The organism is Pantoea sp. Aalb (genome assembly GCF_009829985.1).
In the GTDB taxonomy this organism is placed as follows: Bacteria; Pseudomonadota; Gammaproteobacteria; order Enterobacterales; family Enterobacteriaceae; genus SZZU01.
In genome coordinates this window covers 1-57,671 of record NZ_SZZU01000003.1, presented here as the reverse complement: position 1 = coordinate 57,671, position 57,671 = coordinate 1, and the positions used below count along the sequence as shown (strand labels likewise).

The following is a 57,671-nucleotide window of genomic DNA, read 5'->3' as shown; positions in this document are numbered from 1 at the left end:
ATGAGCACCTGCTAATGCAGATTCACTAATAACTTCAGGTTTTGATGTATTAACAGAAATCCATATTTTAAAACGCTTTGCAATAGCTTCAACTATTGGAATTATACGTTCCAACTCTTGTTCTATGCTCACTTCATTTGCACCTGGACGTGTTGATTCACCACCAATATCAATAATAGTAGCACCATGGTTAATCATTTTATTTGTATAAGTAAGTGCATCTACTGTTTTATTGTATTTACCACCATCATAAAAAGAGTCTGGTGTAATATTCAAAATACCCATTACATGTAAGCATGATAAATCAAGATAAGAATTACCTGAATATAAATACATAGCACTAAGCTCCTTGCTTAAAACCAGTACAAAGTAAAAAACCCTGATTAATCCAGGGTTTTTATGAATAATTAAATCTTATTTATCAAATTGTTCAGTTATGTTATTGTCTGTATTTGTTGTACATTTATTATCAACTGAATGTATTGTTTTAGATATTTCATTTTCATCATCCGCTCGAGGACGTACTGCACGACGTGCCATCAAATCATCAATTTGAGGAGTATCTATAGTTTCATATTTCATTAGGGCATCTTTCATTGCATGTAAAATATCTATATTTTCATGTAAAATACGACGAGCACGTTGATAATTACTATCAATTAAATGTTTAACTTCCTGATCAATAATTCGTGCTGTTTCATCAGACATATGCTTTACTTTTGCAACAGATCGTCCAAGAAATACCTCACCATCCTCTTCTGCATATAAAAGCGGACCTAACTTTTCTGAAAACCCCCATTGTGTAACCATATTACGTGCTAAATTAGTGGCTATTTTAATATCATTAGAAGAGCCAGTAGATACTTTTGCCACACCATAAATAATCTCTTCAGCTAGGCGGCCTCCATATAAAGTTGAAATTTGACTTTCTAATTTTTGTCTGCTAGAAGTAATAGCATCTCCTTCAGGTAAAAAAAATGTAACCCCCAATGCTCTACCGCGCGGAATAATAGTAACTTTATGCACCGGATCGTGTTCTGGTACTAGACGTCCAATAATAGCATGTCCCGCTTCGTGATAAGCGGTAGACTCTTTTTGTAATTCAGTCATAACCATAGAACGACGCTCTGTTCCCATCATAATTTTATCTTTAGCTTTTTCAAATTCTCCCATGGATACTACACGCTTATTACTTCTTGCAGCAAATAAAGCTGCTTCATTAACTAAATTAGCTAAATCAGCACCAGAAAACCCAGGTGTTCCACGTGCAATAATCACTGCATCAACATCATTAGCTAATGGCACACGACGCATATGTACTTTTAAAATTTGCTCACGACCACGCACATCGGGTAAACCAACAACTACTTGACGATCAAAACGACCTGGCCTTAATAAGGCTGGATCAAGTACATCTGGACGATTTGTTGCTGCAATTACTATAATTCCCTCGTTGCCTTCAAAACCATCCATTTCTACTAACATTTGGTTTAAAGTTTGCTCACGTTCATCATGTCCACCTCCTAGACCTGCACCACGTTGACGACCTACAGCATCAATTTCATCTATAAAAATAATACATGGTGCAGTTTTTTTTGCTTGCTCAAACATATCACGAACACGAGATGCCCCTACTCCTACAAACATTTCCACAAAATCAGAACCAGAAATAGTAAAAAATGGTACTTTTGCTTCACCTGCAATTGCCTTTGCTAATAGTGTTTTACCAGTACCAGGTGGACCAATCATTAGAATTCCTTTTGGTATTTTACCACCTAATTTTTGAAATCGACTTGGTTCACGTAAGTATTCAACAAGCTCACTAACTTCTTCTTTAGCTTCATCACACCCAGCTACATCTGCAAAAGTGATTTTAATTTGATCTTCATTTAGCATACGAGCTTTACTCTTACCAAAAGAAAGAGCTCCTCTTCCACCACTACCCTGCATCTGCCGCATGAAAAAAAACCATACACCAATAAGAAGAAGCATTGGAAACCATGAAATAAAAATAGAAGCTAATAGGCTTGGTTCTTCTGGAGCTTCACCTATTACTTTTACATTTTTAGTCAACATATTATCAAGTAATTTAGGATCATTGACTGGAATGTAAGTTTTATATTTATTATTATCATTTTTAATGAACTTAATCTCACGCCCATTAATATGTGCTTCTCGGACTTGATCTCTATTCACTTCCGACAGGAAAGTTGAATAATCAACAATATGATTATTCGACTCACTAGGCCCAAAGCTCTGGAATACTGACATTAAAACGATAGCGATAACTAACCAGAGAATTAGGTTTTTTGCCATATCACTCAACGGACTAACCTCATATTACAACAATATTATCAAATAGCGTAAGGTACTATTATATTCTTTATTTATAGTATCGGAATACTTGTATTTATTTCATCTAATTCTTTGAATCTAAGATTCATATCTTAAATTAAAATTACAGATAATATTTAAAATAAATACATTAATTATTTTTTATTACGAAACTAATGTTTTCAGATTATAATTTCAGTCCTATCGCCACAATGTATACTTCACGTGAACTTAACCGTGAAGCATTTGGTTTGCGAATTTTTACTTTATTAAAAAGGTAGCGAATTTTTTGTAAATATTCATAGAATCCTTCTCCCTGAAAACCCTTTATAATAAGATTTCCACCTGGAACTAATACTCTACGACACATTTTTAATATTAACTCTAATAAATACATAAAACGTGGAATATCAATAGCAGATTTACCACTTATGTTAGGTGCCATATCCGACATTACTACTTGTATTTTATATCTATCTATACGTTCTAATAATGTTTTTAATATCTTATCATCACAAAAATCACCTTGTATAAAATCAACACCATTAATATGATCCATTGGTAACAAGTCGCAGGCAATAATATGGCCACTACTTCCAATTTGTTTGATCACATATTGAGACCAACCACCTGGTGCAGCTCCTAAATCTATTACTGTCATTCCCGGTTTGAATATTTTATCAAGTTGCTGTATTTCTTTAATTTTAAACCAAGAACGAGAACGCAACTTTTTTTTATGTGCTTCTTGTACATATTTATCGCTAAAATGTTTCTGCAGCCAGTGATTAGAGCTGGCCGAACGCTGTTTAATAGTCATCATTTTTATTGTAACAGATTATGATATTGATAACTTAATGTGCTATCAATTACTTAAACCTAATAGCATAACATAAATGAAATCAGGTATAATTATTGAATTTAACTTTTTTAGATTACTACATGTTTAAATTTTCACATAGAAATAAAATGAAATACTTTATCTAAAAAGTACGAACAATTTTATAAAATTATAATAAAATTAATAAAAATAAAAAAATATATTTTTTCTATACATATTATTGTTTAAGCTATTATATATTAAATAAATACGAGATATATATATAAATGGAATAAAAAGGCTGCAAAGCGGCCTTTTTATTCCAAAATAAAACTGTAATTATTAAAATAATTTTAATCAATATTTAAATGTATTCTACTTTAAGGATTTCATATTCAACATCTCCGCCAGGAGTTTGTACAATAGTAATATCTTCAGCTTCTTTTCCAATTAGACCACGTGCCATAGGAGAATTAATTGAAATAAGATTTTGTTTGAAATCAGCTTCATCATCTCCAACAATTCGATATGTAAACCTTTCTTCTGTATTTATGTTCAGTACAGTAACTGTAGAACCAAAGATAACTCGGCCAGTTTTCGGTATTGTGGTAATATCAATAACCTGTGCATTTGAAAGTTTTGCTTCAATTTCATGAATACGCCCTTCGCAAAATCCTTGTTCTTCACGAGCTGCATGATATTCTGCATTTTCTTTTAAATCACCGTATTTACGAGCTTCAGCAATAGATGCTATTATACGCGGACGTCTTACACTTTTAAGTTCATTTAATTCTTCACGCAATTTTTCAGTACCCTGTAACGTCATCGGAATCTGATTCATTTTAGGTCCTCGTCATCTATACTATTTTGATTAATAGCGCTATATCTGATCGATAATAACAAAAAATTTATCTATATAAAAATACTTTGATTAATAAATATATATATAAATAATTGTTTATATTAGTAATTTTCTATAGGATATTACTAATATAATATTTATTTTTTGAAATTGTTTTCATATTATGTATTATCTATAATCTATTTATTATTAGATATTTATCTCTATGAATTTTAGTATATTAATTTAAGTAAATATCAACAAATATTAATGATACTACTAATGACATAGGCTTATCAAAAATAAGATGAAAAATAAATATAGATTAGAATCAATAATATCATTATCAATAATAAATAGTATTGTATTTAAAAAACTTAATCAGTTTATTTAAGTTAACATGATTTATTTATTAACATATAAAATCTAGTATTTGATTACACTTCATATAAATACTGAGTATACAAATAAATTGAATTCTAATTTATTAGTTACTAACTATAATCTTTATTTTTTTTAGAAAATTTTTTCTTTAACTAAAAATTAATAATTAAAAATTAAATTAAATGAATAATATAATTATTTAAGTTTTATTAATGATATTTAATACATATATGATTAATGAATATATCTTTACATGATATATTATTCTTTATTGATATTAAGGTAATATATATAAAATAATAGTATTTATTATATTATTAATAATAATTAAAAATATTAATTATTAAATAATACAAAAAATTATAAGAATAATAATATATAATTAAATGATAATTTCAGTAAATGTAATTCATTTATATCTTTAAAATTTCTTAACTAATAATTTTTAAAAAAATACACTGTATATTTAAATAATCAAACCATTATTTTATATAATAAAAAATCTTAAATCACATAGTAATTCATGATTATAGCATTTAGCAATATATATTACTAAAAAAGTTAACAACCATTACAGTAAAAGTATTTATTATTGGATTACTATTAATAAGTTAAATTATTAATCTAAATGGTTTGCTATATATAGCATATATGACAAAAAATATTAATAACTTAATCTATTTAACTATAAGATATTTTTTGAAATAGTATATTGATGGACTTATAAAAAAAAATAATTAACCAAATTAGATTTGAATATATTAGTGGTTATAACTTTTTAAAAAATAGTACAAATCTTTTATTGAAAGCATAGTATATTATTATGTAAGATAAATAATCTTTTAAGAAATTTAAACTTTATTATTTTTTTAAGTTAAGAGTTAATAGATTTAAATAATCCAATAATATTAAATTATTAAATACATTAATAATATATTATTAATTATATAATATATATATTACTATATTACAAATATTATATAAACAAATTTTACGTTATTAACTATAACGATTTTTTATGTTTTTTATCAATAGATGATTATTATAAATCGTCAAAAAAATTAAAATTTCTTAATTGCTTATCTTCTATTTTTAATTCTAACATTTTAGTGTTTTGAGAAATAAAATAGATTATATCTGCACATAATTGTTTAATGCCATCACAATTAATAGAAGATATCAAATAGTATTTTTCATTCCATTCAAGTAATTTTATAATTTTCATTGCACGATTTTTTACCTCTTCATGACTTATAATCAAATCAATTTTATTAAATACTATCCAACGAGGCTTATGAAAAAGTTTACTGCTATATTTTTCTAGTTCATGCATAATAATACGTGCATTGTTAACTATAGTAGATGTATTAGTAGATGAAATATCAATTAAATGTAATAATACTCGACATCGTTCTAAATGCTTAAGAAAACGAATGCCAAGACCAGTTCCTTCTGATGCTCCTTCAATTAAACCTGGAATATCAGCAACGACAAATTGATTACTATTACTACTATCCATTCGTACAACACCAAGACTTGGAACTAAAGTAGTAAATGGATAACTAGCTACTTTTGGAGTTGCTGCAGATACTGCACGAATAAAAGTAGATTTACCTGAATTTGGCAAGCCTAACATACCTACATCTGCTAATAGCATAAGCTGTAAGTATAAATCACGTTTCTCACCAGGTGTACCAAGTGTATTTTGACGTGGAGTACGATTTATAGATGATTTAAAACGAATATTTCCTAATCCATGCCAACCACCTTTAGCTACTATTAATTTTTGTTTATGATATATCATATCACCCAACACTTCATCGACTATTTTGTTAATAACTCGCGTACCTATCGGTACTTTAATAATAATATCTTTACCTTTTTTACCAGTACATCCACGACTCTGACCATTTTGTCCACATTCAGCTGAGAAACATTTTTTGAATTGATATGCTAGTAAAGTATTGATATTTTGATCGGCTTCTATATATACATCACCACCATCACCACCATCACCACCATCTGGACCACCTTTAGGAATATATTTTTCACGGCGAAAACTAATACAACCATTACCACCATCACCTGCAATTACTAAGATTGTTGCTTCATCAACAAATCTCATTATATTTATCCTTGCTTACTTAATTATTTATTAGTTTAATTAATTAATATTTATTAATAATTTAGAATTAAAATTCTAATTATTAATATCATTATGAAAAGTTAATTAATTAATATTATTTATATACAATTAGTATAAAATTTGGTAAAAATGTAGATTTGTTTAATTTTTATTAAGATATAAAGGATTCAATTTTCTATGGATTAATATATTAACTATATGAGTATTTTTTATTAAAATAGTAATTTTTATATTAATGTATTTATGTTAATAACTTAACCTAAAGTTATTAAGCTAAAATACAATACTTAATTAAGAAGTAATAATACTAATATATTTACGGTTATTAGGACCTTTTACTTCAAATTTAACTTTGCCAGTTTTAATAGCAAATAAAGTATGATCACGTCCACACTTTACATTCTTACCTGGATGGAACTTAGTACCTCTTTGTCGCACAATGATATTACCGGCAAGAACAGATTCACCACCAAAACATTTTACGCCTAAACGTTTTGATTTAGAATCTCTACCATTACGAGTAGAACCACCTGCTTTTTTATGTGCCATAATTATATACCTTTTCTTTATTCTTCACTAAATAGTGATATCAGTAATTTTTACATCAGTGAACCATTGACGATGGCCGGCTTGTTTACGATAATGTTTACGCCGACGAAATTTAACTATTTTTACTTTATTACTACGATTATGGGTAATAATTTCAGCTTTAATTAGACTACCTGAAACTAATGGTGTACCAAATTTTATATCATCACCATTTACAATCATCAAAACATTACGAAAATGTACAGTTTTACCTATTTCATCATCAAGCTTTTCTAACCGAATAGTTTGACCTTTAATAACTCGATATTGTTTTCCACCACTTTGAAAAATCGCGTACATTACAAACTCCAATTTTATGTATTTTTTTATATATAAAAAATATTTAAAATTTATTTTTCTTTTTTAAAAAATTATACGAAAAAATACAATGTATTTAAAACAATTTAAACAAGATTATATTTTTTAAATTTACTTTTAATTTGAAATTACATTTAGTAAACGTAAATTCTATATTAGAAATAATAATTAAGTATTACTAATAAAATACATGTAAAAAATAAAAGTATCAGATATTATCTGAGTATTAAGTTTTAAATGTTTTTCAATCAGAAAAAAGAAAAAATATTTACAACTAACCAATTTATGATTAAATCATTTAAACATATAGAAATATAAAATATATGATTTATACTCTAACATATTAATTAAAATTTTATTTATAAATTAATTTGTATATTAAGTTAAGTCTTATATTCAATTTCATCTTTTTTTATTCTTTCAATTCGTCCTTCAATTGCTTTTAGTTTTTCTTCAATACGTTCATATCCACGATCAATATGATAAATACGATCTACAAGAGTAGTACCTTCTGCTATACAACCAGCTAATACAAGACTCGCAGAAGCACGTAAATCAGTAGCCATAACTTGTGCTCCAGATAACATTTCTACACCATGACAAATTACAGTATTACTTTCGATTTCTACCTGTGCTCCCATACGAATTAGTTCAGGAATATGCATAAAACGATTTTCAAAGATTGTTTCTGTTATTAATCCAGTACCATTAGCCACTAAATTCAATAATGTAAATTGGGCTTGCATATCAGTTGGAAAACCTGGATATGGTGCTGTTTGAATACTTACTGATTTTGGACGTTTTTCATGCATATTTAAGCTAATCCAATCTTTACCAATTTCAATATCAGCACCTGCATCTCGCAATTTTTCAAGCACTATATCTAAAGTATCTGGTTTGGTATTACAACAAAGTACGTTACCTCGAGAAACAGCAGCTGCTACTAAGAAAGTACCAGTTTCAATTCGATCTGGTAGTACACTATAAATACCTCCTTCTAAATACTTAACTCCTTCTATGATAATATTATTTGTTCCTGCACCACTAATTTTAGCTCCTAATGTATTAAGAAAATTTGCAGTATCAACAACTTCTGGCTCACGTGCTACGTTTTCAATAAAAGTGATACCATGAGCAAGTGTAGCTGCACTCATAATAGTAATAGTAGCACCTACACTTATTTTATCCATAATAATATGAGCCCCTCTTAAACGACCATTCACATAAGCTCTAACATAACCATCTGATAATGTTATATTAGCACCTAATTTCTCAAGACCACTAAGATGAAGATCGACTGGTCGAGCACCAATAGCACAACCTCCAGGAAGTGAAACTTGACCTTGGCCAAATCGTGCAAGAAGAGGACCTAAAGTCCAGATTGAAGCGCGCATTGTTTTTACTAATTCATATGGTGCACAAAAAATATTAACTTTGCTTGCATTAACATAAACTGAACCATTACGTTCAACATGGGCGCCTAAATAAGTTAATAATTTTATAGTTGTATCTACGTCACGTAGATTTGGTACATTTTGAATTTCTATCGGTTCTTTCGATAATAAAGAAGCAAAAAGAATAGGTAATGCCGCATTTTTAGCACCAGAAATAAATACTTTACCTCTTAAACGAATAGGACCTTGTATACGAAATTTTTCCATCAATGCTACTCTCAATTACTTAGCTATTGACGTACATAACAGTTTATTTAAAAATGTTTGATTTTTGATTCAATCTCCATTCATCAGGAGTATATGTTTTGATTGATAGAGCATGAATTTTATTATCCTGAATGTATTTCATTAAAGGTTCATAAATTACTTGTTGTTTTTTAATACGACTAAGTTCTTTAAACATTTCTCCTATAGCAATAACTTGAAAGTGTTTACCATCTTTACTCATTACATGTACTTCTTCTAAAGCTAGAGCATTTACTAACACAGCTTGAACTTCACTAGTTTCCATTATCAATTACTTTTTAGTTATTAAACTTAGATTAATTATTAAATTTAAATAGATAATTTTAGAAAAAAAATTATTAATAACATTACATGTTTAAATTAATAAATTATTGCCTTAATTAATATTCAGGGACTTTTTTAGCAGAAAAAATAATTTGTTGCAAATTATAGATCACAATTAATGATCTCAATTTATCTGTAATACCAATAAATATTAATTTCCTACCATGTGCACGTGCTATTTCCCGTAAGTGTACTAACAAAGCCAAACCGACAGAATCGACTCTCTCAAGTTCTGCAATATTAATAATATTAATATTGTTCATTACATTTTTACGTCGACGCCACAATACTAATAATGTGTCACGTTCTAATCTTCCTTTTAATATCAATGTATTGTTAGTGCATTTCCAATATAAAGAATTGCTCATTATTATCTATCACCAGAAATTATAGGTTGATTTGCATAATTTTTTAGCTGTTTTATTAAGCCACTAATACCTTTAATACGCAATAAATCATTCCATTCATTTTGCTTAGTAATGATCATACTAATACCTTCAGCTACCATATCATATACTTGCCAATTACCAGTTTGAGAATTTTTACGCCACTGAAAATCTAAGCGAATCGGTAATTGACTATCATCATTATCAATAATATTAATTCTAATTGTAATAATTTTAGCTGTACCAATAGCTTGTTCAGGCTGAATATGATAAATTTGACCATGATAGAGCATCAATATTTGACTATAAACTTTCACTAAGTAATCAGTAAATGCTTTAGTATAATTAGTACGTTGTTCTGGTGTAGCTTCATGATAATAATGACCAAGTACTAATGCACTAGCATATTTAATTTGAATATAAGGTAATAATTCTTGACGCATAATATCGCGCATATAATCTGGATTTTTCTTGATTTTCAAACTTTCATTTTTTAAACGAGTAAATGTTTTCGTTGCAACTTTTTCCATTAATTGATAAGGATTATTTTGAGCTAAAGTAGTAACTGCTGCTGACGGGACGATTGGTAACATAAAAATCAGTAATCGCAGTAAGCATTTAAGCATATATTTAAACCCCTCTTTTTATTTTTATTTTTATTTTTATTTTTATTTTATAAATAATATAAATACCTTAAATTAATTTGTAATTTTAAATCTATAATTTTTGTTCATTTTCTTTGTTCTTATAGAAGAATTTACCTATAATATCTTCTAATATTAATACTGATTTAGTATCTCGTAGTGTACTACCATCTTTTAGCATTGTTGAACCTAATTCAGGATCATCAAAACCTAAATTAAGCGCTAAAAACTGTTCGCCAAGTAATCCTTGAGTACGGATTACAAGTGAACTAGTATCAGAAATTTTATTAGCATATTTATTACTAATTCTCATAGTAACTCTTGGTAATAAAGATTTTTCATCTAATGTAATATTTATTACTCTACCAATTACCACACCTCCAATTTTTACTGGAGAGCTTATTTTTAATCCTCCAACATCACTGAAAATAGCATATAATTTCCAAGTTGGTTCATTACGAAATAATTTAAAATTAGTTCCATGTAGACTAAAAAATAACAAGCTTATTAAAGCAAATAGCATAAATAAACCTACTAAAATTTCGTTTTTCTTACTTTGCATTACATTAATTTCCAAACATTATTGTTGTCAGGATAAAATCTAAACTGAATATTGCTAATGAAGCATGTACCACGGTACGTGTTGTTGCCAAACTAATACCTTCTGAGCTAGGAATAGCATTATAGCCATTTAATAAACCTATCCATGTTACAATAATTCCAAAAACTGTACTTTTAATTATACAATTTAAAATATCAGTATATAGGTCTATTCTGCTTTGCATCGTAGACCAATAAATACCAAAATCAATATTTTTCCATACTACTCCTACAATAGTGCTACCAATAATTCCCATAGAAATAAAAATTAGCGTTAATAACGGCATACTAATACATCCTGCCCAGAAACGTGGAGATACTAAACGTCGTAATGGATCTACTGCCATCATTTCCATAAGAGCAAGTTGTTCAGTAACTTTCATTAAACCAATTTCTGCAGTCAAAGCTGATCCTGCACGACCTGCAAATAGTAATGCAGTAACAACTGGTCCAAGTTCACGTAGTAGTGAGATCGATACTAATGTTCCAAGACTATCTTCAGTATTGTATGTCCTAAGTACTAAGTATCCTTGTAAACCAATAACCATACCAATAAATAGTCCAGAAACTACAGTAATGACAAGAGATAAAACTCCAACATTATACAGTTGTTTGACTAATAGAGGTAAATTTTTACGAAAAGTAGGTTTCCCTACGAGAGTACGGCACAACATCACTCCAGCTCGACCAAAAGCCGTACAAACATTTATACCCTGGCATCCAAGTGCAGCCAGTGCTTGTAGCAACATTTGCTTTAGTTTCTCCTTATGCAGGTTAAATCGTTCAGATAATCTCCTGCAGTAAAATGAAAAGAAACAGGGCCATCTGCATTACCTTCAATAAATTGACGTACAGATGGATTTGGATTTCTACGTAATTCTAGCGCACTGCCTTGAGCAATAATTTTTTGTTCGGCAACAATATATGCACGATCAGCAATACTTAAAACTTCATGTACATCATGTGAAACTACAATACAAGTCACTCCTAAAGCATGATTAAGTTCATTAATCAATTTTACTAGTACTCCCATTGTAATTGGATCTTGTCCTACAAATGGTTCATCAAACATAATTAAATCAGGTTCTAATGCGATAGCCCTTGCTAGTGCAGCACGACGTGCCATACCTCCAGAAAGTTCTGCCGGTTTAAGCTGTGCTGCTCCGCGTAGACCTACTGCTTCTAACTTCATCATTACGGTACTATGTAATAAAGGTTCTGGTAACTTAGTATGCTCTCTTAGTGGCCAAGCAGTATTTTCATAAACATTAAGATCACTAAAAAGTGCATTAGATTGAAACAATATGCTCATTTTTTTACGTACTTCGTATAATTTATTACGAGAAAGTTTAGGTATATTACTACCGTTAAACCAGATATCACCTTGATCTGGTTGTAATTGACCGCCAATTAGGCGCAATAAAGTTGTTTTACCAATGCCAGAAGGTCCCATAATAGCAGTAACTTTTCCGGTAGGTACTGTTAGAGAAATCTTATCAAAGATAGTCCGATTTCCGTGTGAGAAGCTTACGCTACAAACCTTCACTAAATTGGTTTGTTGCTGGATCATCTTTACCTCTATTATTGTATTCAAATAGGGCTTTATTGATTTCGTAAATATTGAATACTAACAATTATCTACAATAAGTTTACGAAAATTTATTTATTAGATGTGATCAAAGGTTTTAAATTTACTTATTTTTAATATTAAAATATATTATTTTTGAAAATTAACAAAATTAAATATCGCAAGAAAATAAATTTCCAAAACATTAACCATATATTGCAGAATGTAATCTTTATTTTATCTATATGAATTTATTTAAAGTAATTTACATATCTTTATACAATAAGTAATTAATTTCATTCTATGACTATAGTAAAAGTACTACTATTGACTATTAATATGATTAGTTAAATATTAGCACTTTCTTCAGTAAACTCATTTTTTATTTTATTTCTTGTTAATTAAACAATAAATATAAAAATATACAACACAATGATTAAGTTATAATTAGTATGATAATAATTAAATAATTTGTATATATATATTTAGATAAATATAAACTTAAATTTAGTACAAGAAAACCTCTATATGTATATGTTCTTACTATTTATTAATATTTGAATTTATTTTTTAAATATCAATTAAATTATACAAATCTCAATAACTATAAATTTATATTTAAATACATATAGCAATTTTTCTTCTTTTATTAATTTACAATATTATTATATGTAATATTGAGAATACTTACAGTAAGTATTACTTTAACTATATACTATGTTGGATATGTTATAAATTAAAGATTAATAATAAATCTATTTAAAAATTTTATAGATAATAAATCTATTTATTTGTACTAAAAAAATTTATTAACAATTATTGAGATTCTATTTTCTTTTATACATACTTATTTCAATTAAAAAACAATGCAGAGATAGTATAGGTAAAGTATTAATATCAGTATACCTATACTCTTTATGTACTGTATGTACATTTTTCCTAAAATTTTTCTGAAAGACTTTCAACAAAGTAAAATCTATTAACTTTAGGTTAATAGACTTTATAAGTTTTATAGCTATTATTCAGCTTAATGCTTATTATAATGTATTTAAGGATAGAATAAGAATGTTACATGAGCAACAGGATTTTAATTATCAAAAAATTGGCAAAAAAGTACTACGTATTGAACGCGAAGGATTAGATCAACTTGAACAATATATTAATGCTGACTTTAGCTATACATGTCAAATTATCTTTAATTGTCGCGGTAAAGTAATAGTTATGGGTATGGGTAAATCTGGACACATAGGTAAAAAAATAGCAGCAACATTTGCTAGTACTGGTACCCCATCATTTTTTGTACATCCAAGTGAGGCTAGCCATGGAGATTTAGGAATGGTTAGCTCTAACGATATAGTAATTGCAATATCTAATAGTGGGGAATCACATGAAATTCTTTCATTAATTCCTATGTTAAAGCGGCAGAAAATAAAATTAATATGTATTAGTAGTTGTTCAGAAAGTAGTATGGGTCGAGTATCTGATGTTCATTTATGTGTTAAAGTTCCTAAAGAAGCATGCCCGTTAGATCTTGCTCCTACCAGTAGTACTACTGCAATGTTAGTAATGGGAGATGCATTAGCTGTAGCTCTATTAGAGGCTCGTGGATTTACATATGAAGATTTTGCACTTTTACATCCTGGAGGATTATTAGGTCGTAAGCTATTACTACATGTTTGTGATATTATGCATAGCGGAGAAGATATGCCATATGTTACATTTGATGCATCATTACGAGATGCGCTACTTAATATTACTAGTAAAAAACTTGGTTTAACAGTTGTCGTTGATAACTCAATGAAAATTAAAGGAATATTTACTGATGGTGACTTACGTCGTGTGTTTGATAGAGGAATGAATTTATATTCAGTTCGCATACAAGATGTGATGACCCATGGTGGTATTCGTATTCATTCAGACATGTTAGCAATTGATGCACTTAATCTTATGCAAAAAAAAAATATTACTTCACTAATAGTAACTGATAATTACAATAATCAGTTGCTTGGAATTATACATATGCATGATATTTTACGTGCAGGTATAGTTTAATTTTATTAAAATCGATTAATAAAACATTAATCATTTAATAAAATAATAATTTATTAATTATTTGTATGCCTTTAACGATGAAAGATATTTATTTTTTTTAGTTTTTTGTTAGTAATGAATTATTTTAATCAAAATATAAATTAGAAAGTATGAATATACTAAGCCAGGGATAATTTAGCATGATTATAAGCATGCGTCGTCTAATACTAATTATAGGCATGTTAGCTTTGATAACAATTATTTGGAATTCAATTCATCACAATAATAACAACAATAATGTTGTAGTAGATATAGATAAAATTTCAACTAATACAATGGGATATTCAAATACTATACTCTATAATTATGCAGGTATATTAGCTTATAAGATTATTTCTACTCGAACAAGTTATTTTCCAACCAGTAAAATTGTTTGGTTTAATAATCTAACCATGATAAGTTATGATGAAAATAAAGTTCCTACTTGGTCGATTCGTGCAGATAAAGCAAAATTAACTAATAATGTGATTTTTTATCTTTTAGGACATGTTGAAATTAAAGCATTAAAAAAAGATTTTCAAATCAATAGTATCCAAATAAAAACGATGAAAATCAATTTATTGACCCAAGATATAGAATCTAATGACGAAATTATTATTCGTGGTCGTAATTTTTATTCTCAGGGCAGAAAAATGCGTGGAAATTTACGAAAAAAACATGCTGAACTACTAGAAAAGGTAACTACTATTTATGAAATTGACAATAAGAAACAATAATATTAAAGCGCTTTTAGCACAAATATTATTAGTAATTCACTTACCAGTATTAGCTTTAACAGAAAATTCAAATAAAAAAATTAATATTCATTCAGTTAATCAGATATTAGATTTACAAAAAAATAATGCAGCTTTTACAGGCTACGTAAGCATTGATAAAGAAAAAATCAAAATCAATGCAGATAGAATCTTCATTAAACGTTTTGATGAGAATAATAAACTTATTATTAATGCTTATGGAAAACCTGTAACATTTTCTCAAATACAAGACAAAGGAAAAAAGAAAGAGATTATACAAGGTCATGCTAATAAACTACGATACGAACAATCAAAAGATTGTGTAGAACTATCAGGGAACGCTTTTATCCAACAGCAAAATAGTAGTATTCAAGCAGATCGAATTACTTATTTAGTAAAAGAACAGAAAATGCACGCATATAGTAAAAATAAAAATTCACGTGTAACTACTACTATATTATTGATGTCATCAAAAAAACAAAATAAAAGTAATTCAATCAATCAGAAAAAATAAATTATAACTAAAACTTATGTCAATACTAATTGCTAAAAACTTGGCAAAATCTTATAAAGGATGCCGTGTAGTAAAAAATGTTAATCTCCACATTAACTCTGGTGAAATTATTGGATTACTCGGTCCTAATGGAGCTGGTAAAACTACAACATTTTATATGTTAGTAGGAATTGTGCCATGTGATTCAGGACAAATTATTATTGATACTGAAGATATTAGTATCTTACCTTTACATGCACGTGCACTTAGAGGTATTGGTTATCTACCACAAGAAGCTTCTATCTTTCGTCGATTAACTGTATACAATAATTTAATGGCAGTATTACAAATAAGAAAGGAACTTAATAAAAAACAATGTCACGAGCGTGCTAATGAATTAATGAAAGAGTTTAATATTAACCATATCCATGGTAGTTTAGGACAAGTTTTATCTGGAGGTGAACGTCGTCGTGTAGAAATAGCACGTGCATTGGCAGCTAATCCTAAGTTTATACTATTAGATGAACCTTTTGCTGGTGTAGATCCCATATCAGTTATTGATATCAAAAAAATTATTGAACATTTGCGCAATAGTGGTTTGGGATTATTAATTACTGATCATAATGTACGAGAAACTTTAACTGTCTGTGAGCGTGCATATATAGTAAGTGCAGGTTATATTATTGCGCACGGTACACCTAATGAAATCTTATCTAATAAAAAGGTTAAAGAGGTTTATTTAGGTGAAGGATTTAGATTATAAATCAAAAATATTAAAATATATAATTTTTATAAATATTTATATTGCTTAGGCTATTCTAGGCAGATTATGAAACAAAGTTTCAAACTTAAATTTAATCAACAGCTGGTAATAACACCTCAACTACAGCAAGCAATTCGCTTACTACAACTATCCATGCCTGAACTTCATCACGAACTTCAGTTAGCACTAGAAAAAAATCCATTACTTGAGCAAAATGAGCAATCTAATGAATTAGAAGAATATAGATTAAAAAAAAAATATTTATTAGAAGAAAATAAAATATTTGAACAAAAAATATCCTTAGATACATTATTTATTGATAGTGATTGGAAAGAAATATATACAGCCAATATTTCTTCAAATATTTATACCAGTTATAATAACTATGACGATGAACTAATCGTTCCTCAGGGAAAAACTAGTCAATCACTACAGGATTACTTGATGTGGCAAGTTGAATTAACGCCATTTAACGATATAGAGCGTGCTATTGCTACATTGATTATTGATGCTATTGATAATTCTGGTTATTTAACTGTTACACTACAAGAAATTCATGACATTATAGGTAATAATAAAGAATTAACTATTGAAGAAATTGAAATAGTCTTAAAACGTATTCAACTTTTTGATCCAGTTGGTGTTGGAGCTCGTGATTTACGCGATTGCTTGTTAGTACAACTATCTCAATATAATTCTAATGTTCCTATTTTAAAAGAAGCACGCCGAATTGTAAGTGATAACCTTCATTTATTAGCTAATCATGATTTCCGTAGACTAATGCATGTAACTCAATTAAAAGAAGATATGTTAAAAAATGTAATGATAGTAATTCAATCTCTTGATCCACGTCCAGGTCAATCGATTAATACCGATGAGCCAGAGTATATTATTCCAGATGTTATAGTACAAAAAATTAGTTCACATTGGATTGTTAAGCTTAATACTGACCATTTACCTAATTTAAAAATTAATACATATTATGCTGCAATGATACACAATAATAATTGTCAACAATTTATTCGTGATAATTTACAAGAGGCACAGTGGTTAATTAAAAGTTTAGAAAATAGAAATACTACGTTATTAATAGTAACAAATTATATAGTTAAACAACAACAAGCTTTTTTTGAGCAAGGAGAAGAATATATGCGTCCAATGATATTAAAAGATATTGCACAAGCTTTAAATATGCATGAATCTACTATATCTCGTGTCACTACTAATAAATATTTATACAGTCCTCGTGGAATATTTGAATTAAAATATTTTTTTTCCAGTCATATAAATACGCAAAATGGTTGCCAAACTTCATCTATAGCAATCCGTGCTTTGGTAAAAAGATTAATATCTATAGAAAATCCTATAGAACCATTAAGTGATAGTAAAATTACTTCTTTATTATCCGAACAAGGTATTATAATAGCACGACGTACAGTTGCTAAATATCGTGAATCTTTATTCATACCACCATCAAGTCAGAGAAAAAAAATACTTTAATCTCATAAATAGAAAATATTTATGTAAAATTTAATATAATTCAATAAACTACATAAGTTAATTTTATCAATTAAATTTATGTTTTTTTAAAAAACCTATACTTTAGGGAAAATAACATAAATTAATTAAAAAATATTACAGTAATAATTGATACCTATTCACTTATTATTTGCGTACCTCCCAAACAACCTACAATTTTACGCCATTATCACAACGGCTAAAGGAATTAAAAATTCTTAAGCGCCAAACCAACCAAGTTTATAAAACTTGTGTAATGCGTCGGTTTACAACGTGAGGAATGTGATGTTATTAATGATCGTTAGCGGCCGCTCTGGTTCAGGAAAATCAATTGCTCTCCGTGCTCTTGAAGACATGGGATTTTACTGTGTTGATAATCTACCAGTTTTAATGTTGCCTGAACTAACAAATATATTAAGTAAACACACTGTATCTGTAGCAGTAAGCATTGACGTGCGTAATATGCCAGATTCTCCAGAATTACTTGAATGTATACTAAATAATTTACCAAATTTCTTTTCACCACAGTTATTATTTTTAGATGCAAGAAGTAACGTATTAATTCGTCGTTATAGTGATACCCGGAGAATACATCCACTTTCTAATAAGAATTTATCTTTAGAAAATGCAATTGACGAGGAGTATAGGCTATTAGAACCACTACGTTCACGTGCTGATTTTATCATAGATACATCAGAAATGTCTGTACATGAACTTATAGAAATATTATATACACGCTTGAGAGGTACACGCGGACGTAAACTAACAATTTTATTTGAATCATTTGGTTTTAAGTATGGAATTCCTATTGATGCTGATTATGTATTTGATGTACGTTTTTTACCAAATCCTCATTGGAATTTAACATTACGTAATATGAATGGACTTGATAGTCCTGTAGCAGTATTTCTTGATAGTCATACCGAAGTACGTAATTTTATTGATCAGACATGCAATTATTTAAAATTATGGTTACCTATGTTAGAAAGTAATAATCGAAGTTATCTTACAGTAGCTATTGGCTGCACAGGAGGTAAACACCGTTCAGTATATATTGTAGAACAATTAGTGAAATATTTTAACGCACATGGTAAAAATGTACAATCTCGTCATAGAACTTTAGAAAAACTAAAATTATAAATATAGTATTAAATATTTTTAATAAATAAATATAAATCATATTTAAAATGTTTATTAAAACAAATAATACAAATTATTAGTTAAATATAAAAACTTTATATTATTTAACTAAACGTAATATAGTACGTTTATTACTTTGTAATGGCTTTATAGTTAATGAGGTATCATCATCTTTTTTTATATTTTGAGAAAAATTACCATTAATACTTTCAATAGTATTAATAAATTTATTTTTATTTTTAATATTCTTTGATTGAGGATTATTAACGAATATTTCTGGTTCAAAAATAATTCCTATACCATTTTCACAAGAATAAATAGAGACTATAGCTAATATAGGCAAAGAAACATGACGCAATAAACCATTAAACCTAGCATTAAAGCATACTTTATCGTTAGTTAAATTAAAACTGTGTATAGCAGTTGGAGAAATATTTAGTATTATTTGACCACCACGCTCATGTTCTAATGGTACTTGTACATTTGGCATATTACTGTTAACTAAAATATATGGAGTTAAGTGATTATCTAATAACCAATTATAAAAAGCTCTTAGTAGATATGGACGTAAAGATATTAGTGATATCATTATTATTACTCCTAAGATTATAAGTATATTTCCCGTTCTGCTTCTGTAAGTTAAACAATAAAATAATCACACTTAAAAACAACGTGTTATATAGTCTTTAGATGCCTAGAACCTATTCTTATAAGTTCAATTAAGTTCAATATTACTCGTATATGGCAACCGCCATAATAAAAGAGCTAAATAGTAATCTAAAATGCTAAATTCTTCACGCATAAAAAATAACATGCGTGAAAAGAGCAACGCAATAACTAATAATTTATTTTTTGATTGTTTATGAGTTCTATCAAATGCTCCATCAGTTTTATTTTTGATAGTATTCATTAAATTATACTAGTATTGATCGATACGATGTATTATTAAAAGAGTTGCACTACTTGTAACTAGATATACAGACATCAATAGAGGATGAAGAAACCACTCATATAAATATTTCATTATAATACGTAACTCATAAAAAGTAAGGTCACAAACTATTAATGTTGGTACACTATAATACCGATTAATATCAATAAAATCCTGTACAATAAAATCTTGTATAATTGATCAATTTCAATTTATTCAATTTCCACATTCATCTCTTTTTCAGTCAGTAAAATATATACCTGATAACCAAAAATATCAGTCGAAATTAAAAATAACGTCATTACCGTACATTTATTGATAGCGACAGCTATGAACACCTCCAAAAAATTATGAATAAAGAATTATATAATCTCTCATCTCTCATTTACTAATAATGTTTTAAAGTAACGTTTATTATATATTTTTATTTTAATTATTATTAAAAAATTAACGCTTAGAAAATTGTGGACGACGACGTGCTTTACGTAACCCAATTTTTTTACGTTCAACACGACGCGCATCACGAGTTATGAACCCCTCTCTATGAAGTTCTGAACGCCAAGTACTATCATACTTTATCAAAGCACGAGCAATACCATGACGAATAGCACCAGCTTGGCCAGATATTCCACCACCTTTAACTGTTACATAAAGATCAAATTTATCAATCATATTAACTAATTCAAGTGGTTGACGTATAACCATACGTGCAGTTTCACGTCCAAAATAGTGTTCTAATGAACGATTATTAATTATAATATTACCACTACCCAATTTAATAAATACTCGAGCAGATGAACTTTTACGTCGACCAGTTCCATAATCTTGATTATCAGTCATTACATAAGCCTAAATTAAATGTCAATAAGTTGAGGTTGCTGTGCTATATGGTTATGTTGATTACCTGTATACACTTTTAACTTACGGTACATAGCACGTCCTAGAGGTCCTTTTGGTAGCATACCTTTTACAGCATTTTTAATAACATACGTTGGTTGACGTGAAATCATTTCTTGAAAAGTTGCTTTTTTAATACCACCGATATACCCAGTATGATGAAAATACATTTTGTAGTTACGCTTTTTACCGGTTACAGCAATCTTCTCTGCATTTAGAACTATGATATAGTCACCAATATCAACATGCATACTATATTCCGCCTTGTGTTTACCACGTAGACGAAGAGCCAATTGAGTTGCTAAGCGACCTAAAATTTTATCCGTTGCATCCACAATATACCAATTGTGTTGTATGCTTTCTGTTTTAACTGTAAAAGTTTTCATTAAAAAATTAAATCCGAAAATTAAAAAAAGTTATGTATAACTAATATTTTAAATGTTTAAATGAAAAATTCAAATCTTTTACATTAATTTATTTATTAATGATGGGATATTAATATAATTATTAAAAAAAACCTACTAAAATTCGATTTTTTATAAAAATTAAATGTTAATTTAAGTGTGGTAAACATAAATATTTTTCACTTTGCATTTCTTGTAACCGCGATACACAACGTTGGTATTCAAATGTTAAATTTCTTCCTTGATATATTTCAAATAATGAAGTCTCTGCTGCTACAATTAATTTAACATTACGATCGTATAATTCATCAATTAATGTAAGGAAACGACGAGCTTGATCTTCTTTATAAAGCAATATTGGGACATCATATAATAATATACTATGAAAATAACTTGATATTTCAATATAATCATATTGGCTTCGTTCATCACCACAAATAGTTAGAAAATCTATTGCTAAAACACCATTAATAAAGCCTCGCGTTTTTATTTGTCGGTGATTAATTTTCAATATCTGTTCTTTTGTATCATATTCTTTACCAGATAAAATAAAAAACATACGTCTCATTTCATCATAAGTTAATTTATTAAGTGGATAATGCCATAGATATGATGATCTAAATCTCTGCATGCGATAATTAATTCCAGAGTTAAAATTTATTACAGTGCAATGGTATTTAACCTGTTCAATAACTGATAAAAAACGAGTACGTTGTAAACCATTATGGTATAGATTATCCGGTGAAATATTAGAAGTAGCCACCAAGGTAATTCCTCTAGTAAATAATGCTTCTATAAGAATACTAAGTAACATAGCATCAGTAATATCGGAAACAAAAAATTCATCAAAACAAATAATATCTGTTTCTGTTTTAAAACGATCAGCAACTCTTAATAATGGATTGCTTTGTCCTTGTAACTGTGATAACTCTTGATGTACACGTAACATAAAACGGTGGAAATGTAAACGAAGTTTACGATTACTAGGTATAGATTGAAAAAATAAATCCATTAACCAAGTTTTACCGCAACCTACACTTCCCCACATATAAAGACCATGAATTGGTTTTACGTGTTTTTTTTTATTCCTAAAATTAAATAGATGTCTCAATATGCCTTTAGTTGTTAACTTGGTATTATTATAATATCTTAAAGTCAATTCTTTTTGAATGGTATCTAAATAAGTAATTGCCTTACGTTGTATGTCATCTGGAAAAAAAGTGTCATTTGACAATGCCTTCTCATATTGGGCAAGTAGATTTGAGATTTGCATTATTTCTTTTTTAAAACCTAAGTAATGAATAATTTTATTAATTTATTAATACTTTACAATTAACAGATACAAAACTTAACATTATTTAAAAGTTCTACTTCCTATTAATAAGAATAGGTATGGTGAAGTCTTTAAAGAATAACCAACGTTATAAAAGCAATAAATATTATACAGGAGTTAGTATGACTTGGGAATATGGAATAATGGGATTAATAACTGGTATAATCATTGGAGCTGTGACAATGCGTTTTGGTAATAAAAAATTACGAGAACAAAATAATATTCAATACAAATTACAACAATCAAAAATAGAATTAGCTAATTACCGCGAAGAGATTTCTAATCACTTTGAACGAAGTGCTGAATTATTAGATAATATGGCACATGACTACCGTAAATTTTATAATCATATAGCAAAAAATTCTAATAAATTACTATCTCACAAAATAAACGGGAAAAATCTTTTTACATATAAATTTAAAGAAACCGAAATAGATAACGATCAATTACCAGTGCAAACTCCACGCGATTATTCAGAAGAATCATCTGGATTATTACGAAATAATCGTACATCAGGTCATTAAATATTTTATGGAATAATATTAATTTATCATTTCAGTATGAAAAAAAACTTAACAAACTCGTATACTGTTTCATTTTTCCCGTATTCTTTTTGCAGCGAGAACATCTACAATGAAAAATAAATCAAGATTATTAAATCTATTAGTTTTAAGCATTGCTATGAATATAACTTGTATTACAAATACAATAGCTGGTTTAATACCTCATATTAATAGGAAAATTCCTATACCAAGTTTATCACTTATGTTAGAAAAGGTTTTACCTGCAGTGGTAAGCATACATGTTGAAGGTATTGATAATGCACATCATAGACAAAATATTCCTGAATCATTAAAGCGATTCTTTGATCATTTACCACATCATAATCAACCTCAACCATTTGAAGGTTTAGGTTCAGGTGTAATAATTAATGCTAAAAAGGGTTATATTCTTACGAATAATCATGTAATTCATGGTGCAAATAAAATTACTGTACAACTGAATAATGGAAAGGAATACAATGCAAAAATCATTGGTTATGATGAACAAACTGATATTGCTTTGATTCAAATCTATCATTCAAAAAATCTTATTCAAATCAAAATTGCAGATTCTGATTTATTAAAAGTAGGTGATTTTGTAGTAGCAATCGGTAGTCCTTTTGGTCTTGGACAAACGGCAACTTCTGGTATTATATCAGCCCTAGGACGTAGTGGTCTTCATTTAGAGGGATTAGAAAATTTTATCCAAACTGATGCTGCTATTAATTTTGGAAACTCTGGTGGTGCATTAGTAAACTTAAACGGTGAACTAATTGGAATTAATACAGCAATTTTAGCTTCAAGAGGTGGAAACATTGGTATTGGTTTTGCTATTCCTAGTAACATAGTAGTAAGCCTTGCAACACAGCTGACAAGATTTGGCAAAGTTAAACGTAGTCAATTAGGTGTAAAGGGCACTGAAATGACTCCTGATATTGCTAAGGCTCTTAATGTTAATGTACAACGTGGCGCATTCATTTCAGAAGTTTTACCAAACTCTCCAGCTTCAAAAGCTCATATTAAAGCAGGAGATATTATCATCTCAGTAAACAATAAGATGATTATCAATTTTGCTGAATTACGTGTTAAAGTTGCTACTACATCTCCTGGTCAAAAATTAAAGATTGGTTTATTACGTGCAGGAAAATCATTAACTATAACTGTTACTTTGCGCGAACAAAAAAAGATTATTAGTTTACAATCGCTGTTTCCTTCTTTACAAGGAGCTACTTTAAGCAACGGTTTTACTAAAAGTGGTCATAAAGGTATAAAAGTTAATTTTGTTGAAAAAAATACCCCAGCTGAACAAGTTGGTCTACAAAAAGATGATGTAATCGTTAATATTAATAGAATTCGCGTAAGAAATTTAGCAGAAATGCGTAAAGCAATTGAAGATAAGTTTTCATCATTATTAGCATTAAAAGTGATACGAGGATACGAAACTATTTATTTAATTTTAAGATAACTTTTAAGATAGGGTGATAAATATTTATTATCATCCTATTTTATAAATGGATTCTAATAACAAAACAATTAACAAAACAATTAATGAATTCTACTCTTCTAATTAATAATTATTAATTAGAAGAGTAACTTAATATTCTATTTTTAGAATAATTAAATTACATTTTTTATGTTTAAAATATATATAAAATAAAAAGAGATAAATAAAATTAATATCAATAATTTTATTTATCTAATTAACATCGATCAATTGGAAAAGCAATAACTTCATTAATAGAATCAGCTTTTAATGCTAACATAATCAAACGATCTACACCAAGTGCTACTCCTGAGCAATATGGAATACCATAAGCTAATGCATCCAATAAATTATTATCGATATTATTCTGTGGCAAACCTCTTTTAGTACGAAGACGATTCTCCAACTCAAAACGCTGTCTTTGCTCATTACTATCAGTTAACTCGCAAAAACCATTTGCTAACTCAATACCCTTATAGTATAGTTCAAAACGTTCTGCTACACGGTTATCCTTAGAATTAATTTTAGCTAATCCAGCTTGGCTAGATGGAAAATTATAAATAAAAATAGGTTTATGAATGCCAATTTTAGGTTCTATTTCTAATGTGAATATTAATTGCAACCAAATATCACGATTTTCTTCATGCTTTATAAATTCATCTTCTCCTATTTTTTCTAAAATGATGCATAATTGAGTTTTATTAGCAGTAAGCGGATCTATGCCTAAATAATAAAGAAATACTTCTTGATATGAAATATATTCAGCAGGTTCGCATTTTAATACTAATTGATGTAAATCATTTACTTCTTTCATTAAACAATACATATCATAATGTGGACGATACCATTCTAACATAGTAAATTCTGGATTATGGTAACGTCCTACTTCTTCATTACGAAAACTATGGTTTATTTGATAAATAGGACCACTTTCTGCTGCTAGTAAACGTTTCATATGATATTCTGGACTAGTTGTTAGCCATAAATCCATACTATTTTGTTTATTTGGACTAAAAAAATGTGTTTTAAATGGAACTAAATGGACATCTGTAATAGTTGATTGGCTCATTATTGGAGTATCAACTTCTAATACCCCTCTATCAGAAAAAAACTGACGAATTTGGGCTATAATCTTAGCACGTTTGAATAAGTTTAATATAGACGCGCTTGGCTGCCATTTTATTTTTCTTTCCATGTTTTATCTTGTCTCTATTAAAAAATAAACATACATGCATCAATTTTTATATAGTTAAGATAACTCTAACTTTTAAATTAGAGTTATTATATGACTACATGAAATTAAATAATATTTTTTAATATTAAAAATATTAATGAAAGGTATTAATTTAATTTTGATAGTTTATAAGAGAAAAATAAAGATATCATAAATAACCTTACTTAACCGGTACGAAAAATTCGTACCGGTTCTTCTTACCGTATGCTACGTTGTATTGCTTGACCACCTGCTTCAATATCTTTACCAACACCTCGAGTAGTATTACAGTCAGATAGTAATGATGATATCATCAATACGGAAAGAAACGAAATAATACTTTGCTTTAACATAGCTGTATCCTTCCTTTTTAGTTCCATTAAAAGTATAGTCGTTATATGCAATCATTGCAGGCTATATATATTTTTAATAAAAAATTTCAAAATTTTATTTTTTTCTAACTTAATAAAAGAAATAAAGAAATATTAAAATCTAATTAATTAAATCAATTAGATTTTACACGAGATACATATTCACCAGAACGAGTATCAACTTTAACTATTTCACCTACTTGCAAAAATAATGGGACTTTAATTATTGCACCAGTTGATAAAATAGCTGGTTTACTGCTAGTACCGGCTGTATCACCTTTTATCCATGGTTTAGTATCAGTAATTTCGGCTTCTATAAAATTTGGTAGTTGAACTGAAATAGGTCTATCATTCCATAAAGTTACTATACATTCCATATTTGCTTGTAGCCATTTTTTTGAATCTTCTAATATCTTAGCTTCAACTTGATATTGATTAAAAGTTTGAGGGTGAATAAAATAATAAAATAAACCTTCATTATAAGAATAATGTAAAGTAATATCTTTAACATCTGCACTTTTAACAGATTCAGTAGATTTAAATGTTTTTTCAACACGAGAGCCAGTGAGTAAACGACGCATCTTTACACGTGCAAATGCTTGACCTTTACCTGGCTTAACAAACTCACTAGATTCAATGAGATATGGTTCACCATTTAATATAATTTTAAGCCCAGAACGAAAATTATTAGTAAGATATATTTCCATAAAAATCCTGTATTAATTTTAATGAAATAATAAAATGTTAAATATTATACCCTTAAATTCTAAGTTTAGAGAAGATTGGTTAAAACAACTTTCAGATGTTGTTACTAATCGAGCTGAATTACTAAAATTAGTAAAACTTGATCAAGATAATAGTTTAACTTACAGTAAAGAAACGCAAATACAAAAGTGCTTCGCATTACGTGTACCACGTACTTTTATTAAAAAAATGATTCCTGGAAATTCTAAAGATCCATTATTACTACAAGTACTAACTACCTATCAGGAATTGATTCATGTATCAGGATATAGTTATGATCCTCTAAATGAACAAAGAAATGTAGTACCAGGTTTACTACATAAGTATAAAAACCGGATACTTCTTTTAGTCAAAAATGGATGTGCCATACATTGTCGTTACTGTTTTCGCCGTTATTTTCCTTATCAAAATAATCCTGGCAATAAGAGTAGTTGGCAAATAGCTATAAAATATATATCTATACATACAGAACTTGATGAAGTTATTTTTTCTGGTGGAGATCCATTAATGGCAAAAGATCATGAAATAGCTTGGTTAGTAAAATCTTTAACGAACATCCCTCATATTAAAAGACTAAGGATTCATACTCGTTTACCTGTAGTCATTCCTGCTCGTATTACAAGGAACTTATGCCAAATTTTTTCTCGTACACGCCTTCAGATCTTATTTGTAACTCATATTAACCATATACAAGAAATAGATGATGATTTATATAAAAGTATGCAACTGTTAAAATATTCTGGAGTTACACTTCTAAATCAAAGTGTATTACTTCGTGCTATAAATGATAATGCTCAAACACTTGCTAATCTTAGTAATGGACTATTTAATATAGGTATTTTACCTTACTATTTACATGTAATGGATAAGATACATGGTGCAGCACATTTTTTTGTTTCTGATGATAAAGCACGTAACTTATTACATCAATTAATGGAAATGGTATCTGGGTATATGGTACCAAAACTTATGCGTGAAATTAGCGGTAAACCTAGTAAAATACCAATTAATTTAGAAAGGTAATATTATAGAATACATATAATAAGAGATATTAACACTTTTATATTATTTTTCTTTAAAGATATTATTTCTTAAAAAAGAAAAACCCTCGATTATAAATCGAGGGTTTTTAAAAGTACTAATAATAGGCATAAAAATTACATCATACCGCCCATACCGCCCATACCGCCCATACCACTAGGATTAGCTCCTACATCAGGAGTATCACCTTTTGGTAAGTCAGTTACCATACATTCTGTCGTTATCATCAAACCAGCTACTGAAGCAGCATATTGTAAAGCAGAACGAGTAACTTTAGTTGGATCTAAAATACCAAAGTCAATCATATTACCATATTCTTCAGTTTGGGCATTATAACCATAATTACCCTCTCCTGCTTTAACATTATTAGCTACTACAGATGGTTCTTCACCTGAATTAGAAACTATTTGACGTAATGGTGATTCCATTGCACGTAATGCTACACGTATACCAACATTTTGATCTTCATTTTGACCTTGAAGCTCAGTAATTTTTGCAGCTACACGTACTAATGCTACGCCACCACCTGCAACAACACCTTCTTCTACTGCAGCACGAGTTGCATGTAAAGCATCTTCAACACGTGTTTTCTTTTCTTTCATTGCAACTTCAGTAGCTGCACCAACTTTTAGAACTGCAACCCCTCCTGCTAATTTAGCTACACGTTCTTGTAGTTTTTCTTTATCATAATCAGAAGTTGCTTCTTCAATTTGCTGACGAATTTGCATTACACGGCCAGAAATAGAACTTTGATTACCTGTACCATCAATAATAGTAGTAGTATCTTTATTAATAACTACGCGTTTTGCTTGACCAAGATCGTCTAAAGTAGTTTTTTCTAACTCTAAACCTATCTCTTCAGATATTACAGTACCATTAGTTAAAACAGCGATGTCCTGTAACATAGCTTTACGGCGATCACCAAATCCTGGTGCTTTGACAGCAGCTACTTTTACAACACCACGCATTGTATTCACTACTAAAGTAGCTAAAGCTTCACCTTCTACGTCTTCAGCAATAATGAGTAATGATTTACCTGCTTTTGCAACTGCTTCCAGTATAGGAAGCATTTCACGAATGTTAGAAATTTTCTTGTCAGCTAATAAAATAAAAGGACTTTCTAATTCTACAATACCTGATTCTGGTTTATTAATAAAATATGGAGATAAATAACCACGATCAAATTGCATACCTTCAACTACATCTAATTCATCTTGTAAGCCAGTTCCTTCTTCAACGGTAATAACACCTTCTTTACCTACTTTTTCCATTGCTTGAGCAATTAATATACCAACACTTTCATCAGAATTAGCAGATATAGTGCCTACTTGAGTAATAGCTTTAGGATCAGAACAAGGAACAGATAATTCTTTAAGTTTCTCAACTGCAGCTATTACAGCTTTATCAATACCACGTTTTAAATCCATAGGATTCATACCTGCAGCTACAGCTTTTAAACCTTCATTTACAATAGCCTGTGCAAGTACAGTTGCAGTTGTAGTACCATCTCCTGCCGCATCATTAGCTTTAGAAGCGACTTCTTTTACCATCTGTGCACCCATGTTTTCAAATTTATCTTCTAATTCGATTTCCCGTGCAACAGAAACACCATCTTTAGTAATATTCGGTGAACCAAAAGATTTATCTAAAACTACATTTCGTCCTTTGGGTCCTAAAGTAACTTTTACTGCATCTGCTAATACATTAACACCACGTAGCATTTTTACACGTGCGTCATTGCCAAATTTTACGTCTTTAGCTGCCATTTCAAATATCCCTCAAATTTTTTTAGTTCGGTGGATTACTCGTTAACAATCGTCTTCAACAATCGCTAAAATATCGCTTTCAGACATGATTAATACTTCTTTATCATCGAGTTTTTCAGTTTTAGTATTGTATCCTTCATTAAAAATGACTCGATCACCCACTTTTACATCTAGAGACTTAACCTGGCCGTTTTCTAAAATACGGCCATTACCAACAGCAAGTACTTCACCGCGAGTTGATTTGCCAGCCGCAGAACCGGTTAGAACGATACCACCAGCAGATTTAGCTTCTACTTCTTTACGCTTAACTATAACGCGATCGTGCAACGGACGAATTTTCATATAATACTTCTCCTTTGAAAAGTCCAATTATTTATATTTTATTTACCGGGTTAAGTATTTCAACCTCGTGAGAGGAAAGATAGGGTCAGTAAAAACCGCTTTCAAGGGTCAAAAATAATTTTTTTTATATTATGTAAATATTGATGAAAAATAAAACAATCAGATTATTATCAATAAATATTTTTTGTTTAAATAATAAATGTTATCCTTTTTATTAAAAAATTATGCTCCTAAAATAAATCATTTAAGTTTAATTTAATTTACCTATACTAATATTCAAAGTATATAATTACTAAATTATATACTTTGAATAAATATATATCATATACATATATAATAATATTAAATTAATTAATTTTAAATTAAATGTTATTACGTATATGAATTATACATTTAATTTACCTTATTTTCCATCTATTTTTTTGATTTTATCATAAAATAACTAATATATCTACTAACTATCGTGGTTTAATTAATATTTTTCAGATATGTTATATACGTAATAATATTAATAAATTACAAAATGAAAAAATTATATTTAATATACATTACTTAAGAATAACTTTATTTCAAATTACTTATTAAAGTAATTAATTAATAATAATATTTTAAAATACAATTTAAAATATTTTCTTATTTTAAGAAAAATAAAAACATTCTTAAAATAAATAAAATAATAAAATTATAATATTTAATTATTTAAATAAATTAATTTTTAATATTTATTATAATATGATATATTTTTTATTATTAATATATCATATTATAATTATTCATTAATTATAGATATAATTTGAGAAAGATCAAGTTATAGATCATAGTTTTATAAATACAAAAAAAATAATTATTAAAAATTACTGCTAATTAAATTTCAATATTTAACTAAAAAGAATATATCAAATATATTATTTGAAGCTATATATAAATATATAACTTCAAATAATATAAAATACTATTTAACATATTTATTTTAGAATTATTCTAAATAGTTTAGATAAAATCTAATAATTAATGTAAATATTAAAAATATTAATATATAATCAGTTTTTAAGTTAATTAATTCTAAACACGCTAGTATAAAAACTCGCGTGTTTTTTATTTTAGTAGTTTTTTTTTAAAAATAGAAAAATAAATATCTTAAAATATTAAGGAGTATATATAATGATGATATGGATAGAATTTATTATTGTGCTATTTGCAATATGGCTTGGTGCAAGACTTGGTGGCATAGGTATTGGTTTTGCTGGAGGTTTAGGAGTTTTAATTTTAGCATTAACATGTGGAATAAAACCTGGGTCCATTCCATTTGAAGTAATTGAAATTATTATGGCAGTAATTGCTATGATAGCAACAATGCAAGTTGCAGGCGGTATAAATTATTTAATAAAAATATCAGAAAGGCTATTACGTCACCATCCACGCTATATAACTGTGATTGCACCTATAGTCATTTATGTTATGACTTTACTATCTGGTACTGGACATACTGCTTTTTCTATTCTACCAGTAATAGTTGAAGTTGCTAAAGAACAAGGTATACGTCCTTCACGACCTCTTTCTATGGCTGTTATTGCATCGCAAATAGCTGTTACCGCATCACCTCTTTCCGCTGCCGTAATATTTTTTGCTTCAATACTAGAACCTCGAGGTGTGAGTTATATAAATTTGCTAAGTGTTGCATTACCTTCAACTATAAGTGCAATTTTTTGTACTTCTATATTGACTAATTTTTTTAGCAAAGAATCAAAAAATTATCAACTTTATCCAGCACGTATAATACGAAATGAAATATTACTAAAAAATCAACAAATGAATAATGTTAACCCAAACGCTAAACGTGCTCTTTTACTTTTTTTAATGAGTATCATTTCAGTAATGTTGTATACGATTAACACTAATAACAGTATTAGTTTAATTAACAAACATATTTTATTACGCAATGATGCAATTATTGTATTTATGCTCACTTCAGCTACATTAATTTGTATAGTTTGTAAAGTTAATACGAACGATATTTTAAGTACTAGTACATTTAAATCCGGTATGAGTGCTTGTATTTGTGTAATGGGAGTTGCATGGCTTGGAGATACTTTTGTTAAAGCAAATTTCAACGATATTCAAATACTAGCTGGAAATACGTTAAAAACTTATCCATGGATGTTAGCTTTAATACTTTTTTTTTCTTCTATTATGCTATATTCACAAGCAGCTACTACAAAAGCAATTATGCCTACTGCACTAATGCTTAGCGTATCTCCATTAACAGCTATAGCTTCTTTTGCAGCAGTTTCAGCATTATTCGTTTTACCTACTTATCCTACTTTACTAGCTGCCGTAGAAATAGATGACACTGGTTCAACTAAAATTGGTAAATATATATTTAATCACTCTTTTATTATTCCAGGAACATTAGCTATTACTTTTTCTGTATCATTTGGATTTTTATTTGGTAGCTTAATTCTTTAATTGGAATAAATATATTCTTTAAATAATAATAAAATTACAAATATTTATAATAAAATTAATTATAAAATAAGTGTAATTACATGTAAAATATATTTTTCAAAAAATAAAATTCATATAAATCAATAAATTATTTAATTTTATATAATTAATATATATATTACTTTCATCTATTATAAATATGTTTTAGATCATTAAACACATTAAATATGCTTAAATATATTTAATTGAATATTTTTTATTAATAAACAATAATTATATTATCAATGATAATAAATTAATCTTTAAATATCAAAATGTTAAACTTTCAATAAAATATTCATATTATATGTATGAGTATTTTTTTTAAAAAAAAAATAATAAAAAATATAAGAATTTAGTATTCTATCATATTTTTAAATTAAAATCCCTTAATTTATTATAAAATAACTTGTATGAAATAATAAATTATTGATTTATATAAATTTTATAATATACAAAATAAAGTTTATATAAATCAATAATCCTCATATATCTTAAATAAAATCTACTTTATTGTAACACTCAAATTATTTTAAAAATCATATCAATAAATAAAAATATACCTATTTGATTTAAATTACTACATCTTAGCTATTACTTAACATGATTAGAAACCACTTATCACGTACAGATACATATATGAAACAGTATAAAGTAGTATACAAGATAGCGGGGTGTCTATGTTTAAATCCTTTTTTCCCAATCCAACTATTTTTTTTAGCTCAGCGGCGATTTGGAGTTTAATTTCGCTCTGTGCCTGGTTTGGCTATTTTGATATGCTACCTATAAGATATGCATTATTACAAAATACTTTAGAAGAACCATTACCAACAACAGTAATTCGTTTCATAACAATCAATCAAATATGGTTTTATATCTACTATTGGATTACAGTATCAATTTTTTCTTTTATATGGTGTGCAATTAATAATCACCCGTGGCAGCGTTGGTCAGTATGGGGTTCAGCTCTAATTATTTTTGTGACTTGGTTTAGCGTACAAGTCGGTGTAAGTATTAACATGTGGTATGGTCCATTTTATGATACTATCCAAGAAGCATTGACCAAGCCTGGCTCAGTACTTATTAGCAGATTTTATATTCAAATAATAATTTTTTTAAATATTGCTTTAATTGCTGTAATAGTTGGAGTATTAAATTCTTTTTTTGTTAGTCATTGGGTTTTCCGCTGGCGTGCCGCTATGAATAATTATTATATGTATAACTGGAAAAGACTTCGTAGAATAGAAGGGGCAGCGCAACGAGTACAAGAAGATACAATGCGTTTTGCTAGTACTCTAGAAGACTGGGGTATCAGTTTCATTCAAGCTATTATGACCCTTGTAGCATTTTTACCAGTACTAGTAAGTTTATCTGAACATGTAAAAAGAATTCCATTTTTAGGTAATATTCCTTATGCATTAGTAATAGCCGCGTTCTTATGGTCAATATTTGGTACATTCTTATTAGCAATGGTTGGCATAAAATTACCAGGATTAGAATTTCGTAATCAAAGGGTGGAAGCAGCGTATCGTAAAGAACTAATCTATGGTGAAGATAATTTAGAACGAGCTACACCACCAACTGTGCACGAATTATTTAGTCGTGTTAAAGATAATTATTTCCGTCTTTATTTTCATTATCTTTATTTTAATATCACTCGTATTCTATATTTACAAGTAGATAATATGTTTGGACTATTTATACTATTCCCATCAATTGCAGCGGGAACAATTACTTTAGGATTGCTCAATCAAATTACTAATGTGTTCGATCAAGTACGTTCATCATTCCAATATTTAATTACTTCATGGTCAACATTAGTTACATTAGTATCTATTTATAAACGTCTTCGTAGCTTCGAGCAGATCTTACAAGATCCTCCAAGAGAAAAATTACTAAAATTAAAAAAAATAAATTATAATAAATGAACTTTTAAATTTATAATTTTATTATTTAAACCCCATGAAGTTTTTTCACTATTAATTAAAATACTAATAATAATATTTAATTACTTTAACTAAAGCATCACATAAAATTTATGTTTTATAAAAATAAAATTTAAATTGATGTTTTTTTAAAGTACTTATTTTATCATAAATTACTACTAAAAAAAATAAATATTGATTATTAGATAGTACAATTTAATATAATATATCTATATATATTATATTTTAAAAATAAAAACAATGCTAAAAGCAATTTATATATAATATGATCAGGAAATTTTTTAATTTAAATTTAAAAATATTTATTTTAAAAAAAAATTAAAACCTAAATTAATAAATTATATTTGATACTACAAAAAATATAATTTATTATTTAGATTAATAATTACATTATAAATAGTCTTGTTAATACGATTTAATGTTTTTTTATAATCTTTATGTATATTTTAACTTAAATAAAACATGTTTTTAATTTAAATTAAAAATAAAATTAATTAATCAATTATATATTAATTAATTCAATAATAATTAATGCTACTATATAAGTAATTCTCATCTATATATTCATTATAGATCATAGCAATTATAGCTAATACTAGTTATAGCTAATACTAGTGGTAATATACTTATATAATAATATTAGAAATAAAAGTTCCAGTACGCTGGATAAAACTAACAAAAACCTTTAATACATTAAATCACCTACTAATGATAGATTTAAAAATTTCATCAAATCGTTAAAAACTAGTTGATATAATCGGTAACGAATAAATTAAGCTAAAGGTAGTGCTGCTAAATCTAAAGCAACATAACATATAGTAGACTATAAAATAGCTGAATATTTTACAATCAATGATAGAAAATTAAAAATTCATCCCTACATTACTACTTTAATTACAGACATAAAATATTCCTTAAAATATTTATTTTTATTAAATATTAATTTTATAATTTAATAATTAGATTCATTAAATGTATTAATACTCTAATTAAGATATATAATCATTGGTTTTATATATTTATGGCATATATTACTAATTTAACTTTTAATTAAATTAAATTCATATAGATAAAGGTATTTAAATTTAATAAAGATTTTTATGTTACTAAATAAGAAAATAAAAACAATTATTCAAATACATTGAGAAATATTAATGGTTAAATAGATTTAATTAAAATACCTATTTTAATTAGTATTATTACTAGTTTAATCATAACGTATATTTATTATTAAAATATTTAATAATTTTAACTAAAATTGAATAATTTTTAAAAATTGAAAGTTAAATATATATTAAAATGGAATATCATCATCAAAATCTATTGATGTTTCATTGTTTACCGAAGATTTTTGCTTTTGATGTGACTGTTGTGTATTTCCATTAAATTTATTACCTCCCACTTGTGGCTGGATCCATCCAGTATTACTAGAATTACTCGTACCATGATTAACCGTAGATGTAGATATAGTAGCAGTTTTTATATTTTGCTGGCGTCCACCTAACATTTGCATGGTGCCATTTATATTAACAATAACTTCAGTGATGTAACGATCATGTCCTCCATTATCTTGCCATTTACGAGTCCGCAATTGTCCTTCAATATACACTTGAGATCCTTTACGCAGATATTCACTAGCTACTTCTGCAAGTTTACCAAATAATACAACACGATGCCATTCAGTAGTTTCTTTATTTTCTCCAGTTTGCTTATCACGCCAGCTTTCTGATGTGGCAATAGTAATATTAGCGACAGCACCGCCATTAGGCATATATCGTACTTCTGGATCCTGACCTAAATTACCGACAAGAATAACTTTGTTTATACCACGATTAGCCATTTAATATCTCCAATAAGTTGCTAATATAAATTTAATTAATTAAATTTATATTTAATTTTCAAATGAGTGATTTTAAAATCATTTGTGGTCTTGCTTTTTAAAAAATAAAAATAATACTACTATAATTAAATTATGAAATGATATTTTTATATCACATTAATACTAATAGTTTTATATATTTAGAAATAAGACTTCCTAAATTATCCAATACACTTATAAAAAGATAAATGAATAACATTGAATTGCGTGGTGCTCGCACCCATAATTTAAAAAATATTAATTTAATTATCCCTCGCAATAAGCTCACTGTGATTACTGGTTTATCTGGATCTGGTAAATCTTCTTTAGCTTTTGATACGATATATGCCGAAAGCCAACGACGGTATATTGAATCACTTTCAACTTATACACGTCAATTTTTTTACTTACTGGAAAACCCAGATATTAATTATATTAAAGGTTTATCTCCAGCAATTTCTATTAAACAACATTATAGTTTAAATAACCTTCGTTCAACTGTTGGAACAATTACTGAAATATATGATTATTTACGCCTATTATTCGCTCGCATTGGAAAAGTATATTGCCCTGAACATAATATTATGCTTTCAGCACAAACATTGAGCCAAATGGTAAATCAAGTACTAGCACAAAAACAAGGGTGCCGTCTTATGTTGTTAGCACCAGTAGTAAAAAATTGTAAAGGTGAACATATTAATACATTAGAAAAAATAGCCATTCAAGGATATATACGTGTCCGTATTGATGGAGAAATATATTCTATAACAAAGCTACCTAAATTAGAATCACAAAAAAAACATACTATTGAAGTAGTCATTGATCGATTTCGTGTTCATAAGGGCATAACTAGACGTATTATTGAATCACTTGAAAATGCATTAGAGTTAAGTGGTGGTATTGCTATTATTATTAATATAGATAACTTAAAAATAAATGAATTAATATTTTCCGCTAATTTTACTTGTCCTGTATGTGACTATAATTTTAATAAACTAGAACCATCATTATTTTCATTTAATAATCCAATAGGTGCTTGTTCTACTTGTAACGGTCTTGGTATAGAAAAATATTTCGATGTAAATCTTATATTAGTAAATTCTAAATTATCTTTAGCTGATGGAGCAATTATAGGTTGGAGTCGTCATAATATTTATTATTTTAAAATACTTTGTTCGTTGGCAGAACATTTAAATTTTGATATTAAAGCACCTTTTAATACTCTGAATCATAAAATACGTAATATAATTTTATATGGCTCTAATACAGAAGATATTGCATTTAAGTATGTTAATAAACAAGGAGATACATTTATACGCTATCATCCTTTTGAAGGGATTCTTAATAATATAAAGCGCCGTTATCAAGAAACAAAATCTAATACTATACGTAATGCATTATCAAAATTTATTACTAACCGTTCTTGTAAAAGTTGTGAAGGTACTCGTCTATGTACTCAAGCACGTCATGTTTTTATAAAAAACATTAATTTACCCACTATATCTGAAATGAACATTAGTGATATACTGACTTTTTTTTACAATTTACATTTAAATGGACAAGATGCTAAAATTGCTCAAAAAATATTAAAAGATATAATTAATCGCTTAAATTTTTTAATTAATTTAGGACTTAATTATCTTTCATTATCACGTTCAACAGACACTTTATCTAGCGGAGAAGCACAGCGTATCCGTATTGTAAGTCAAATTAGTTCAGGTCTAATAGGAATTATCTACATAATAGATGAACCTTCTATAGGACTACATCAACTCGATAATAAACGTCTTATATCTACATTGATGGAATTACGAAATCTTGGAAATACTTTAATTGTTGTAGAACATGATATGAATACTATTCATGCAGCCGATCATATTATTGATATGGGACCAGGTGCTGGTATACATGGTGGAGAAGTAGTAGCAGAAGGAAAAATCTCCTCTATTATAGCTCAAAAACGATCTATTACTGGGCAATATTTAAGTGGTAAACGAAAAATTGAAATACCAAAAAATCGTGTAAAATGTAATCTGTCAAAAGTATTAAAACTAACTGGTGCAAATAGAAATAATTTAAAAAATATTACTTTAATATTACCAATTGGTCTTTTTACTTGTATTACTGGAGTATCTGGTTCTGGTAAATCAACATTAATTAATGATACACTATTCCCAATTGCTCAAAGTTATCTAAATAATACCACTAATAATGCAGTTGCATCATACTCTGATATTTCAGGTCTTGAAAATTTTGATAAAGTAATTAATATTACTCATAATCCTATTGGTCGTACACCTCGATCTAACTTAGCTACTTATACCGGAATTTTTACATCAATACGTAACTTGTTTGCAATATTACCTGAAGCACGTGCACGTGGTTATAATGCTAGCCGTTTTAGTTTTAATTTACGTGGAGGACGATGTGAATCGTGCCAAGGTGAAGGGCTTATCCAAGTGGAAATGCATTTTTTGCCAGATATATACGTACCATGCGATCAGTGTAATGGTAAACGTTATAATCAAGAAATTTTAGATATTAAATATAAAGGCAAAAATATTCATGAAGTGCTAGATATGACTATTGAAGAATTGTATATCTTTTTTAAAACTATCCCTATACTAGCACATAAACTACAAAAACTAATAAACGTTGGACTATCATATATTCGTCTTGGTCAATCTGTTATAACCCTTTCTAAAGGTGAAGCACAACGCATTAAATTAGCCCGTGAGCTATCTAAACATAGCACTGGTCGTACTCTTTATATTCTTGATGAACCTACCACTGGTTTACATTTTGCTGATATACAACAATTACTTAATATCTTATACTATTTACGTGATAAAGGAAATACAATAGTAGTAATAGAACATAACCTTGATGTAATTAAAACTGCTGATTGGATTATTGATTTAGGACCAGAAGGAGGTAATAGCGGTGGAGAAATTATAATTACAGGTCAACCAGAAATTGTGGCTGAATATTCTAAATCACATACTGCAAGCTTTCTTAAATTGATTTTAACAAAAACATTGTAATTATACAGTACATATATATATCATTATATTCGATAATCAGATTGATTATAATTCATTGTAATAATTAGGTTAAGTATTACTGCACCTAATATTGAAATTATGATCATAGGGCTTGATACTATAAGTATTGAAGCTAATACCACACAAATATCTACTATCATTTGTAATTTTCCAGCACGTAAACCTATATGCTTTTGTAGCCATAAAGCTAAAATATTAATTCCACCAAGACTTGCTTTATGCCGAAATAATAATATGAAGCCAATTCCCATTATTATATTACCAAAAAATGTGGCATACACTGGATTTAATGCAGAAAAATGTATAAACAATGGATGTAAATAAGTAAACAATGAAACAAGAGCTACAGCACTAAAAGTTTTTAAGGTAAATTCCCAACCCATACGCTGTACTGAAAACCAGTAAAACGGTAAATTGATGAGAGAAAATACACTTCCAAAAGTCAGTGAAGTTACGTGACTAATTAAAAAAGCAATACCTGCAGAGCTACCAATAAGAGCTCCAGCTTGTTTTAGCATTAATATTCCAAATGATATTATTAATGTACCTAATAAAATTGCAAAAATATCTTCAATGAATCTAAGATAGAAAATCTTGATAGACTGAATAATATTATTCATGAAATTATCTCAATATAAATTATACATTTTATTCTTATAAAACGCATGATACTGATAGAGAATTTTATAATTAATATAATTAATATAATTAATAAATAAATTGGAATAACAATTATTATATTAATAATCTCTTATTCATAAATTTTATTAATTTATATTGAAATTTATCATAACTTTATAATTAATAAATCATTATATATATAATTTAATCATATATATATTATATTTATAATATTCATATAATACATATAGCTTTAAAGTTTTTTATATTAGAACAAGATAATAAATCTACTTATTTTTTTGAATTAGTTAACTATTTACTATACATTTATACATGTTATAATAATAGGTTATGTAACCTTATAACGAAATATAGCATCAAATAATATTTTTTTTAAGAAAAGATATTATCTAAATTCTTTTTTAATATTTAATGATCTTAATCATCATAATGTGGTCCTGCATAATTATCAAAACGTGACCATTGTCCATTGAAAGTTAATCGTATTTTACCAATTGGACCATTACGCTGTTTACCAATAATTATTTCAGCTATGCCCTTTAAATCACTATTTTCATGGTAAACCTCATCACGATAAATAAACATAATTAAATCAGCATCCTGTTCTATTGAACCAGATTCCCGAAGATCTGAATTAACTGGACGTTTATCAGCACGTTGCTCAAGAGAACGATTGAGTTGTGATAATGCTAATACTGGTACATTAAGCTCTTTAGCTAGTGCTTTTAAAGATCTTGATATTTCAGCTATTTCTAGATTTCTATTATCTGATAATGCAGGAACGCGCATTAGCTGCAAATAATCGATCATAACAAGGCTTAAACCACCATTTTCTCTAAAAATACGCCGAGTTCGAGATCTTACTTCAGTTGGTGTTAAACGTGAAGAATCATCAATATAAATATTTTTTTTTTCAATTAGAATTTTCATCGTAGCAGAAATACGAGACCAATCTTCATTTTCTAATTGACCTGTACGAATTCGTGTTTGATCCACACGAGATAAAGAAGATAACATACGCATCATAAGTTGTTCACTTGGCATTTCTAAACTAAAAATTAACACTGCTTTATTACCAAGCATTGCAGCATTTTCACATAAATTCATAGCAAATGTGGTTTTGCCCATTGATGGACGAGCAGCAATAATGATTAGATCAGAACCTTGTAGACCAGTAGTTTTTCTATTTAAATCTTGATAACCAGTATCTACTCCTAGCAGTCCATTGTACGGTGTTAAAATTAAAGATTCTATACGTGACATCGTAGTTTCAAGGATCTGATTAATATTTTTAGGACCTTCATTTTTATTAGCACGTTGTTCTGCAATTTTAAAGACATTAGATTCTGCAAAATCTAACAATTCTTCACTACTACGTCCTTGTGGATCGTAACCAGCATCAGCAATTTGATTTGCAACTAAAATCATTTCACGTACTATTGCACGTTCCCTTACAATATGAGCATACGCATTTATATTAGCAGCACTTGGGATATTCTTAGTTAATTCTGCTAAATATGCAAAACCACCTATCACATCTAGTTCACCCCGTATTTCTAATGACTCTGATAAAGTAATTAAATCAATTGGTTGACCAGATTCTAGCAAACGTTGCATTTCTAAAAATATCATCCTATGAGAACGATGAAAAAAATCATCAACGACTACACGTTCAGAAACGTTATTCCATTTATCATTATCTAACATTAATCCACCAAGAACAGATTGTTCAGCTTCAATAGAATTTGGTGGGATTTTTAATCCTTCTAACTGTTGATCAAAGTTCTGTTTTAATTGTTTGCTAGGTTTTTTTCCTACTGCCATAGTACATTACCGATCGTAAAAAGGATACAATATTGTATTCCCGTAATATAAAATAAATATAAAAATAACAAACCGTATTTATTTTCCAATACGATATAGATTTATTAATCTATAATAATTAATTTATTTTTTATTTAATTTATAAATCTAAATATTGACCTTAGATATTAAGATATTTATCTTGAATTTTATAGCTATAAAATTTATAAATATTTATAATTCTTGATAATTAGTTTAATGCATAAATTTATATTTAAATTAAACTCAATACAAACTATGAAACTTATTCAATATATTAATATTTTTAATAAATAAATAAATAAATAATAATAATAATAATAATAATAATAATAATTTATAAATTAGAGTTCATTTAAAATGTGTATATATAATTTAATATAAAATTAAATAAGTTATATATTTAATTGTCTTCTTATCTATTATAATTATAATAGTTGTAAACCCATACTATTATAATTATAATTATCAACCAGGGTAATAATTTTATTATAAAAACAAGTAAAGCACCAAATAACATCAAAGTAGTGGCAGCAATTAAAGCGACTATGATACCTAATAATGATATACCCGTCGCCATTAGTGTTAATAAAAATCCGATAATGAAAAGCATTTTCATTATAGATATCCTTCATAAATACACATATTAAGATACGGATATAGCAACATAGTGATGTATTTCTTTTAAATAGATATAAGAGATAGATGTTTGAAATATTAATTATATTTTTAATAACTAGCTTAAACTTAATAAATTCAATTAATTATAAAATTATATTAATTTTTAATCTAAAATAATATTAGGAAAAATCTTTATTTTTATTGAAAAAATTATTTTCAAGTAAATCTACCGTTTCTTTAAGTATACTAATATCGGATTTTTTTCTATTTATATTCGTACTTAAAAGGCGACGCCACTGACTACTTCCAGACATATTCTTAAATAAGCCTAGCATATGTTTAGTTATGCTATTTAAATATACCCCTTTTGCCAATTCAGATTGAATATAAGGATACATTGAACGGACCAATTTAATTAAATCTACTGAAGAAGTATTACAACCGAATATATCTTTATCTACTCGGGTTAAAATTTTCGGGTTTTGGTAAGCTTCACGACCTATCATAACACCATCTAAATATAATAGATGAATTTGTGCTTCTTCTAAAGTATTAATTTCACCGTTAATAACTATATTAATATTTGGAAAATTACGTTTTAAAGAATAAACATGCGAATAATTAAGAGGAGGAATTTTACGGTTTTCTTTTGGTTTTAAACCTGATAACAAAGCTTTACGTGCGTGTATAATAAAAGTATTACAACCACCATATTGAGATACAATATTAACAAAATTAGAAAGGAATTCATAATTATCTTGATTATCAATACCAATGCGCGTTTTTACAGTTACTGGTATGTTAACTACATCACGCATTGCTTTAATACAATTCGCTACAATAAATGCATCATTCATTAAACATGCTCCAAAGCCACTATTATGTATGCGATTTGACGGACAACCTACATTCATATTGATAGAATCATAACCATAAATTTCTGCTAACTTTGCACATTTGGCCATATCTTTAGGATTATTTCCACCTAACTGTAAAACAACCGGATGTTCTTCTCTATTAAAAGCTAAGTAATTATTTTTTCCATGGATAATAGCACTTGTAGGTATCATTTCTGTATATAATAATACTTTACTACTCAATTTTCGGTAGAAATAGCGACAGTGACGATCTGTCCAATTTAGCATAGGAGCAACAGAAAAACGATGAAAATAAAAATTTTTATTCATAAAAATGATCATTTTTAGCTGTAAATATAATATCTCAAACAGATTTTTATATCTCTAATAAACAATTATTAAAATAAGTATTTTATATGTATCTTAAAATTCATAAAAAATATAGAAAATATAATATGTTATTTAGCTAAACTACTAAAATTCTCAAAAATAAGACAATAGTTAGTTGTTAACTCATAAACATACTTTTAAAAAAAATGAAATTAATTTTCTATTAATAATTAATATACATTATAAGAGTATATATTTATATATATATGGATTATCTAATAAGCACTATAATAGGGTGTTAAAGTAAAATATATGATTTATAATAAATAAATCTTTTTAAGATCAAAATTAAAAAAGTATATAATATTTTATTTACTTCTATTAAATTAAAATAATTAATGTTATTCAACTTATTAATACTATGTTAATAGACATAAAGATATTATATCTTATATATAGCTTTCCTATAGTATATAAGAACTTAATTATTTTTGATAAGTATCATTATTATTTTATTATTAAAATAGAGGATTTAAAATTCAAATGTCACGTTGGAGTAAAATATATAATAAACTATTACGTTTATTATTTTCTATTCTAATAAAAAGTAAGATTATTCCAAATAATCCTATTTATGAATATAAAATAGATGTTGCTCGTCCAATTCTTTATATTATAGTTCATAACTCAAAGGTAGATTTATTTACTATACAAACACAATGTCTAAAAAATAATTTACCAGATCCTCTAGTTCCATTAGAAATAGCTGGTTCTTTATTACCACATTATCTTTTTATTTACGAAAATCCATATATTTATTCTTTACCTAGTATTTTATCTATAAAATTATTTAATAATTATATTAATTTACAACTTAAAAATTTACAAATTGATGTTCAAATATTACCTGTTTTTGTAATGTTTGGTCGTTCACCTGGACGTAAGATTCAAAGTAATTTACTATTGCGTATCCATATCTTTAAAAAAATACAAAAAATTTTTATAATTTTATGGTATGGAAGAGATAGTTTCGTCCGTTTTTTACCTACTGTTTCATTACGTAAGATTGCTATACAATATGGTTCAAATACATTAGTTATACAAAAACTAATTCGAGTAGCTAGTATTCATTTTGCTAGACATCGCTTAGTAACAGTAGGGCCAAAACTTTATGTACTCTCAGACCTATTTAATAAATTATTACAGTCAAAAATAATTAAAAAAGCAATAGAAGAAGAAGCTCGTAGTAAAAAAATTTCATATAGAACTGCAGAGCAAAAAGCTATTCTAATAATGAAAGAAATCGCTGCTAATTTCTCATATGAAGCTATTCGTTTTGCTGATCGTATCATAGGTTGGTTATGGCGTCGTTTATATAAAGGAATTCATGTTAATGGCAGTGAACGTATTCGTCAATTAGCACAATCAGGATATGAAATTGTTTATATTCCTTGCCATCGTAGTCATATGGACTATCTATTAATATCCTATGTGCTTTATAATCAAGGATTAGTACCACCTCATATTGCTGCTGGTATAAATCTTAACTTTTGGCCAATAGGTCCTCTTTTTCGTCGATTAGGTGCTTTTTTTATTCGTCGTTCATTTAAAGGAAATAAACTCTATTCTATAATTTTTCGTAGATATCTTAGTGAATTATTTACTAGAGGTTTTTCAGTAGAGTATTTTATTGAAGGTGGTCGTTCTCGAACTGGAAGGTTAATTCAACCTAAAACAGGTACTATTTTAATGACATTACAAGCTATGCTACGTAGTAGCCGTCCTATTAACTTAGTTCCTATTTATATTGGCTATGAACATGTGATAGAAATTACTACTTATATTAAAGAATTAAAAGGTTCAAAAAAGACAAAAGAAGGATTTATAGAAATGATGCGTGGTTTACGTCACTTACGTAATCTTGGTCAAGGATATGTTAACTTTGGTGAACCATTAGCATTACTAGATTACTTAAACGAATACGTACCTAAATGGCATAATAATATTATGCCAATTGATCATTCGCGTCCAGTTTGGATTACTCCAGCAGTTAATGATATTGCTACTCGTTTAATGATAAGAATTAATGAAGCTAGTGCAGCTAACGCTATTAATTTATGCGTAACAGCCTTACTATCCTCCGAACAATTATCTCTTACTCGTGAACAACTTATTGAACAATTAGAGTGTTATCTTCAATTATTGCGTAATGTTCCGTATTCACTTAAATCAACAGTACCTAATACCAGTCCAGAAATATTACTGAATCAAGCAATAAAAATGAATAAAATCAAAACTAAAACAAATAACATTAGTGATAGCATGATGTTATCGCGTAAACAAGCTATCTTAATGACTTATTATCGTAATAACATTCATCATATGCTAGTAATACCTTCTCTTATTGCGGCTATAGTATATAACTATAACGAAATTAGCCAAGTAGAAGTATTGCGTCAAATAAAGTTATTATATCCAATGTTGAAAAAAGAACTCTTCTTGCGTTGGGAAAAATCTGAGTTAGTATTAATCAATATTAAGTATTGTGAAGAGTTCATACGTCAAGGACTTGTTATTTTACAATATGGTCAACTAAAGATAAATACTAAGCGTTATCAGACACTTCAACTATTATCGGCAGGTATTAAGGAAATATTACAACGAATCGCCATTACTGTTGCTATTCTTATTTATAATCCTAACATTAAACGTATAACATTAGAAAATGAAAGTTACTTTCTAGCTAAACGTCTTTCAATTATACATGGCATTAATTCACTAGATTTTTATGACAAAAAAATTTTTAGTACACTAATAATGTCTTTACGTGAAGAAGGTTATATAAATGATGAATTTTCAAATAATTTTAATAAACAACCTATTCAAATGATTTGGCAAATTTTGGCTAAATTACTAACTAAAGATATACGTATAACTATTGAAAATACAATTATTAATAATAATATTAATAAGTGAATATTATATGGTAATAACAAAAAAATTAATCATATGAAATTACTATTTTTTCAAAAAAATATTATTTTTCTTTATAGTTACTATGTGATACTGTTATTATTTACCTTACAAAATTTATTTATAATCAATAAATTATATATTTTTAAAATTGCATAGTTCTTTATAAGAAAAAAATATTTATTTTTAATAAAATTATTAGCTATTAAATACTAAATAAAATTTATTTTCTTCTATTTAATTTAAATTTATTAAGAAAATTAAGCTTCAATAGCGATACGCAATTTTTTCATAGCATTTTTTTCTAACTGACGTACTCGTTCAGCAGATACTCCATATTTATCAGCTAACTCTTGTAAAGTAGTTTTATTTTCGCCATCTAACCAACGTGCTCGAATTATATACTGACTGCGTAAATCTAAGCTTAACATCGCATCATTTAGCTTCTCTGCTGCATGTAGATCCCAATTATCTTCTTCAATACCATCAGCAAAGTCAGATGTTTTATCTTGAAGATATAATACTGGTGCCATTGGTCTCATTTCTCCAGTTTCATCATCAGATGATAAATCAAATGTTATATCTTGTGCAGCCATACGAGATTCCATTTCACGAACATCTTTAATACTTACTCCTAGTTCACGAGCAACCATATCTACTTCATCTTGATTAAACCATCCTAATCGTTGCTTAGTTTTACGTAAATTAAAAAATAGTTTACGTTGTGCTTTAGTAGTTGCAACTTTTACAATACGCCAATTACGCAAAACATATTCATGAATTTCAGCTTTTATCCAGTGAACAGCAAAAGAAACTAAACGTACTCCTATTTCATGATTAAATCGACGTACTGCTTTCATCAAGCCAATATTACCTTCTTGAATTAAATCTGCTTGTGGTAAGCCATACCCAGAATAATTTCTAGCAATATGAATAACAAAACGTAAATGAGAAAGAATTAAAGCTTTAGCTGCATTTAAATCTCCTTCATAGTGAAGTTGCTTAGCTAGTGTTTTTTCCTCTTCTGCTGTTAGCATTGGACAATTGTTCGCAGCTCGAATATAAGAATCTAAATTACCTAGAGGAGCAATTGCTAAAGTTTGCCTTTCTTTATTCATTCAAACCCTCACGAATTCAATGGGATGGCTAATATATTCTGAAATGCATATTTATATTTTATGTTAGGTTTGTCATAAAATGTAAATAAAAGTAATTCATGCTATTGAGATAAAAAAGTTATTCATAAATTTCGATAATATCAATAAATAAATATCAATAAATACCTTATAAATATTCATAGAATACTTTTTCCTAATCTAGGCTTAACTAGGAGTCAAGAAAATAATATAACAAAAAAATACCATTAAGAATAATATTTATTTACTGAATTTACTAAAGAAAAAGTAAAGTAATATTTTTTTACTAAAAAATATAAATTTAAAAAATATTAAATATGTTAATTTATAAATATAAATTTTTATATTATTATTTACTTCTTATTACTGTTATTACTTTAGTAAAATGTTTTATATTATCACTAATTATAGTACATAAGTTAATGATCTAGTATTAAATAAAATAACAAATTATTATACCTTAAATATTTTAATTTTTAAACTTTAATTAAAAATTTTAATAAATAATATTGATTTTTATCAACTTAAATATATATTATTTCATTATTAAATAGTATTAAATTTTAAATTATTATTTAAAATAAATTTATTAATATTAAAAATATAATATAATCAATATGAATTAAATTTCAATGTATGTAATATGTTAATAATATGTAAAAATAAACTAAGTTTATTAAACAAACATGGATATGTTTATATTTTTACTTATAATTTTCTATTATTTATTTCAATTTTATATACTTTTTAAAGTATTTTAAAATAATAAAGAAAATAACTTATTGATTGAAATTTAATTAATTGTATAACATTACATTATATTAATATGACGTTTATATAAACTACAGTATACTTGACCAAATATTTTTTTACGATATAGAAACCAATTAATAGGTACAATTGGAGGAGAAGCTTTTATTGTACTTTCTACATAAATTAATGCTTCGTCAGATAACCAACCTTTTTGCTCTAATAATTGAATAGTTATATTTAAAAGTCCTTTATAAAATGGTGGATCAACAAATACTATATCAAATACTTTACTTGGGTGGTTTAACCATTTAATAGTATTAATTTGTAATACACTAGCTTCAGAAGCAGACGTATTTAGTATTTTTAATTTTTTTTTAATTTGTTTTACTAATTGAAAATTCAATTCTAATAAAGTAGCAGATGATGCATAACGTGATAGTGCTTCTAATCCTAATGCACCAGTACCAGCAAAACAATCGAGACAATGTGCTTGTTCAATATAAGGAGATAGCCAATTAAATAACGTTTCACGTAAACGATTACCTGTTGGACGTAATTCTATATGATTTAAAACTAATAATTTATGACCTCGCCAACGGCCTCCAATAAGACGTATTTGTCTAAAATTATTACGATTATAAAGATATTTACTCATTTTTTAAAATTATTATATTGTATAGTTTAATCTTTATAAGAAGTGTATAACATTAGTAATACAATATTAAAATAGTATCTTAATATTAATATAATAATATATATATTTTAAAAAATAAAATGGAAAAATGAAATGATTTTATTAGTTGATAATTTATATTTAATAAATATTATTTATACGGAGCAGAGTTATATATATGGAAAAAGAAAAGAAAAATAGTTTTTTTTCTTGGTTAAGTTTTGATAAAGAAGAAAATAAAATATTAAATCAAAAAGAAAAAAATCCTAATAAATATACTAAAGAAAAACCTTCAATTAAAACAGTAATAGAAATTCAAGACAATGATTTAGAAAAAAATAATAATTTTCAAACAATCCAACAAAAAGAAAATAATTCTATAAATCAAAATTTTTTTATTCGTTTAAAAAAAAGCTTAATTAGAACACGAGAAAATATCGGATTTAATTTTATTAATTTACTATGTAATAATAAAATTAATGAGGAATTATTTGAACAATTAGAAGAAAAATTACTTATATCTGACATAGGTATAAAAACTACATGTCATATAATGAATAAGCTTAAACAAACTAATCATAAACAATTAAAGGATACTAAAATAGTATACAATTTACTTAAGAATGAAATGATAGATATTCTTAATGAAGTAAATGTACCTTTACAAATATCTAATGAATCACCATTTATTATATTAATTATTGGAGTTAACGGAGTAGGAAAAACTACTACTATAGGTAAATTAACTCATCATTATCAAAAACAAGGTAAATCAATAATGCTAGCCGCTGGAGATACATTTCGTGCAGCAGCTATAGATCAATTACAAATATGGGGACAACGTAATAATATTCCAGTAATAGCTAAGCATAATAATGCTGATTCAGCTTCAGTAATTTTTGAAGCTATGCAAACTGCCAAATCACGTAAATTTGATATTCTTATAGCTGATACTGCAGGACGATTACATAATAAATCATTCTTATTAGAAGAATTAAAAAAAATTATTCGTGTAATGAAAAAAATAGATAAAAATACACCACATGAAATAATGCTTATTCTTGATTCATGTACTGGACAAAATGCTATTAATCAAGTGAAGTTATTTCATGAAGCCGTTAAATTAACAGGTATAACTATAACAAAACTAGATGGTACTGCAAAGGGAGGTATTATATTTTCTATTGCTGAGCAATTTAAAATTCCAATTCGATATATAGGTATTGGAGAAGGAATTGAAGATTTACGGCCTTTTAATGCAGAAGACTTTATTAAAGCATTATTTATTTAATATAAATCATTAACTTATTTAATTTACAAAATTTAATAATTACTAATTAGGATGTAGATATGTTACATTTCCTTTTAAAGTACTTAAGATTACTTAGATATAGATTAAGTAATTCCTTTTTGTATTAAGTAACGATACGGTAAAGCATGTATGTGTTGTGCTAATAATGTATGTCTCATAAAGTAACAAAAACTATGAAGATCATTTATAGTAGAAGGATCATCAGCAATAATCATTAAAGTTTCACCCAATTGCATATAGCGAATAGTTTTACGTATTACCATCATTGGTTCTGGACAACGTAATCCTAATATATTAATAGTATTGTTAGGGTTCGAAAATACATTACTTAAGCTCATAAAATATTTATTTATATTATTTAAACTGATAAATAACTTATTTTATCGTATTTTTTTAATAATTCAATATTAAATTATTATGCTATATAAGCATAAAGAAAAATACATTTAAAAAAGTATAAATTATATGAACTAAAATATTAATTATTAAATTTCTAAATTATTAGGTTAGTTAAATATTGATTTTAAATACGTATTTATACTATACGTATTTAAAGTATGATTTATACAATACATCTTATTATCTTAACATCTTATTATCTTAATATAAATTAGTTATCTTTTGAAAAAGTTTTTAACTATAATACTATTGATTAGTATTATTTTGATATCATATGAAAAAACATTCAAATATTTTTTTTTATAATATGAGAATAATATTTTTATCTTTTATTGTTTATGTATAAGTATATATTTTTTGTAAAAAAGATATTTATATCTTAAATATGTATTTTTAAAAAACCCACTAAAAAATCAATAAAATTTAAATTTATATACGAAAAGTAATAGTTATATATTTTAAAATTTAAAAAAATTAAAAAATAAGTAAACGAAGCATACGACGCAGTGGTTCAGCTGCACCCCATAATAATTGATCACCTACAGTAAAAGCAGATAAATATTTTGGACCAATGTTTAGCTTACGTAACCGACCAACTGGTATAGTCAAAGTATTAGTTATGGATGCTGGAGTTAATTCATTTATAGTGCTAATTTGATTATTTGGTATTACCTTTACCCATTTATTATGAGACATTAGTAAATGTTCAATTTCATTAATTGATAAGTTTTTTTTCATTTTTATAGTAAATGCTTGACTATGGCAACGTAGTGCACCTATTCTGATACAAAGACCATCTATTGGAATGATTTTATTAGTTGCTAAAATCTTATTAGTTTCTGCTTGTCCTTTCCATTCTTCACGACTTTGACCATTATATAATTCCTTATCTATCCAAGGAATTACATTACCTGCAAGAGGTACTCCAAAATTATCAACTGGTAAATTGTCTGAACGAACAAGGTTTGTAACGCATCGTTCAATATCTAATATTGTAGATGTTGGATCTTGTAAAGATTTTGCAACACAATTATATAACATGCCCATTTGTATCAATAGTTCACGCATATGACGTGCACCACCACCTGATGCTGCTTGATAAGTAGAAACAGATATCCATTCCACTAGATCGTTAATAAAAAGTCCACTAAGGGCCATAAGCATTAAACTAACAGTACAATTACCACCTATAAATGTTTTAATTCCCTTATCAATACCTTGGTTAATAACTTGAAGATTGACAGGATCTAGAATAATAATAGCTTCATTTTCCATGCGTAATGTAGAAGCTGCATCAATCCAATAACCATGCCATCCACTTTTGCGTAATTTTTGGTATAATTTAGTTGTATAATTACCTCCTTGGCAGGTAATTATAATATCTAATTCTTTTAATGCATCAATTGCAAAGGCATCTTGTAAATTACTAATTGATTTATTAGTAAATCTTGGAGCTAGTTGTCCAGACTGGGAAGTTGAGAAAAATATTGGATTAATTAAGTCAAAATCGTGTTCTTCGAACATGCGTGACATTAATACTGATCCAACCATACCACGCCAACCAATAAAACCTACATTTTTCATGTTCTATTCGCTTATTTATTTTCAGAAATAATTTCTCGTTATTGTAAAAAGAATACCAGTTATATAAATTTGAAATATTCTAAAGTAATAATAATGTAATTGATGATTATTAACTCTAAAAAATATAGCATTTCTGGCAAATTAATTAATTTGATAACTCTACCTTTTTAATAATGTGACTAATAATAATCTGATTTAACATAAAAGGATGGTGTATTAAAAATGACTGAAATGATATCTTCTACTATATTATTAATTTTAATTATGGATCCAGTAGGTAATCTACCAATATTTATGTCGGTTCTAAAGCATTTAGAACCAAAGCGTCGACGTATAATACTTATACGAGAAATGCTCATTGCATTGATGTTGATGATATTATTTTTATTCTCTGGAGAATCTATTTTAAACTTTTTAAATGTACGTACTCAAACTGTATCAATTGCCGGTGGAATTATTTTATTTTTAATAGCTATTAGCATGATTTTTCCTTCTAATTCAACTAATACTAATAATTTACCTGTAGGTGAAGAACCATTTTTAGTTCCTTTAGCAATCCCATTAGTAGCTGGTCCTTCTTTATTGGCTACCTTAATGTTACTTTCTCATCAATATCCAAATCAAATTTTAAACTTAATAGGTGCATTATTGATCGCTTGGGGTATTACAGCAATAATTTTATTGCTTTCAGGATTATTTTTAAGTGTATTAGGAGATAAGGGCGTAAATGCATTAGAACGTCTTATGGGATTAATTCTTATAATGTTAGCGACACAAATGTTTTTAGATGGTATTCGTTCTTATATAAAAATTTAAACAATAAGAGAATATATAACTTAATATTATTAATTTTAAGGTAACGGTTAAATTTAATTTAAATAGTATGATATACTATACTTTTATATTTCATAAATTAAAAGTACTAAAGATCTATTAATTTAATATATTTTAAATAATTAATTATTGATTTGATAATAGATAAATTAAATTAAATTGAAATAAAATAAATATTTATAAAATAGTCTTAAGAACCAAATAAATTCTTATGAAGAACACGTACTACCTTTTCAGCATCATTTCCTGGGACTAAAAAACAAATATTATAACTGCTAGCACCATAACAAATCATACGTAAATTAAAAGATTGTAAAGCACTAAATACTTCTTTACCAATACCACAAGCTTTTGATAGATTATTACCAATAATTGCTATTAATGCTAAGTTTTTTTCTATTTCAACACGACATAATGAAGAAAGTTCAATCAATAAATTACCTGTTAAAAGACTATCACTAGTAGATGTTAAACCTATATTATCAAGTGTTAATGCAACACTTATTTCTGAAGTAGTTATAAGATCAACACAAATATTATATTTTGCTAAAATATTAAATACTTCAGCTAAAAATCCTCGTGCATGTAGCATATTTAAGCTATGCAAAGTAACTAATGTTTGTTTACGACGTAGAGTTAAAGAACGAAATAATGGTGGATTTTTAGTATTATTACAAACACGAGTACCACCAGCCGTTAAATCTTTACTAGATCCAACAAACACTGGAATACCACTACGGACTGCAGGCAACAATGTTGTAGGATGTAAAACTTTAGCACCGAAAGTAGCCATTTCTGCTGCTTCTTCAAATGTAATTTCTTCAATACGTTTAGCTGTTGGTACAATGCGTGGATCAGTTGTATAAATACCTGCTACATCAGTCCATATATCTACACGTGTTGCTTGAAGAGCTTCACCGAGTAGTGCTGCAGTATAGTCACTACCACCCCTTCCTAAAGTAGTAGTACGACCTTTCATTTCACTCCCAATAAATCCTTGTGTAACAATTATTTGTTCTTGAATATCAGGTTGTAGTAATACTGTAGAATTTTCTTTTATTTTAGCAAGATCTGGATCTGCATGACCAAACCTATCGTTGGTATACATTACTTTACGTACATCAAACCATTTTACCTTTATTTGACGTTCAAGCATAATTTGAACAAATAGTAATGTAGACATTAATTCACCATGACTCACTAGTTCATCAGTTAACGCATCAGAAGTGGCTAATGTAGCTGTTTCAGATAGCATAGTAATATTTAATAAGATACGATCAATTTCATTACGGATTATATCTGGTAATTTTAAACAATTAATAATCGAATATTGAATACTACGTATTTTATCTAAAAGATAGGTACGTTGTGCCTTTTCTTGCCCTTCAGAAAGAGAAATTAATAGATTAGTTACACCTTCAGAAGCAGATAGAACAACTAAACGTGTATTTAAATTAGATAACACGATATCTATACTACGGTTCATAGAATCAAAATTAGAAACACTAGATCCACCAAATTTAGCTACAATCAAAATTTGAGACATATAATAAACCTTTTATCAAATAATATTATTCTTTTTTAATAAATTGAGTTTTATATTGAGAAAAATAATATTTTATTAGACCTTTAGTATATACATATAATGTTTTATATTTATAAATAAATATAATAATTGATTAATCAAATAAATTTCAATAATTTATAATTAAATAATATTTATTTTTTAATGCTTATTTTTTGATTAATATAATTATGTTTAAAGAGTAAATTAAGAATATTTTTCTAAAACTATATACATCTAATTAATAATTATTATATGATTATATCATTCTTATATATTAATCATATAACGTAATAATATTGACAGAAGATTGAAAGATTCAGTATGTAAAGAATAAAATATGTAATTTATGTAGTATACCTATTTTATTCTTATTATTGTTATCAATATTATTATTAGAGTATGATTTACTATGAAAAATATTAATCCAACTAAAACCGCAGCTTGGCAAGAATTACAAAAGCATTTTAATCAAATTAAATCAATACATATAGCTGAATTATTCGATCAAGATCCTAATCGTGTTGAGAAGTTTTCTATCAATATTAATGATCAAATGTTTGTTGATTTTTCAAAAAATCATATTACTAAGGAAACAATTGATAAATTACAAACATTAGCGAAAGCAACAGATTTAAAAAGTGCAATTACATCAATGTTTTATGGTAAAAAAATCAATTGTACTGAAGATCGTCCAGCATTACATATTGCATTACGTAATCGTAGTAATAGACCTATTTTTGTTGATTCTAAAAATATAATGTTAGAGATAAATACAGTTTTAAATAAAATGAAAATTTTTTCTGAACTTATTATTAATGGTATATGGAAAGGATATACTGGCAAAGCAATTAGTAATGTAGTTAATATTGGTATCGGTGGTTCTGATCTAGGTCCTTTCATGGTAACAGAAACATTACGACCGTATAAAAATCATTTAAATATGTTTTTTATTTCTAATATTGATGGTACACATCTTACTGAAATATTAAAAAAAATAAATTCAGAAACTACTTTATTTATAATTGCTTCAAAAACATTTACAACACAAGAAACAATGACTAATGCGCATAGTGCACGTGCATGGTTTCTTAGAAAAGCTGGTAATAATCAAAAATATATTACAAAACATTTTGTTGCACTTTCTACTAATATAAAAGCAGTTAATGAGTTTGGGATTGATACTTCTAATGTATTTACATTGTGGGATTGGGTTGGAGGACGTTATTCTTTATGGTCGGCAATTGGCTTATCAATTGTTTTATCCATTGGTTTTAGTAATTTTAAGCAATTACTTGATGGTGCGTATGCCATGGATCAACACTTTCTAACAACACCAGAAGAACAAAACTTACCTATATTACTAGCACTTATTGGTATCTGGTATAATAATTTTTTTGGTGCTGAAACAGAAGCTATTTTACCATATGATCAATATATGTATAAATTTACAGCATATTTACAACAAGCTAATATGGAATCTAATGGTAAAAACGTAGATCGCAATGGAAATCCAGTTAATTACCAAACTGGTCCTATTATCTGGGGAGAACCAGGTACTAATGGTCAGCATGCTTTTTATCAGCTTCTTCATCAAGGAACTAAATTAGTTCCTTGTGATTTTATTGCACCAGCTATTAGTCATAATACTTTAGCAGATCATCATAAAAAGTTATTATCAAATTTTTTCGCACAAACAAAAGCTTTAGCTTTTGGTAAATCTCGTGCATTAGTTGAACAAGAATTTATAGATACTGGTAAATCAATTCAATCTGTATCACACCTCATACCTTTTAAAATTTTTCAAGGTAATCGTCCGAGTAATTCTATTTTGCTTCGTAAAATTACTCCATTTAATCTTGGTATGTTAATAGCTTTATATGAGCATAAAATTTTTACACAAGGAGTTATATTAAATATTTTTACCTTTGATCAATGGGGAGTTGAGTTAGGTAAACAATTAGCAGATTCTATCTTATCAGACTTAGAAAATGATATGATTATTAAAAATCATGATCAATCTACTAATATCTTAATTAATCTTTACAAAAATTGGCGTTAAATTTTAAACGGAACGGACGGGATTTGAACCCGCGACCCCCTGCGTGACAGGCAGGTATTCTAACCAACTGAACTACCGCTCCATTCTTACTTAGTAAAGAAAGTGTATTTTCAGTATATGTTGCCTGGCAGTTCCCTACTCTTGCATGGGGAACCCCCATACTACCATCGGCACTACGGCATTTCACTTCTGAGTTCGGCATGGTATCAGGTGGTACCACCGCGTTATTGCCGCCAGGCGAATTCTGTTGATTCATGCACAAAATGCATGAAGTATTTTAT

General features: G+C 27.3%; 49 protein-coding genes, 1 tRNA gene, 1 rRNA gene and 2 pseudogenes (1 of these 53 running past the window's edge). 16 read left to right on the top strand and 37 right to left on the bottom strand.

Annotated features, from left to right (window positions below):
* From folP to mlaF, 14 genes and pseudogenes are all read right to left on the bottom strand, one after another.
* Positions 1–336, bottom strand: partial view of a dihydropteroate synthase gene (gene folP, locus FD728_RS03695; RefSeq protein ID WP_159934947.1) — the beginning only. It extends 513 nt beyond the left edge of the window; the window shows 336 of its 849 coding nt (coding positions 1–336); it begins with the start codon at positions 334–336; its stop codon lies off the left edge, out of view.
* A gap of 78 nt (positions 337–414) precedes the next feature.
* Complete coding sequence (ftsH, locus tag FD728_RS03690; protein WP_159934945.1) at positions 415–2,316, bottom strand: ATP-dependent zinc metalloprotease FtsH; 1,902 nt, start codon at positions 2,314–2,316, stop codon at positions 415–417.
* Between the two features lie 205 nt (positions 2,317–2,521).
* A complete protein-coding gene (gene rlmE / locus FD728_RS03685; protein ID WP_159935107.1) occupies positions 2,522–3,151 on the bottom strand; it encodes a 23S rRNA (uridine(2552)-2'-O)-methyltransferase RlmE in 630 nt (209 codons plus the stop codon).
* A 364-nt stretch (positions 3,152–3,515) separates the two neighbouring features.
* Entirely contained in the window at positions 3,516–3,992 is a 477-nt protein-coding gene (gene greA / locus FD728_RS03680; protein ID WP_159934943.1) for a transcription elongation factor GreA, read from the bottom strand.
* 1,435 nt (positions 3,993–5,427) lie between these two features.
* A pseudogene (gene cgtA / locus FD728_RS03675) lies at positions 5,428–6,501 on the bottom strand (Obg family GTPase CgtA); the annotation flags it as partial.
* 312 nt (positions 6,502–6,813) lie between these two features.
* Entirely contained in the window at positions 6,814–7,071 is a 258-nt protein-coding gene (gene rpmA / locus FD728_RS03670) for a 50S ribosomal protein L27 (RefSeq protein WP_159934939.1), read from the bottom strand.
* 27 nt (positions 7,072–7,098) lie between these two features.
* Positions 7,099–7,410 carry a 50S ribosomal protein L21 gene (gene rplU / locus FD728_RS03665; protein WP_159934937.1) on the bottom strand — a complete coding sequence of 104 codons (312 nt, stop codon included), beginning with the start codon at positions 7,408–7,410 and terminating at the stop codon, positions 7,099–7,101.
* A 401-nt stretch (positions 7,411–7,811) separates the two neighbouring features.
* Positions 7,812–9,089, bottom strand: a complete 1,278-nt coding sequence (gene murA, locus FD728_RS03660) for a UDP-N-acetylglucosamine 1-carboxyvinyltransferase (protein ID WP_159934935.1) — start codon at positions 9,087–9,089, stop codon at positions 7,812–7,814.
* Positions 9,090–9,132: 43 nt separating this feature from the next.
* The gene (locus FD728_RS03655) at positions 9,133–9,393 is read right to left on the bottom strand and encodes a BolA family protein (protein ID WP_159934933.1); all 261 of its coding nucleotides are present in this window, start codon (positions 9,391–9,393) and stop codon (positions 9,133–9,135) included.
* A gap of 115 nt (positions 9,394–9,508) precedes the next feature.
* Complete coding sequence (gene mlaB, locus FD728_RS03650; RefSeq protein WP_159934931.1) at positions 9,509–9,820, bottom strand: lipid asymmetry maintenance protein MlaB; 312 nt, start codon at positions 9,818–9,820, stop codon at positions 9,509–9,511.
* Positions 9,821–9,822: 2 nt separating this feature from the next.
* Positions 9,823–10,464 carry a phospholipid-binding protein MlaC gene (mlaC, locus tag FD728_RS03645; protein WP_159934929.1) on the bottom strand — a complete coding sequence of 214 codons (642 nt, stop codon included), beginning with the start codon at positions 10,462–10,464 and terminating at the stop codon, positions 9,823–9,825.
* Positions 10,465–10,555: 91 nt separating this feature from the next.
* Positions 10,556–11,044, bottom strand: a complete 489-nt coding sequence (gene mlaD, locus FD728_RS03640; RefSeq protein WP_159934927.1) for an outer membrane lipid asymmetry maintenance protein MlaD — start codon at positions 11,042–11,044, stop codon at positions 10,556–10,558.
* A gap of 4 nt (positions 11,045–11,048) precedes the next feature.
* Entirely contained in the window at positions 11,049–11,831 is a 783-nt protein-coding gene (gene mlaE / locus FD728_RS03635) for a lipid asymmetry maintenance ABC transporter permease subunit MlaE (protein ID WP_159934925.1), read from the bottom strand.
* Positions 11,832–11,836: 5 nt separating this feature from the next.
* Positions 11,837–12,652, bottom strand: a complete 816-nt coding sequence (mlaF, locus tag FD728_RS03630; protein ID WP_159934923.1) for a phospholipid ABC transporter ATP-binding protein MlaF — start codon at positions 12,650–12,652, stop codon at positions 11,837–11,839.
* A 1,062-nt stretch (positions 12,653–13,714) separates the two neighbouring features.
* Here mlaF and kdsD point away from each other — a divergent pair.
* The 6 genes from kdsD (at position 13,715) to rapZ (ending at position 19,388) form a co-directional block, all read left to right on the top strand.
* On the top strand, positions 13,715–14,701 hold the full coding sequence (kdsD, locus tag FD728_RS03625; RefSeq protein WP_159934921.1) for an arabinose-5-phosphate isomerase KdsD: 987 nt from the start codon (positions 13,715–13,717) through the stop codon (positions 14,699–14,701).
* A 179-nt stretch (positions 14,702–14,880) separates the two neighbouring features.
* Positions 14,881–15,456 carry an LPS export ABC transporter periplasmic protein LptC gene (lptC, locus tag FD728_RS03620; protein WP_159934919.1) on the top strand — a complete coding sequence of 192 codons (576 nt, stop codon included), beginning with the start codon at positions 14,881–14,883 and terminating at the stop codon, positions 15,454–15,456.
* Entirely contained in the window at positions 15,431–15,988 is a 558-nt protein-coding gene (gene lptA / locus FD728_RS03615) for a lipopolysaccharide transport periplasmic protein LptA (RefSeq protein WP_159934917.1), read from the top strand. The genes lptC and lptA overlap by 26 nt, the downstream gene beginning before the upstream one ends.
* A gap of 16 nt (positions 15,989–16,004) precedes the next feature.
* Entirely contained in the window at positions 16,005–16,730 is a 726-nt protein-coding gene (gene lptB / locus FD728_RS03610) for an LPS export ABC transporter ATP-binding protein (protein ID WP_159934915.1), read from the top strand.
* A 66-nt stretch (positions 16,731–16,796) separates the two neighbouring features.
* Positions 16,797–18,230 carry an RNA polymerase factor sigma-54 gene (locus tag FD728_RS03605; RefSeq protein WP_159934913.1) on the top strand — a complete coding sequence of 478 codons (1,434 nt, stop codon included), beginning with the start codon at positions 16,797–16,799 and terminating at the stop codon, positions 18,228–18,230.
* Positions 18,231–18,533: 303 nt separating this feature from the next.
* The gene (gene rapZ, locus FD728_RS03600; RefSeq protein ID WP_159934911.1) at positions 18,534–19,388 is read left to right on the top strand and encodes an RNase adapter RapZ; all 855 of its coding nucleotides are present in this window, start codon (positions 18,534–18,536) and stop codon (positions 19,386–19,388) included.
* 100 nt (positions 19,389–19,488) lie between these two features.
* Here rapZ and FD728_RS03595 read toward each other — a convergent pair whose 3' ends face one another.
* From FD728_RS03595 to zapE, 6 genes are all read right to left on the bottom strand, one after another.
* Positions 19,489–19,977, bottom strand: a complete 489-nt coding sequence (locus FD728_RS03595) for a ClpXP protease specificity-enhancing factor (RefSeq protein WP_159934909.1) — start codon at positions 19,975–19,977, stop codon at positions 19,489–19,491.
* 126 nt (positions 19,978–20,103) lie between these two features.
* On the bottom strand, positions 20,104–20,298 hold the full coding sequence (locus FD728_RS04805; RefSeq protein WP_370516251.1) for a hypothetical protein: 195 nt from the start codon (positions 20,296–20,298) through the stop codon (positions 20,104–20,106).
* A 233-nt stretch (positions 20,299–20,531) separates the two neighbouring features.
* The gene (locus FD728_RS04800; protein WP_370516250.1) at positions 20,532–20,657 is read right to left on the bottom strand and encodes a hypothetical protein; all 126 of its coding nucleotides are present in this window, start codon (positions 20,655–20,657) and stop codon (positions 20,532–20,534) included.
* Positions 20,658–20,766: 109 nt separating this feature from the next.
* Entirely contained in the window at positions 20,767–21,159 is a 393-nt protein-coding gene (rpsI, locus tag FD728_RS03585) for a 30S ribosomal protein S9 (RefSeq protein WP_159934907.1), read from the bottom strand.
* A gap of 14 nt (positions 21,160–21,173) precedes the next feature.
* Positions 21,174–21,602 carry a 50S ribosomal protein L13 gene (gene rplM / locus FD728_RS03580; RefSeq protein ID WP_159934905.1) on the bottom strand — a complete coding sequence of 143 codons (429 nt, stop codon included), beginning with the start codon at positions 21,600–21,602 and terminating at the stop codon, positions 21,174–21,176.
* A 166-nt stretch (positions 21,603–21,768) separates the two neighbouring features.
* Positions 21,769–22,893 carry a cell division protein ZapE gene (gene zapE / locus FD728_RS03575; RefSeq protein ID WP_159934903.1) on the bottom strand — a complete coding sequence of 375 codons (1,125 nt, stop codon included), beginning with the start codon at positions 22,891–22,893 and terminating at the stop codon, positions 21,769–21,771.
* Between the two features lie 182 nt (positions 22,894–23,075).
* On the opposite strand from zapE, the gene zapG reads away from it, so the two are divergent.
* Entirely contained in the window at positions 23,076–23,477 is a 402-nt protein-coding gene (gene zapG / locus FD728_RS03570; protein ID WP_159935105.1) for a Z-ring associated protein ZapG, read from the top strand.
* A gap of 109 nt (positions 23,478–23,586) precedes the next feature.
* Positions 23,587–24,960 carry a Do family serine endopeptidase gene (locus tag FD728_RS03565; RefSeq protein WP_159934901.1) on the top strand — a complete coding sequence of 458 codons (1,374 nt, stop codon included), beginning with the start codon at positions 23,587–23,589 and terminating at the stop codon, positions 24,958–24,960.
* Positions 24,961–25,195: 235 nt separating this feature from the next.
* Here the strand turns inward: FD728_RS03565 and epmA are convergent, their stop codons facing one another.
* The 3 genes from epmA to efp all read right to left on the bottom strand — a co-directional run bounded on the left by epmA (position 25,196) and on the right by efp (position 27,269).
* Positions 25,196–26,173: an elongation factor P--(R)-beta-lysine ligase gene (epmA, locus tag FD728_RS03560; RefSeq protein ID WP_159934899.1), complete on the bottom strand. Its 978-nt coding sequence runs from the start codon at positions 26,171–26,173 to the stop codon at positions 25,196–25,198.
* Positions 26,174–26,409: 236 nt separating this feature from the next.
* Positions 26,410–26,544 carry an entericidin A/B family lipoprotein gene (locus FD728_RS03555; protein ID WP_159934897.1) on the bottom strand — a complete coding sequence of 45 codons (135 nt, stop codon included), beginning with the start codon at positions 26,542–26,544 and terminating at the stop codon, positions 26,410–26,412.
* Between the two features lie 152 nt (positions 26,545–26,696).
* Positions 26,697–27,269 (bottom strand): elongation factor P, encoded by a 573-nt coding sequence (gene efp, locus FD728_RS03550; RefSeq protein ID WP_159934895.1) that lies wholly within the window; start codon positions 27,267–27,269, stop codon positions 26,697–26,699.
* Positions 27,270–27,303: 34 nt separating this feature from the next.
* On the opposite strand from efp, the gene epmB reads away from it, so the two are divergent.
* Positions 27,304–28,329 carry an EF-P beta-lysylation protein EpmB gene (gene epmB / locus FD728_RS03545; protein ID WP_159934893.1) on the top strand — a complete coding sequence of 342 codons (1,026 nt, stop codon included), beginning with the start codon at positions 27,304–27,306 and terminating at the stop codon, positions 28,327–28,329.
* Between the two features lie 134 nt (positions 28,330–28,463).
* Here the strand turns inward: epmB and groL are convergent, their stop codons facing one another.
* Both groL and FD728_RS03535 read right to left on the bottom strand, forming a co-directional pair.
* Positions 28,464–30,113, bottom strand: coding sequence for a chaperonin GroEL (gene groL, locus FD728_RS03540; protein WP_159934891.1), 1,650 nt, complete (start codon positions 30,111–30,113; stop codon positions 28,464–28,466).
* 42 nt (positions 30,114–30,155) lie between these two features.
* Entirely contained in the window at positions 30,156–30,455 is a 300-nt protein-coding gene (locus FD728_RS03535) for a co-chaperone GroES (protein ID WP_159934889.1), read from the bottom strand.
* A gap of 1,164 nt (positions 30,456–31,619) precedes the next feature.
* On the opposite strand from FD728_RS03535, the gene FD728_RS03530 reads away from it, so the two are divergent.
* Complete coding sequence (locus FD728_RS03530) at positions 31,620–32,921, top strand: anaerobic C4-dicarboxylate transporter (RefSeq protein WP_159935103.1); 1,302 nt, start codon at positions 31,620–31,622, stop codon at positions 32,919–32,921.
* 698 nt (positions 32,922–33,619) lie between these two features.
* On the top strand, positions 33,620–34,867 hold the full coding sequence (gene sbmA, locus FD728_RS03525; protein WP_159934887.1) for a peptide antibiotic transporter SbmA: 1,248 nt from the start codon (positions 33,620–33,622) through the stop codon (positions 34,865–34,867).
* 1,312 nt (positions 34,868–36,179) lie between these two features.
* Here sbmA and FD728_RS03520 read toward each other — a convergent pair.
* Complete coding sequence (locus FD728_RS03520; protein WP_159934885.1) at positions 36,180–36,725, bottom strand: single-stranded DNA-binding protein; 546 nt, start codon at positions 36,723–36,725, stop codon at positions 36,180–36,182.
* A 227-nt stretch (positions 36,726–36,952) separates the two neighbouring features.
* Here FD728_RS03520 and uvrA point away from each other — a divergent pair, with 227 nt between their 5' ends.
* Positions 36,953–39,787: an excinuclease ABC subunit UvrA gene (uvrA, locus tag FD728_RS03515; RefSeq protein ID WP_159934883.1), complete on the top strand. Its 2,835-nt coding sequence runs from the start codon at positions 36,953–36,955 to the stop codon at positions 39,785–39,787.
* A gap of 23 nt (positions 39,788–39,810) precedes the next feature.
* Here uvrA and FD728_RS03510 read toward each other — a convergent pair whose 3' ends face one another.
* From FD728_RS03510 to dusA, 4 genes are all read right to left on the bottom strand, one after another.
* A complete protein-coding gene (locus FD728_RS03510; protein WP_159934881.1) occupies positions 39,811–40,428 on the bottom strand; it encodes a YitT family protein in 618 nt (205 codons plus the stop codon).
* 439 nt (positions 40,429–40,867) lie between these two features.
* The gene (dnaB, locus tag FD728_RS03505; RefSeq protein ID WP_159934879.1) at positions 40,868–42,274 is read right to left on the bottom strand and encodes a replicative DNA helicase; all 1,407 of its coding nucleotides are present in this window, start codon (positions 42,272–42,274) and stop codon (positions 40,868–40,870) included.
* 433 nt (positions 42,275–42,707) lie between these two features.
* Positions 42,708–42,905, bottom strand: a complete 198-nt coding sequence (gene pspG / locus FD728_RS03500; protein ID WP_255456975.1) for an envelope stress response protein PspG — start codon at positions 42,903–42,905, stop codon at positions 42,708–42,710.
* Between the two features lie 187 nt (positions 42,906–43,092).
* Positions 43,093–44,100 carry a tRNA dihydrouridine(20/20a) synthase DusA gene (gene dusA / locus FD728_RS03495; protein ID WP_159934877.1) on the bottom strand — a complete coding sequence of 336 codons (1,008 nt, stop codon included), beginning with the start codon at positions 44,098–44,100 and terminating at the stop codon, positions 43,093–43,095.
* Positions 44,101–44,643: 543 nt separating this feature from the next.
* Here dusA and plsB point away from each other — a divergent pair.
* Entirely contained in the window at positions 44,644–47,076 is a 2,433-nt protein-coding gene (plsB, locus tag FD728_RS03490; protein WP_159934875.1) for a glycerol-3-phosphate 1-O-acyltransferase PlsB, read from the top strand.
* Between the two features lie 257 nt (positions 47,077–47,333).
* On the opposite strand, the gene rpoH is transcribed toward plsB, so the two are convergent.
* Together rpoH and rsmD are read right to left on the bottom strand one after the other, a co-directional pair.
* Complete coding sequence (rpoH, locus tag FD728_RS03485; protein WP_159934873.1) at positions 47,334–48,191, bottom strand: RNA polymerase sigma factor RpoH; 858 nt, start codon at positions 48,189–48,191, stop codon at positions 47,334–47,336.
* 829 nt (positions 48,192–49,020) lie between these two features.
* The gene (gene rsmD / locus FD728_RS03480; protein ID WP_159934871.1) at positions 49,021–49,617 is read right to left on the bottom strand and encodes a 16S rRNA (guanine(966)-N(2))-methyltransferase RsmD; all 597 of its coding nucleotides are present in this window, start codon (positions 49,615–49,617) and stop codon (positions 49,021–49,023) included.
* Positions 49,618–49,996: 379 nt separating this feature from the next.
* Between rsmD and ftsY the strand changes: the two are divergent.
* Positions 49,997–50,926 (top strand): annotated as a pseudogene (ftsY, locus tag FD728_RS03475) (signal recognition particle-docking protein FtsY); the annotation flags it as partial.
* A gap of 104 nt (positions 50,927–51,030) precedes the next feature.
* Here the strand turns inward: ftsY and tusA are convergent.
* Positions 51,031–51,285 carry a sulfurtransferase TusA gene (gene tusA, locus FD728_RS03470; protein ID WP_159934867.1) on the bottom strand — a complete coding sequence of 85 codons (255 nt, stop codon included), beginning with the start codon at positions 51,283–51,285 and terminating at the stop codon, positions 51,031–51,033.
* A 535-nt stretch (positions 51,286–51,820) separates the two neighbouring features.
* Positions 51,821–52,930 (bottom strand): aspartate-semialdehyde dehydrogenase, encoded by a 1,110-nt coding sequence (gene asd / locus FD728_RS03465; protein WP_159934865.1) that lies wholly within the window; start codon positions 52,928–52,930, stop codon positions 51,821–51,823.
* A gap of 222 nt (positions 52,931–53,152) precedes the next feature.
* Between asd and FD728_RS03460 the strand changes: the two genes are divergently transcribed.
* Positions 53,153–53,746 carry a YhgN family NAAT transporter gene (locus FD728_RS03460; protein ID WP_159934863.1) on the top strand — a complete coding sequence of 198 codons (594 nt, stop codon included), beginning with the start codon at positions 53,153–53,155 and terminating at the stop codon, positions 53,744–53,746.
* A 208-nt stretch (positions 53,747–53,954) separates the two neighbouring features.
* On the opposite strand, the gene lysC is transcribed toward FD728_RS03460, so the two are convergent.
* Positions 53,955–55,310: a lysine-sensitive aspartokinase 3 gene (lysC, locus tag FD728_RS03455; protein ID WP_159934861.1), complete on the bottom strand. Its 1,356-nt coding sequence runs from the start codon at positions 55,308–55,310 to the stop codon at positions 53,955–53,957.
* A gap of 430 nt (positions 55,311–55,740) precedes the next feature.
* Here lysC and pgi point away from each other — a divergent pair, with 430 nt between their 5' ends.
* Positions 55,741–57,390 (top strand): glucose-6-phosphate isomerase, encoded by a 1,650-nt coding sequence (pgi, locus tag FD728_RS03450; protein WP_159934859.1) that lies wholly within the window; start codon positions 55,741–55,743, stop codon positions 57,388–57,390.
* A gap of 8 nt (positions 57,391–57,398) precedes the next feature.
* Here pgi and FD728_RS03445 read toward each other — a convergent pair.
* Positions 57,399–57,472: transfer RNA gene (locus FD728_RS03445), tRNA-Asp, on the bottom strand.
* A 40-nt stretch (positions 57,473–57,512) separates the two neighbouring features.
* A 5S ribosomal RNA gene (gene rrf, locus FD728_RS03440) occupies positions 57,513–57,628 on the bottom strand.
* Positions 57,629–57,671: the final 43 nt, after the last annotated feature.

Excerpts from the sequence above, each read along its gene's own strand:
- groL (WP_159934891.1), bottom strand. The coding sequence starts at position 30,113 with ATGGCAGCTAAAGACGTAAAATTTGGCAATGACGCACGTGTAAAAATG.
- rpsI (WP_159934907.1), bottom strand. The coding sequence starts at position 21,159 with ATGACTGATAATCAAGATTATGGAACTGGTCGACGTAAAAGTTCATCT.
- murA (WP_159934935.1), bottom strand. The coding sequence starts at position 9,089 with ATGGAAAAATTTCGTATACAAGGTCCTATTCGTTTAAGAGGTAAAGTA.
- rapZ (WP_159934911.1), top strand. The coding sequence starts at position 18,534 with ATGTTATTAATGATCGTTAGCGGCCGCTCTGGTTCAGGAAAATCAATT.
- dusA (WP_159934877.1), bottom strand. The coding sequence starts at position 44,100 with ATGAATAAAAATTTTTATTTTCATCGTTTTTCTGTTGCTCCTATGCTA.
- FD728_RS03555 (WP_159934897.1), bottom strand. The coding sequence starts at position 26,544 with ATGTTAAAGCAAAGTATTATTTCGTTTCTTTCCGTATTGATGATATCA.
- rlmE (WP_159935107.1), bottom strand. The coding sequence starts at position 3,151 with ATGACTATTAAACAGCGTTCGGCCAGCTCTAATCACTGGCTGCAGAAA.
- rpoH (WP_159934873.1), bottom strand. The coding sequence starts at position 48,191 with ATGAATAAAGAAAGGCAAACTTTAGCAATTGCTCCTCTAGGTAATTTA.
- kdsD (WP_159934921.1), top strand. The coding sequence starts at position 13,715 with ATGTTACATGAGCAACAGGATTTTAATTATCAAAAAATTGGCAAAAAA.
- rpmA (WP_159934939.1), bottom strand. The coding sequence starts at position 7,071 with ATGGCACATAAAAAAGCAGGTGGTTCTACTCGTAATGGTAGAGATTCT.
- plsB (WP_159934875.1), top strand. The coding sequence starts at position 44,644 with ATGTCACGTTGGAGTAAAATATATAATAAACTATTACGTTTATTATTT.
- FD728_RS03510 (WP_159934881.1), bottom strand. The coding sequence starts at position 40,428 with ATGAATAATATTATTCAGTCTATCAAGATTTTCTATCTTAGATTCATT.
- pgi (WP_159934859.1), top strand. The coding sequence starts at position 55,741 with ATGAAAAATATTAATCCAACTAAAACCGCAGCTTGGCAAGAATTACAA.
- efp (WP_159934895.1), bottom strand. The coding sequence starts at position 27,269 with ATGGAAATATATCTTACTAATAATTTTCGTTCTGGGCTTAAAATTATA.
- zapE (WP_159934903.1), bottom strand. The coding sequence starts at position 22,893 with ATGCAAATCTCAAATCTACTTGCCCAATATGAGAAGGCATTGTCAAAT.
- rsmD (WP_159934871.1), bottom strand. The coding sequence starts at position 49,617 with ATGAGTAAATATCTTTATAATCGTAATAATTTTAGACAAATACGTCTT.
- ftsH (WP_159934945.1), bottom strand. The coding sequence starts at position 2,316 with ATGGCAAAAAACCTAATTCTCTGGTTAGTTATCGCTATCGTTTTAATG.
- mlaB (WP_159934931.1), bottom strand. The coding sequence starts at position 9,820 with ATGAGCAATTCTTTATATTGGAAATGCACTAACAATACATTGATATTA.
- FD728_RS04805 (WP_370516251.1), bottom strand. The coding sequence starts at position 20,298 with ATGAATACTATCAAAAATAAAACTGATGGAGCATTTGATAGAACTCAT.
- FD728_RS03460 (WP_159934863.1), top strand. The coding sequence starts at position 53,153 with ATGACTGAAATGATATCTTCTACTATATTATTAATTTTAATTATGGAT.
- lptB (WP_159934915.1), top strand. The coding sequence starts at position 16,005 with ATGTCAATACTAATTGCTAAAAACTTGGCAAAATCTTATAAAGGATGC.
- mlaF (WP_159934923.1), bottom strand. The coding sequence starts at position 12,652 with ATGATCCAGCAACAAACCAATTTAGTGAAGGTTTGTAGCGTAAGCTTC.
- dnaB (WP_159934879.1), bottom strand. The coding sequence starts at position 42,274 with ATGGCAGTAGGAAAAAAACCTAGCAAACAATTAAAACAGAACTTTGAT.
- FD728_RS03595 (WP_159934909.1), bottom strand. The coding sequence starts at position 19,977 with ATGATATCACTAATATCTTTACGTCCATATCTACTAAGAGCTTTTTAT.
- rplM (WP_159934905.1), bottom strand. The coding sequence starts at position 21,602 with ATGAAAACTTTTACAGTTAAAACAGAAAGCATACAACACAATTGGTAT.
- tusA (WP_159934867.1), bottom strand. The coding sequence starts at position 51,285 with ATGAGCTTAAGTAATGTATTTTCGAACCCTAACAATACTATTAATATA.
- lptC (WP_159934919.1), top strand. The coding sequence starts at position 14,881 with ATGATTATAAGCATGCGTCGTCTAATACTAATTATAGGCATGTTAGCT.
- asd (WP_159934865.1), bottom strand. The coding sequence starts at position 52,930 with ATGAAAAATGTAGGTTTTATTGGTTGGCGTGGTATGGTTGGATCAGTA.
- FD728_RS03565 (WP_159934901.1), top strand. The coding sequence starts at position 23,587 with ATGAAAAATAAATCAAGATTATTAAATCTATTAGTTTTAAGCATTGCT.
- FD728_RS03605 (WP_159934913.1), top strand. The coding sequence starts at position 16,797 with ATGAAACAAAGTTTCAAACTTAAATTTAATCAACAGCTGGTAATAACA.
- rplU (WP_159934937.1), bottom strand. The coding sequence starts at position 7,410 with ATGTACGCGATTTTTCAAAGTGGTGGAAAACAATATCGAGTTATTAAA.
- sbmA (WP_159934887.1), top strand. The coding sequence starts at position 33,620 with ATGTTTAAATCCTTTTTTCCCAATCCAACTATTTTTTTTAGCTCAGCG.
- greA (WP_159934943.1), bottom strand. The coding sequence starts at position 3,992 with ATGAATCAGATTCCGATGACGTTACAGGGTACTGAAAAATTGCGTGAA.
- epmB (WP_159934893.1), top strand. The coding sequence starts at position 27,304 with ATGTTAAATATTATACCCTTAAATTCTAAGTTTAGAGAAGATTGGTTA.
- lysC (WP_159934861.1), bottom strand. The coding sequence starts at position 55,310 with ATGTCTCAAATTTTGATTGTAGCTAAATTTGGTGGATCTAGTGTTTCT.
- pspG (WP_255456975.1), bottom strand. The coding sequence starts at position 42,905 with ATGCTTTTCATTATCGGATTTTTATTAACACTAATGGCGACGGGTATA.
- mlaE (WP_159934925.1), bottom strand. The coding sequence starts at position 11,831 with ATGTTGCTACAAGCACTGGCTGCACTTGGATGCCAGGGTATAAATGTT.
- zapG (WP_159935105.1), top strand. The coding sequence starts at position 23,076 with ATGACTTGGGAATATGGAATAATGGGATTAATAACTGGTATAATCATT.
- FD728_RS03655 (WP_159934933.1), bottom strand. The coding sequence starts at position 9,393 with ATGGAAACTAGTGAAGTTCAAGCTGTGTTAGTAAATGCTCTAGCTTTA.
- lptA (WP_159934917.1), top strand. The coding sequence starts at position 15,431 with ATGAAATTGACAATAAGAAACAATAATATTAAAGCGCTTTTAGCACAA.
- mlaC (WP_159934929.1), bottom strand. The coding sequence starts at position 10,464 with ATGCTTAAATGCTTACTGCGATTACTGATTTTTATGTTACCAATCGTC.
- mlaD (WP_159934927.1), bottom strand. The coding sequence starts at position 11,044 with ATGCAAAGTAAGAAAAACGAAATTTTAGTAGGTTTATTTATGCTATTT.
- FD728_RS03530 (WP_159935103.1), top strand. The coding sequence starts at position 31,620 with ATGATATGGATAGAATTTATTATTGTGCTATTTGCAATATGGCTTGGT.
- FD728_RS03535 (WP_159934889.1), bottom strand. The coding sequence starts at position 30,455 with ATGAAAATTCGTCCGTTGCACGATCGCGTTATAGTTAAGCGTAAAGAA.
- uvrA (WP_159934883.1), top strand. The coding sequence starts at position 36,953 with ATGAATAACATTGAATTGCGTGGTGCTCGCACCCATAATTTAAAAAAT.
- FD728_RS03520 (WP_159934885.1), bottom strand. The coding sequence starts at position 36,725 with ATGGCTAATCGTGGTATAAACAAAGTTATTCTTGTCGGTAATTTAGGT.
- epmA (WP_159934899.1), bottom strand. The coding sequence starts at position 26,173 with ATGGAAAGAAAAATAAAATGGCAGCCAAGCGCGTCTATATTAAACTTA.